This is a genomic window from Micromonospora sp. NPDC050784, assembly GCF_044456765.1.
GTDB lineage: Bacteria > Actinomycetota > Actinomycetes > Mycobacteriales > Micromonosporaceae > Micromonospora > Micromonospora foliorum.
Map to the genome: position 1 here is coordinate 1 of NZ_JBITGG010000032.1, position 56585 is coordinate 56585.

The 56585-nt window shown below is 71.6% G+C and carries 58 protein-coding genes and 1 pseudogene (1 of these 59 running past the window's edge); 41 read left to right on the forward strand and 18 right to left on the reverse strand.

The window, feature by feature from the left end; all coding sequences use genetic code 11:
- A pseudogene (locus tag ACIBD9_RS30420) lies at positions 1–77 on the forward strand (phytochelatin synthase); the annotation flags it as partial.
- Positions 78–145: 68 nt separating this feature from the next.
- On the opposite strand, the gene recQ reads toward ACIBD9_RS30420, so the two are convergent.
- Positions 146–1990 (reverse strand): DNA helicase RecQ, encoded by a 1845-nt coding sequence (recQ, locus tag ACIBD9_RS30425; RefSeq protein ID WP_396722823.1) that lies wholly within the window; start codon positions 1988–1990, stop codon positions 146–148.
- Between the two features lie 76 nt (positions 1991–2066).
- A complete protein-coding gene (locus ACIBD9_RS30430) occupies positions 2067–2411 on the reverse strand; it encodes a hypothetical protein (RefSeq protein WP_396722824.1) in 345 nt (114 codons plus the stop codon).
- 252 nt (positions 2412–2663) lie between these two features.
- Between ACIBD9_RS30430 and rapZ the strand changes: the two genes are divergently transcribed.
- The 8 genes from rapZ (at position 2664) to ACIBD9_RS30470 (ending at position 9739) form a co-directional block, all read left to right on the forward strand.
- Positions 2664–3566, forward strand: coding sequence for an RNase adapter RapZ (gene rapZ, locus ACIBD9_RS30435; protein ID WP_396722892.1), 903 nt, complete (start codon positions 2664–2666; stop codon positions 3564–3566).
- Positions 3563–4606 (forward strand): 2-phospho-L-lactate transferase CofD family protein, encoded by a 1044-nt coding sequence (locus ACIBD9_RS30440; protein ID WP_396722826.1) that lies wholly within the window; start codon positions 3563–3565, stop codon positions 4604–4606. The genes rapZ and ACIBD9_RS30440 overlap by 4 nt, the downstream gene beginning before the upstream one ends.
- A 54-nt stretch (positions 4607–4660) precedes the next feature.
- On the forward strand, positions 4661–5641 hold the full coding sequence (whiA, locus tag ACIBD9_RS30445) for a DNA-binding protein WhiA (protein ID WP_053656981.1): 981 nt from the start codon (positions 4661–4663) through the stop codon (positions 5639–5641).
- A 266-nt stretch (positions 5642–5907) separates the two neighbouring features.
- Positions 5908–6912 (forward strand): type I glyceraldehyde-3-phosphate dehydrogenase, encoded by a 1005-nt coding sequence (gene gap / locus ACIBD9_RS30450; protein WP_124853956.1) that lies wholly within the window; start codon positions 5908–5910, stop codon positions 6910–6912.
- Entirely contained in the window at positions 6909–8108 is a 1200-nt protein-coding gene (locus ACIBD9_RS30455; protein ID WP_091403664.1) for a phosphoglycerate kinase, read from the forward strand. Before gap ends, ACIBD9_RS30455 begins: the two co-directional genes overlap by 4 nt.
- Complete coding sequence (gene tpiA / locus ACIBD9_RS30460; protein ID WP_396722830.1) at positions 8109–8900, forward strand: triose-phosphate isomerase; 792 nt, start codon at positions 8109–8111, stop codon at positions 8898–8900. It begins immediately after the preceding gene.
- A 96-nt stretch (positions 8901–8996) separates the two neighbouring features.
- Positions 8997–9257, forward strand: a complete 261-nt coding sequence (gene secG, locus ACIBD9_RS30465) for a preprotein translocase subunit SecG (protein WP_238661170.1) — start codon at positions 8997–8999, stop codon at positions 9255–9257.
- A gap of 140 nt (positions 9258–9397) precedes the next feature.
- Positions 9398–9739 (forward strand): RNA polymerase-binding protein RbpA, encoded by a 342-nt coding sequence (locus tag ACIBD9_RS30470; protein ID WP_091403668.1) that lies wholly within the window; start codon positions 9398–9400, stop codon positions 9737–9739.
- Positions 9740–9756: 17 nt separating this feature from the next.
- Here the strand turns inward: ACIBD9_RS30470 and pgl are convergent, their stop codons facing one another.
- The 6 genes from pgl to tkt form a co-directional block, all read right to left on the reverse strand.
- Positions 9757–10527, reverse strand: a complete 771-nt coding sequence (pgl, locus tag ACIBD9_RS30475) for a 6-phosphogluconolactonase (RefSeq protein ID WP_396722831.1) — start codon at positions 10525–10527, stop codon at positions 9757–9759.
- 143 nt (positions 10528–10670) lie between these two features.
- Positions 10671–11687, reverse strand: a complete 1017-nt coding sequence (locus ACIBD9_RS30480; RefSeq protein WP_387171322.1) for a glucose-6-phosphate dehydrogenase assembly protein OpcA — start codon at positions 11685–11687, stop codon at positions 10671–10673.
- Positions 11684–13237, reverse strand: coding sequence for a glucose-6-phosphate dehydrogenase (gene zwf / locus ACIBD9_RS30485; protein ID WP_396722833.1), 1554 nt, complete (start codon positions 13235–13237; stop codon positions 11684–11686). Before zwf ends, ACIBD9_RS30480 begins: the two co-directional genes overlap by 4 nt.
- Before the next feature lie 2 nt (positions 13238–13239).
- A complete protein-coding gene (locus tag ACIBD9_RS30490) occupies positions 13240–14889 on the reverse strand; it encodes a glucose-6-phosphate isomerase (RefSeq protein WP_396722835.1) in 1650 nt (549 codons plus the stop codon).
- A 76-nt stretch (positions 14890–14965) separates the two neighbouring features.
- A complete protein-coding gene (gene tal / locus ACIBD9_RS30495) occupies positions 14966–16141 on the reverse strand; it encodes a transaldolase (protein WP_396722837.1) in 1176 nt (391 codons plus the stop codon).
- A 15-nt stretch (positions 16142–16156) separates the two neighbouring features.
- Positions 16157–18295, reverse strand: a complete 2139-nt coding sequence (gene tkt / locus ACIBD9_RS30500) for a transketolase (protein WP_396722839.1) — start codon at positions 18293–18295, stop codon at positions 16157–16159.
- A 266-nt stretch (positions 18296–18561) separates the two neighbouring features.
- Between tkt and ACIBD9_RS30505 the strand changes: the two genes are divergently transcribed.
- The 3 genes from ACIBD9_RS30505 to ACIBD9_RS30515 all read left to right on the forward strand — a co-directional run bounded on the left by ACIBD9_RS30505 (position 18562) and on the right by ACIBD9_RS30515 (position 21282).
- Entirely contained in the window at positions 18562–19515 is a 954-nt protein-coding gene (locus ACIBD9_RS30505) for a heme o synthase (protein WP_396722840.1), read from the forward strand.
- 497 nt (positions 19516–20012) lie between these two features.
- A complete protein-coding gene (locus tag ACIBD9_RS30510; RefSeq protein WP_091403682.1) occupies positions 20013–20348 on the forward strand; it encodes a hypothetical protein in 336 nt (111 codons plus the stop codon).
- 13 nt (positions 20349–20361) lie between these two features.
- A complete protein-coding gene (locus tag ACIBD9_RS30515; RefSeq protein WP_396722843.1) occupies positions 20362–21282 on the forward strand; it encodes a RimK family alpha-L-glutamate ligase in 921 nt (306 codons plus the stop codon).
- A 537-nt stretch (positions 21283–21819) separates the two neighbouring features.
- Here ACIBD9_RS30515 and ACIBD9_RS30520 read toward each other — a convergent pair.
- Positions 21820–22785 (reverse strand): heme A synthase, encoded by a 966-nt coding sequence (locus ACIBD9_RS30520; RefSeq protein ID WP_396722844.1) that lies wholly within the window; start codon positions 22783–22785, stop codon positions 21820–21822.
- Between the two features lie 98 nt (positions 22786–22883).
- Between ACIBD9_RS30520 and ACIBD9_RS30525 the strand changes: the two genes are divergently transcribed.
- From ACIBD9_RS30525 to ACIBD9_RS30585, 13 genes are all read left to right on the forward strand, one after another.
- Positions 22884–23684, forward strand: coding sequence for a helix-turn-helix transcriptional regulator (locus ACIBD9_RS30525; protein WP_396722846.1), 801 nt, complete (start codon positions 22884–22886; stop codon positions 23682–23684).
- A complete protein-coding gene (sufB, locus tag ACIBD9_RS30530) occupies positions 23681–25111 on the forward strand; it encodes a Fe-S cluster assembly protein SufB (RefSeq protein ID WP_091403689.1) in 1431 nt (476 codons plus the stop codon). Before ACIBD9_RS30525 ends, sufB begins: the two co-directional genes overlap by 4 nt.
- Positions 25112–25199: 88 nt before the next feature.
- Positions 25200–26342 (forward strand): Fe-S cluster assembly protein SufD, encoded by a 1143-nt coding sequence (sufD, locus tag ACIBD9_RS30535; protein WP_387171339.1) that lies wholly within the window; start codon positions 25200–25202, stop codon positions 26340–26342.
- A complete protein-coding gene (locus ACIBD9_RS30540; RefSeq protein ID WP_091403693.1) occupies positions 26342–26668 on the forward strand; it encodes a non-heme iron oxygenase ferredoxin subunit in 327 nt (108 codons plus the stop codon). Before sufD ends, ACIBD9_RS30540 begins: the two co-directional genes overlap by 1 nt.
- On the forward strand, positions 26668–27441 hold the full coding sequence (gene sufC / locus ACIBD9_RS30545; RefSeq protein ID WP_112677399.1) for a Fe-S cluster assembly ATPase SufC: 774 nt from the start codon (positions 26668–26670) through the stop codon (positions 27439–27441). The genes ACIBD9_RS30540 and sufC overlap by 1 nt, the downstream gene beginning before the upstream one ends.
- Before the next feature lie 20 nt (positions 27442–27461).
- On the forward strand, positions 27462–28766 hold the full coding sequence (locus ACIBD9_RS30550; protein ID WP_396722849.1) for a cysteine desulfurase: 1305 nt from the start codon (positions 27462–27464) through the stop codon (positions 28764–28766).
- Positions 28766–29239, forward strand: a complete 474-nt coding sequence (sufU, locus tag ACIBD9_RS30555; RefSeq protein WP_387171343.1) for a Fe-S cluster assembly sulfur transfer protein SufU — start codon at positions 28766–28768, stop codon at positions 29237–29239. The genes ACIBD9_RS30550 and sufU overlap by 1 nt, the downstream gene beginning before the upstream one ends.
- A 64-nt stretch (positions 29240–29303) precedes the next feature.
- Positions 29304–29750 carry a metal-sulfur cluster assembly factor gene (locus ACIBD9_RS30560; protein WP_238657712.1) on the forward strand — a complete coding sequence of 149 codons (447 nt, stop codon included), beginning with the start codon at positions 29304–29306 and terminating at the stop codon, positions 29748–29750.
- A 204-nt stretch (positions 29751–29954) separates the two neighbouring features.
- Entirely contained in the window at positions 29955–30554 is a 600-nt protein-coding gene (locus ACIBD9_RS30565; protein ID WP_396722850.1) for a TIGR03086 family metal-binding protein, read from the forward strand.
- Between the two features lie 433 nt (positions 30555–30987).
- Entirely contained in the window at positions 30988–31620 is a 633-nt protein-coding gene (locus tag ACIBD9_RS30570) for a LysE family transporter (RefSeq protein WP_396722852.1), read from the forward strand.
- A 228-nt stretch (positions 31621–31848) separates the two neighbouring features.
- Positions 31849–32496 carry an acVLRF1 family peptidyl-tRNA hydrolase gene (locus ACIBD9_RS30575; RefSeq protein ID WP_396722853.1) on the forward strand — a complete coding sequence of 216 codons (648 nt, stop codon included), beginning with the start codon at positions 31849–31851 and terminating at the stop codon, positions 32494–32496.
- A gap of 95 nt (positions 32497–32591) precedes the next feature.
- Positions 32592–32891, forward strand: a complete 300-nt coding sequence (locus ACIBD9_RS30580; RefSeq protein ID WP_396722854.1) for a muconolactone Delta-isomerase family protein — start codon at positions 32592–32594, stop codon at positions 32889–32891.
- Positions 32892–32956: 65 nt separating this feature from the next.
- The gene (locus ACIBD9_RS30585) at positions 32957–33316 is read left to right on the forward strand and encodes a YybH family protein (protein WP_396722856.1); all 360 of its coding nucleotides are present in this window, start codon (positions 32957–32959) and stop codon (positions 33314–33316) included.
- Positions 33317–33397: 81 nt separating this feature from the next.
- Here the strand turns inward: ACIBD9_RS30585 and ACIBD9_RS30590 are convergent, their stop codons facing one another.
- Entirely contained in the window at positions 33398–34318 is a 921-nt protein-coding gene (locus ACIBD9_RS30590) for a neutral zinc metallopeptidase (protein ID WP_396722858.1), read from the reverse strand.
- A gap of 262 nt (positions 34319–34580) precedes the next feature.
- Here ACIBD9_RS30590 and ACIBD9_RS30595 point away from each other — a divergent pair, with 262 nt between their 5' ends.
- Positions 34581–36185, forward strand: coding sequence for an ABC-F family ATP-binding cassette domain-containing protein (locus ACIBD9_RS30595; protein WP_091403713.1), 1605 nt, complete (start codon positions 34581–34583; stop codon positions 36183–36185).
- Between the two features lie 56 nt (positions 36186–36241).
- Here the strand turns inward: ACIBD9_RS30595 and ACIBD9_RS30600 are convergent, their stop codons facing one another.
- On the reverse strand, positions 36242–36841 hold the full coding sequence (locus tag ACIBD9_RS30600) for a cadmium resistance transporter (RefSeq protein ID WP_396722860.1): 600 nt from the start codon (positions 36839–36841) through the stop codon (positions 36242–36244).
- Between the two features lie 216 nt (positions 36842–37057).
- On the opposite strand from ACIBD9_RS30600, the gene ACIBD9_RS30605 reads away from it, so the two are divergent.
- The 3 genes from ACIBD9_RS30605 (at position 37058) to ACIBD9_RS30615 (ending at position 40189) form a co-directional block, all read left to right on the forward strand.
- Complete coding sequence (locus ACIBD9_RS30605) at positions 37058–37285, forward strand: helix-turn-helix domain-containing protein (protein ID WP_007462679.1); 228 nt, start codon at positions 37058–37060, stop codon at positions 37283–37285.
- 46 nt (positions 37286–37331) lie between these two features.
- The gene (locus tag ACIBD9_RS30610; protein ID WP_387171359.1) at positions 37332–38099 is read left to right on the forward strand and encodes an enoyl-CoA hydratase/isomerase family protein; all 768 of its coding nucleotides are present in this window, start codon (positions 37332–37334) and stop codon (positions 38097–38099) included.
- Positions 38100–38212: 113 nt separating this feature from the next.
- A complete protein-coding gene (locus tag ACIBD9_RS30615; protein ID WP_396722894.1) occupies positions 38213–40189 on the forward strand; it encodes an ABC transporter ATP-binding protein in 1977 nt (658 codons plus the stop codon).
- 11 nt (positions 40190–40200) lie between these two features.
- On the opposite strand, the gene mug is transcribed toward ACIBD9_RS30615, so the two are convergent.
- The 6 genes from mug to ACIBD9_RS30645 all read right to left on the reverse strand — a co-directional run bounded on the left by mug (position 40201) and on the right by ACIBD9_RS30645 (position 44477).
- Complete coding sequence (gene mug / locus ACIBD9_RS30620; RefSeq protein ID WP_396722863.1) at positions 40201–40791, reverse strand: G/U mismatch-specific DNA glycosylase; 591 nt, start codon at positions 40789–40791, stop codon at positions 40201–40203.
- Positions 40788–41549: an SDR family oxidoreductase gene (locus ACIBD9_RS30625; protein ID WP_396722865.1), complete on the reverse strand. Its 762-nt coding sequence runs from the start codon at positions 41547–41549 to the stop codon at positions 40788–40790. The genes mug and ACIBD9_RS30625 overlap by 4 nt, the downstream gene beginning before the upstream one ends.
- Positions 41534–42079, reverse strand: a complete 546-nt coding sequence (locus ACIBD9_RS30630) for a hypothetical protein (protein WP_396722866.1) — start codon at positions 42077–42079, stop codon at positions 41534–41536. Before ACIBD9_RS30630 ends, ACIBD9_RS30625 begins: the two co-directional genes overlap by 16 nt.
- Positions 42076–42894 (reverse strand): DUF692 domain-containing protein, encoded by an 819-nt coding sequence (locus ACIBD9_RS30635; RefSeq protein ID WP_396722868.1) that lies wholly within the window; start codon positions 42892–42894, stop codon positions 42076–42078. The genes ACIBD9_RS30630 and ACIBD9_RS30635 overlap by 4 nt, the downstream gene beginning before the upstream one ends.
- The gene (locus tag ACIBD9_RS30640) at positions 42891–43823 is read right to left on the reverse strand and encodes a TIGR04222 domain-containing membrane protein (protein WP_396722869.1); all 933 of its coding nucleotides are present in this window, start codon (positions 43821–43823) and stop codon (positions 42891–42893) included. Before ACIBD9_RS30640 ends, ACIBD9_RS30635 begins: the two co-directional genes overlap by 4 nt.
- A gap of 81 nt (positions 43824–43904) precedes the next feature.
- Entirely contained in the window at positions 43905–44477 is a 573-nt protein-coding gene (locus ACIBD9_RS30645) for a TetR/AcrR family transcriptional regulator (RefSeq protein ID WP_091403732.1), read from the reverse strand.
- 77 nt (positions 44478–44554) lie between these two features.
- Between ACIBD9_RS30645 and ACIBD9_RS30650 the strand changes: the two genes are divergently transcribed.
- The 3 genes from ACIBD9_RS30650 (at position 44555) to ACIBD9_RS30660 (ending at position 47270) form a co-directional block, all read left to right on the forward strand.
- Positions 44555–45415: a carbon-nitrogen hydrolase family protein gene (locus ACIBD9_RS30650; RefSeq protein ID WP_396722871.1), complete on the forward strand. Its 861-nt coding sequence runs from the start codon at positions 44555–44557 to the stop codon at positions 45413–45415.
- 65 nt (positions 45416–45480) lie between these two features.
- Positions 45481–46125 (forward strand): HAD family hydrolase, encoded by a 645-nt coding sequence (locus ACIBD9_RS30655; RefSeq protein WP_355431705.1) that lies wholly within the window; start codon positions 45481–45483, stop codon positions 46123–46125.
- 212 nt (positions 46126–46337) lie between these two features.
- Positions 46338–47270, forward strand: coding sequence for a serine protein kinase RIO (locus ACIBD9_RS30660; protein ID WP_396722873.1), 933 nt, complete (start codon positions 46338–46340; stop codon positions 47268–47270).
- Between the two features lie 44 nt (positions 47271–47314).
- Here ACIBD9_RS30660 and ACIBD9_RS30665 read toward each other — a convergent pair whose 3' ends face one another.
- A complete protein-coding gene (locus ACIBD9_RS30665) occupies positions 47315–47563 on the reverse strand; it encodes a DUF2630 family protein (protein ID WP_396722875.1) in 249 nt (82 codons plus the stop codon).
- A 444-nt stretch (positions 47564–48007) separates the two neighbouring features.
- Between ACIBD9_RS30665 and ACIBD9_RS30670 the strand changes: the two genes are divergently transcribed.
- From ACIBD9_RS30670 to ACIBD9_RS30710, 9 genes are all read left to right on the forward strand, one after another.
- Positions 48008–49345, forward strand: coding sequence for a cytochrome P450 (locus ACIBD9_RS30670; protein WP_396722896.1), 1338 nt, complete (start codon positions 48008–48010; stop codon positions 49343–49345).
- Complete coding sequence (locus tag ACIBD9_RS30675) at positions 49342–50259, forward strand: terpene synthase family protein (protein ID WP_396722877.1); 918 nt, start codon at positions 49342–49344, stop codon at positions 50257–50259. Before ACIBD9_RS30670 ends, ACIBD9_RS30675 begins: the two co-directional genes overlap by 4 nt.
- Positions 50252–51874, forward strand: a complete 1623-nt coding sequence (locus ACIBD9_RS30680; RefSeq protein ID WP_396722879.1) for a prenyltransferase — start codon at positions 50252–50254, stop codon at positions 51872–51874. The genes ACIBD9_RS30675 and ACIBD9_RS30680 overlap by 8 nt, the downstream gene beginning before the upstream one ends.
- Before the next feature lie 124 nt (positions 51875–51998).
- Positions 51999–54539, forward strand: a complete 2541-nt coding sequence (locus tag ACIBD9_RS30685) for a nitrate- and nitrite sensing domain-containing protein (protein WP_396722881.1) — start codon at positions 51999–52001, stop codon at positions 54537–54539.
- Between the two features lie 86 nt (positions 54540–54625).
- The gene (locus ACIBD9_RS30690) at positions 54626–55048 is read left to right on the forward strand and encodes a roadblock/LC7 domain-containing protein (RefSeq protein ID WP_091403761.1); all 423 of its coding nucleotides are present in this window, start codon (positions 54626–54628) and stop codon (positions 55046–55048) included.
- A 5-nt stretch (positions 55049–55053) separates the two neighbouring features.
- On the forward strand, positions 55054–55440 hold the full coding sequence (locus ACIBD9_RS30695) for a DUF742 domain-containing protein (protein WP_030337267.1): 387 nt from the start codon (positions 55054–55056) through the stop codon (positions 55438–55440).
- Entirely contained in the window at positions 55421–56032 is a 612-nt protein-coding gene (locus ACIBD9_RS30700) for an ATP/GTP-binding protein (protein WP_030337265.1), read from the forward strand. The genes ACIBD9_RS30695 and ACIBD9_RS30700 overlap by 20 nt, the downstream gene beginning before the upstream one ends.
- An 85-nt stretch (positions 56033–56117) precedes the next feature.
- A complete protein-coding gene (locus ACIBD9_RS30705) occupies positions 56118–56453 on the forward strand; it encodes a YciI family protein (RefSeq protein WP_396722883.1) in 336 nt (111 codons plus the stop codon).
- A gap of 5 nt (positions 56454–56458) precedes the next feature.
- Positions 56459–56585 carry the start of an RNA polymerase sigma factor gene (locus ACIBD9_RS30710; RefSeq protein ID WP_396722885.1) on the forward strand. The gene runs 1133 nt beyond the window's last position, so the window shows 127 of its 1260 coding nt (coding positions 1–127); its start codon is at positions 56459–56461; its stop codon lies off the right edge, out of view.

Consider the following 56585-nt stretch of genomic DNA (forward strand, 5'->3'; position numbering starts at 1 on the left):
CGAACACCGCCTCCTACTGGATCAGCACCGAGCACCTCGCGGACTGGATCGCCACCCGCGGCTACGCCACCAGCTGACACCCACACACCAGCACATGACCGAAGGGCCGGACCCCCACCACGGGGTCCGGCCCTTCGGCATGACGTCAGTCGGTGGCGAGGACGGCCAGGATCTGCTCGCCGTACTTGGCGAGTTTGTTCTCGCCGACCCCGCTGACCCGGGACAGGTCGGCCAGTGTGCTGGGCGCGTCGCTGGCGATCTGGCGCAGCGTGGCGTCGTGGAAGATGACGTACGCCGGGACGCCCTGTTCCTTGGCGGTGGTCGCGCGCCAGCCGCGTAGCCGTTCGAACAGTGACGCGGCGGCCGGGGTCAGCTCGGCCACGACCGTGGACGAGCCGCGCGGCTTCGATGAGCGGCTCGATGCGGGCTTCTCCGGCTCGCGGCGCAGGGTGACCGTACGGCGGCGACCGAGGACCTCGGCGCTCGCCTCGGTCAGCGCGAGCGTGCCGTAGTCACCCTCCACGGCGAGGAGCCCTTCGGCGAGCAGTTGCCGGACCACGCCCCGCCACTCGGCCTCACTGAGCTCGGAGCCGATGCCGAAGACGGTCAGCGAGTCGTGACCGTACTGGCTGATCTTGTCGGTCTGCTTGCCGAGCAGGATGTCGATGCAGTGCCCGGCGCCGAAGCGCTGGTTGCGTTCGCGGTCGAGACGGAAGACGGCGGAGAGCAGCTTCTGGGCGGCGACGGTGCCGTCCCAGGACTCCGGTGGGGTGAGGCAGGTGTCGCAGTTGCCGCAGGCGGTCGTCGTCGTCTCGCCGAAGTATTCGAGCAGTTGGACCCGCCGGCAGCGCACGGTCTCGCAGAGGGCGAGCATCGCGTCCAGGTGCGCGGCCAGGTTGCGGCGGTGGGCGAGGTCGCCGTCGGACGTCTCGATCATCTTGCGTTGCTGGACCACGTCCTGCAGCCCGTACGCCAGCCAGGCGGTGGACGGCAGGCCGTCGCGGCCGGCGCGGCCGGTCTCCTGGTAGTAGCCCTCGACGGACTTGGGCAGGTCGAGGTGGGCGACGAACCGGACGTCGGGTTTGTCGATGCCCATGCCGAAGGCGATGGTGGCCACCATGACCAGACCGTCTTCGCGCAGGAAGCGCTGCTGGTTGCGAGCGCGGGTGCCGGCGTCCAGCCCGGCGTGGTACGGCAGCGCGGCGACCCCGTTGGCGGTGAGGAACTCCGCGGTCTTGTCGACCGAGGCGCGGGACAGGCAGTAGACGATGCCGGCGTCGCCGGGGTGCTCGTCGCGCAGCAGGGTCAGCAGCTGCTTGCGGGGCTCCCGCTTGGGCACGATTCGGTACTGGATGTTGGGCCGGTCGAAGCTGGCCACGAAGTGCCGGGCGTCGTCGAGTTTGAGCCGGCTCGCGATCTCGGTGCGGGTGGCGCTTGTCGCGGTGGCGGTCAGGGCGATGCGGGGCACCTGCGGCCAGCGTTCGTGCAGCATCGACAGGGCGAGATAGTCGGGGCGGAAGTCGTGCCCCCACTGGGACACGCAGTGCGCCTCGTCGATCGCGAACAGGGAGATGCGCCCCCGGTCCAGCAGGGCGAGGGTGGAGCGGACGCCAAGCGCCTCCGGGGCCAGGTAGAGCAGGTCCAGGTCGCCGGCGACGAAGGCGGCCTCCACTCGCCGCCGGGCGTCCGGGGTCTGGGTCGAGTTGAGGAACCCGGCGCGCACGCCGACCGCGGTGAGGGCGTCGACCTGGTCCTGCATGAGCGCGATCAGCGGGGACACGACGACGGCGACCCCGTCGCGGACCAGGGCCGGGATCTGGTAGCACAGGGACTTGCCACCACCGGTGGGCATCAACACCAGCGCGTCGCCGCCGGCGACCATGTGTTCGATCACGTCCTGCTGGAACCCACGGAACGCGTCGTAGCCGAAGACCCGGCCCAGCACGTCCAGGGCGTCGGAGGCGGAACGCAGGTCGGTGGGAGAGGCCATCCGGGGAGTCTACGAGCCCACCCCGACACCGCCCGTCCGGCGCACCCGGGCCGGGTGGGCCGGACGGGCGACGCGGTCAGCCGGGCTGGGTGGACCGGTTGGCCAGGCCGCGCGGCGGGGCCTTCATCCCGACCACGATGTCGACGATCTCGATGTAGCGGGCCTTGTTGCCCATTCGGAAGGCGGTGGCCGCCGCGTTGATCTCCTCGAGGGTGTCGGCCTCGACCATGGTGACCTGGTCGTACTCGCCGTTCACCCCGGTGCAGACGACGTGGGTGAGCTGCTTGGCGAAGCGGCCCAGGTCGCGGGCGTGCTCGGCGGAGATCTCGTGGATGCCCTCGCGGCCGAGGGCGAAGTACTCGGGGCTGATCCGCATGAACAGGAAGCCGACGTATTTGTTCTTGTCCGCCAGGTCGTGCATCGCACCCTCCAGATGTCGGTCTGACCTGCGACGATCACGTTGAGCGTATTGACAACTACTGATCGTCATCAAGAGCGCCCGCTGTCGGGAGGGCGACCGTCGGAACGGTCCGCGGGCGCCGTCCGGCCACGGGTGCCGGGCGGCGCCCCGGTGGCGGGATAGAGTCGCTGATTGACCAATCGCGGCCGAGGGCGGCCGCGGCGCCACGGCTTGGGGGTACGGGTGAGCGAGGCGCGCACAACAGGTGACCGGATCGACGGCCCGGATGCCGATGACGAGCAGTTGGCGGCCGAGTCGGAGACCACCCTCGTGGTGGTCACCGGGCTCTCCGGAGGTGGCCGTAGCACGGTGGCCCGGGCGTTGGAGAACGTCGGCTACTACGTCGTGGACAACCTGCCGCAGGCCCTGATGCTGGACATGGCCGAGCTGGCCTTCAAGGCGGGTGGCGCGGCCCGGCGTACCGCCATGGTGCTGGACGTGCGGTCGCGGGCTTTCTCGACCGATTTGGCCGGGGCGATCCGGGAGCTCAAGGAGCGCGGTTTCTCACCCCGGGTGGTCTTCGTCGACGCCGACGACGAGGTGCTGATCCGGCGGTTCGAGAGCGTTCGGCGTTCGCACCCGTTGCAGGGGGACGGGCGGCTGGCCGACGGCATCGCCGTGGAGCGCGGTCTGTTGGAGGAGGCCCGCGACCAGGCCGACGTGATCATCGACACCAGCCACCTGAACGTCAACCAGCTCCGGCGGCGCATCGAGGAGCTGTTCGGCGGCGAGGACGCCCGCCGGCTGCGGGTCACCGTGCTGTCGTTCGGCTTCAAGTACGGCCTGCCGCCGGACGCCGACTTCGTGCTGGACGCCCGCTTCCTGCCGAATCCGTACTGGGTGCCGGAGCTGCGTGAGCACACCGGGCGGGAGGAGGCGGTCAGCGCGTACGTGCTGGGTCAGGAGGGCGCCGACGCCTTCGTCGCCTCGTACGCCGACCTGGTCAACGCCACCACGACCGGCTTCGAGCGGGAGGGCAAGCGGTACCTCACCGTCGCCGTGGGCTGCACCGGCGGCAAGCACCGCAGCGTGGCCATCGCCGAGGAGTTGGCCAGCCGACTGCGTCACTCCGGGCTGGCGGCGAACGCCCAGCACCGCGACCTGGGGCGGGAATGACGGCCCGGCGGGTGGTGGCGTTCGGCGGCGGGCACGGGCTGTCCGCCTCGTTGCGTGCGCTGCGGCACTGCGCTCCCGAACTCGACCTCGACATCACCGCGGTGGTCACGGTGGGTGACGACGGCGGCTCCAGTGGCCGATTGCGGGCCGAGCGGGGTGGGCTGCCCCCGGGAGACCTGCGCCAGGCGCTTGTGGCGTTGGCCGGGGACCACCCGGCCACCCGGCGAAGCGCGGGGCTGTTCCAGCACCGCTTCGCCGCCGCACCGGGGGGCGTACCCGAAAATGGAGCGACCGACCCGGACCGGGACGGCGCGGCCCCGAGCGGCCCCGACGGGGCGTCGGCCGGCACCGACGGTCTGACCGGGCACGCGGTGGGCAACCTGGTGCTCTGCGGCCTCATGGAGCTGCTCGGCGATCCGGTGGCCGCGCTGGAGCACGCCGGGGCGATGCTCGGCGCGGTAGGCCGGGTGTTGCCGATGTCCCGCCAGCCGGTCGGTATCGAGGCGCGGGTACGCGGCGCCGACCCGGCCGCCCCGGACGAGGTGCGTACGGTGAGTGGCCAGCACCAGGTGGCCGTCACCACCGGGCGGGTCGAGTCGCTGCGGCTCACCCCGAGCGCCCCACCGGCCTGCGCCGAGGCCATCGAGGCGATCCGGGCGGCCGACTGGTTGATCTTCGGGCCGGGCAGCTGGTACACGAGTGTGCTCCCGCACCTGCTGGTGCCGCAGTTGGCCGACGCGATCGTGTCCACCTCGGCCCGGCGGCTGGTCACGTTGAACCTCGCCGCGGAGAAGGAGACCCTCGGGCTCTCCGTCGCCGACCACCTCGCGGCGCTGCACTGGTACCTGCCCGAGCTCAAGGTGGATCTTGTGCTCGCCGATGCCAAGGCGGTGGGTGACCCCGAACCGGTCGAACGTGCGGCAGAATCGCTGGGTGCCCGCCTGGTCCTCGCCCCCGTCGCCGTTGTCGACGGGACTCCCCGCCATGATCCGGCTGCCCTGGGCGCCGCGCTGGTGCCTGTACTGGGCGCCGATCGTTAGACACGTACGTAATCTCCGGCGACACGCCGGAACAGGTCCGTGAGGGGACGCACAATGGCGATGACGGCCGCGGTCAAGGACGAGCTGAGTCGGGTCGACGTGCCCAAGCCCTGCTGCCGACGGGCGGAGATGGCCGCACTGCTGCGCTTCGCTGGCGGGCTGCACATCGTCTCCGGCCGCGTGGTGGTGGAGGCTGAACTGGACACCGGGGCGGTGGCCCGGCGGCTGCGCCGGGAGGTCGCCGAGGTCTACGGCTACCCCAGCGAGATCCACGTGCTGGCCTCCGGTGGGCTTCGCAAGGGCAGCCACTTCATCGTGCGGGTGGTGAAGGACGGCGAGGCCCTGGCGCGACAGACCGGCCTGCTCGACGTGCGGGGTCGCCCGGTGCGCGGGCTGCCCCCGCACGTGGTGGCGGCCAACGTCTGCTGCGCGGTCTCCGCGTGGCGCGGCGCGTTCATGGCCCACGGCTCGCTCACCGAGCCGGGCCGCTCCAGCGCACTGGAGATCACCTGCCCGGGGCCGGAGTCGGCGCTGGCGCTGGTCGGCGCGGCCCGCCGGATCGGCATCACCGCGAAGAACCGCGAGGTACGCGGGGTGGACCGGGTGGTCGTCAAGGACGGTGACGCCATCGCCGCGCTGCTCACCCGGATCGGCGCGCACTCCAGCGTGCTGGCCTGGGAGGAACGCCGGGTACGCCGCGAGGTGCGGGCCACCGCCAACCGGCTCGCCAACTTCGACGACGCCAACCTGCGTCGTTCGGCGCGGGCGGCGGTCGCCGCCGCGGCCCGGGTCACCCGCGCGCTGGAGATCCTCGCCGACGAGGCGCCCAACCACCTGACCGACGCCGGTCGGCTGCGCCTGGAGCACCGGCAGGCGTCGCTGGAGGAGTTGGGGGCCCTGGCCGAACCCCCACTGACCAAGGACGCCATCGCGGGGCGGATCCGCCGGCTCCTGGCGCTGGCCGACAAGCGGGCCCGCGACCTTGGCATCCCGGATACGGAAGCGGCCGTCACGCCCGACATGCTCGTGGTCTGATAGGACGGTGGGGCCGCACGGTGCGCCCGGGAGCACGACCCGGCGCAGCGTGGCCTCGCACGCTCGGATAGGGTCGCTGAGTACGGCAAGGGGGCCGACACCGGCACTCCTCGTCGTGCCCACCGCCTCGGGCGGTCAGGTCCTCAGACCGCGCGGCGGGGTGGCCGAGATGAACCGTCGACGGCCGGCTCCAACGGTCGGCGCACACCATTCCCGCCGGCCCGTTGTCTGAAGCCGGCGGACCAGAACGCGAGGAGATGGGACCTGTGACCATCCGGGTTGGCATCAACGGCTTTGGCCGAATCGGCCGTAACTTCTTCCGGGCAGTGCTGGCGTCTGACGCCGACATCGAGGTCGTGGCGGTGAACGACCTGACCGACAACGCCACGCTCGCCCACCTGCTCAAGTACGACAGCATCCTTGGTCGCCTGCCGTACGAGGTCAAGGCCACCGCCGACGAGATCACCGTCGGTGGCAAGACCATCAAGGCGTACGCCGAGAAGGACCCGTCGAAGCTGCCGTGGGGCGAGGTCGGCGCCGACGTCGTGATCGAGTCGACCGGCTTCTTCACCGACGCCACCAAGGCCAAGGCGCACGTCGACGGCGGGGCCAAGAAGGTCATCATCTCCGCCCCGGCGAAGAACGAGGACGTCACCGTCGTCATGGGTGTCAACCACGACACCTACGACCCGGCGAAGCACACCATCATCTCCAACGCCTCGTGCACCACCAACTGCCTCGCCCCGATGGCGAAGGTCCTGCACGACACGTTCGGCATCCAGCACGGTCTGATGACGACGATCCACGCGTACACCCAGGACCAGAACCTCCAGGACGCGCCGCACTCGGACCTGCGTCGGGCCCGGGCCGCCGCGCTGAACATCGTGCCGACCTCGACCGGCGCCGCCAAGGCGATCGGCCTGGTCCTGCCGGACCTCAAGGGCAAGCTCGACGGGTACGCCCTGCGGGTGCCGATCCCGACCGGCTCGGTCACCGACCTCACCGTCAACGTGGGTCGCGAGACCACCGTGGACGAGGTCAACGCCGCGCTGAAGGCCGCCGCGGACGGCCCGCTCAAGGGCATCCTGGTCTACAACGAGGACCCGATCGTCTCCACCGACATCGTGACCGACCCGGCGTCGTGCATCTTCGACGCGCCGCTGACCAAGGTCGTCGGCAACCAGGTCAAGGTCGTCGGCTGGTACGACAACGAGTGGGGCTACTCCAACCGGCTGGTCGACCTCGTCAAGCTGGTCGGTTCGTCGCTGTGAGCATCCGGACCCTCGACGACCTGCTCGCCGAGGGGGTGTCGGGTCGGCGCGTGCTGGTGCGCGCCGACCTGAACGTCCCGCTCGACAAGCAGACCGGTGCCATCACGGATGACGGCCGGATCCGCGCGGTGCTGCCGACCCTCGGCGCGCTGGTCGAGGCCGGCGCGAAGGTGGTCGTCTGCTCGCACCTGGGCCGCCCGAAGGGCGCTCCGGACCCGCAGTTCAGCCTGGGCCCGGTCGCCGGGCGGCTCGGTGAGCTGCTCGGCGCGCCTGTGCACTTCGCCACCGACACCGTCGGTGACTCCGCCCGCTCGACCGTCGCCGACCTGGCCGACGGCCAGGTCGCCCTACTGGAGAACCTGCGTTTCAACGCCGGTGAGACCAGCAAGGACGAGGCCGAGCGGGGTGCCTTCGCCGACCAGCTCGCAGCGTTCGGCGACGCGTACGTGGACGACGCGTTCGGTGCCGTGCACCGCAAGCACGCCAGCGTCTTCGACGTACCGGCCCGGTTGCCGCACGTCGCGGGCCGGCTGGTGCTGCGTGAGGTCGAGGTTCTCTCGAAGCTCACCGGCGACCCGGAGCGCCCGTACGTGGTGGTGCTCGGCGGGTCGAAAGTGTCCGACAAGCTCGCCGTGATCGAGGCTCTGCTGCCCACGGTCGACCGGCTGCTCATCGGTGGTGGGATGTGCTTCACCTTCCTCAAGGCCCAGGGCCTGGAGGTGGGCACCTCGCTGCTGGAGAAGGACATGGTCGAGACCTGCCGCAACCTGCTGGAGCGGTCCGGCGGCAAGATCATGCTCCCGGTCGACGTGGTGGTCGCGGACGCGTTCGCTCCGGACGCCGCGCACGACACGGTCCGGGTCGACGGCATCCCGAGCCACCGGCTGGGCCTGGATGTCGGTCCGGAGACGGTGGCTGGCTTCAGCGCCGCGCTGTCCCAGGCGAAGACGATCTTCTGGAACGGCCCGATGGGCGTGTTCGAGATGCCGGCCTTCGCGGCGGGCACCCGGGGGATCGCCGAGGCGATCACCAAGGCCGACGCGTTCAGTGTCGTCGGCGGCGGTGACTCGGCGGCGGCGGTCCGTGCCCTGGGGCTGGACGAGTCGTCCTTCGGGCACATTTCCACCGGTGGTGGCGCCTCCCTGGAATACCTCGAGGGCAAGACCCTCCCCGGCATCGCGGCCCTGGAGAACTGAATGTCGAGCACCACCCGCCGGCCGCTGATGGCCGGCAACTGGAAGATGAACCTCAACCACCTCGAGGCCAACCTGCTGGTGCAGAAGCTGGCGGCGAGCCTCACCGAGAAGCAGCTCACGGCCGTCGAGACGGTCGTGCTGCCGCCCTTCACCGACCTGCGGACCGTGCAGACCGCGGTGGACGGGGACAAGCTGCTGATCGGCTACGGCGGGCAGGACCTCTCCCCGCACGCGTCCGGCGCGTACACCGGGGACATCTCCGGTCCGATGCTGGCCAAGCTGGGCTGCACGTACGTGGTGGTCGGGCACTCCGAGCGGCGGGCCTACCACAACGAGGACGACGCCTTGGTCAACGCCAAGGTCAAGGCGGCGCTCACGCACGGCCTGACGCCGATCCTCTGCGTGGGGGAGGGGCTGGACATCCGCGAGAAGGGCACCCACGTGGCGCACTGCTCCGACCAGCTCGACGGGGGCCTCGCCGGGCTCACCCCCGAGCAGGTGCGACAGGTCGTGATCGCGTACGAGCCCGTCTGGGCGATCGGCACGGGCAAGACCGCGACGCCGGACGACGCCCAGGAGGTCTGCGGGGCGGTCCGTCAGCGGTTGGCGGAACGCTTCGACCAGGAGACCGCCGACCAGGTTCGGGTCCTCTACGGCGGCTCGGTCAAGGCGTCCAACGTCGCCTCGATCATGGCCCAACCGGACGTGGACGGGGGCCTGGTGGGGGGCGCCAGCCTGGACGCGGAGGAATTCGCTCAGATCTGCCGGTTCCCGGAGCACCTCGCCCGCTGATCGCTCGGTATCCTTGACACCGCCCGTCCGCCGGTCGGTGCCGCCGTGCCCGATCAGACCGGGCGAGGATCGCTACGAGAGGAACTGACCCCAGCCATGCCGATCTGGTTCGCATACACGTTGATCGTGTTGCTGGTCATCACGAGCATTCTGCTCACCATGCTGATCCTGCTGCACCGCGGCAAGGGCGGCGGTCTGTCGAGCATGTTCGGCGGTGGCGTCAGCTCCAGCCTTGCCGGCTCCTCGGTCGCGGAGAAAAACCTGGACCGCTACACCGTTCTGGTGAGCGTCGTCTGGTTCGCCGCGATCATCGGGCTCGGGCTCTGGCTGCGCCTCCAAATGAACAGCGGCGCCTGAGCAGGCTCAGTAAGTCGTACAATCTGCGCGCGGTTCGTCACTCGACGGGCCGCGCGCAGGCTTTTCTCCGCTGCACCGCGTCGCCCGCCGCTCCACCCCCGAAGACGGCGGGTCCCCTCCGACGACAGGAGCGAGCAGCCGTGCCGAATGGCAACGTTATCCGGGGAGCCCGGGTCGGGTCCGCACCGATGCGCCCGGACGAGCGGCACCAACCCGCCCCCCGACAGGACGTCAGCTACTGGTGCCGTAACGACCACCGGGTCGACATCCGGATCGCCGCGGACGTCGAGCCGCCACCCCTGTGGGACTGCCCCCGCTGCGGCCTACCCGCCGGCCGGGACGCCCAGAACCCACCGGGCCGGGTCCGCGCCGAACCGTACAAGAGCCACCTGGCGTACGTGAAGGAGCGGCGCACCGCCGAGGAGGGAGAGGCCCTGCTCGCCGAGGCGCTCGCCGCACTACGCCGTCGACGCGGCGAGTAGCGGGCTCCTCCGCGCGCTCAGCGCAGGCTGCGCAGTCGGGCGGGTACGTCGGCTGCCGCCGCCCGGTCCAGCAACCAGCGGGTGCGGTCCACGCCGCGCACGCCGGCCGCCGGCAGCTGCACCGGCCCGGCGCCAGCCAACGCCATACCCACCGCGCGAGCCTTGTCGGCGCCGGCGGCCACCAACCAGACCTCTTCGGCGGTGTTGATCGCCGGCAGGGTGAGGGTGGTCCGCGTCGGCGGCGGCTTGGGGCTACCCCGTACCGCGCTGACCGGTCGGGTCTCGTAGCCGACCGGGTGCTCGGGGAAGACCGAGGCCACGTGGCCGTCCTCGCCGACGCCCAGCATCAGCACGTCGAAGTGCGGCAGGGTGGCGTGCCCGGGCCGGGCCGCGCGGGCCAACTCCTCCGCGTACGCGGCAGCCGCCGCCTCGGGGTCGTTGCCGGCCGGGCCGTCCGAGGCCGGCATCGGGTGTACCCGGGCCGGGTCCAACGGCACCACGTCCAGCAGGGCGGCGCGGGCCTGGGTCTCGTTGCGGTCCGGATCACCGGCGGGCAGGAACCGTTCGTCGCCCCACCACACGTCGACCCGGGACCAGTCCACCGCGTCGCGGGCCGGCAGCGTCGCCACCGCCCGGTACACGGCCGCGGCGACCCGACCCCCGGTGAGCACCACCGAGGCTTCGCCCCGGTCGGCCTGGGCGTCGAGCAGCTTCACCAGCAACCGGGCCGCCACGGCCTGCGCCAGCAGGTCGGCGTCGGCGTGCACGGCGACACTCGCCTCACTCATGGTTGCGCCTTCGTTTCCCGACCGCGGGGCGGTCGCTGTCGTGCCCGGGGCGGTGTGCCCGAGGTGGTGGGGCGGAGACCCCGGAAGTTACGGGGCAGGGCCGGTGCGTACCGGCCCTGCCCGACGTCGTGCCCCGGCTGGGCTCAGCCCTCGCCGCTCGTGCCGACGTGCGCGGTGACCCCGGCTTCGGCGCGCTGCGCGGTGGCCGGATCCTTCCAGACGTGGACCCGCTGCGCGGGGCGCTGCTCCAGCCCTCGCAGCCCGGCCGTCGCGCCCAGCGCCTCCGCGTACACCTGGTCGGCGTCCAGCCGGCGCAACTCCTCGGCCAGCTCGTCGCCGAGCGGGCGGCGGACCAGCGGCAGGGCCCGGTCCTCCTGGCCCGTCCGCCGGAAGACGGCCATGCTGTCCTCGCGGGTCAGCGTCAGCTGGTCGCCGTTGGCGCAGCTGAGCTGCACCTCCCGCATCCGGGGGAACTCGTTGCTGTCCACCCGGTGTGGGGTGATGCCGAGCCGGCTGGACAGCCAACCGGCCATCAGCGCGGCCGTCGGGTCGGTCCGCGGCGCGACGATTGTCGCCTCGGTGACCTGGGCGCTGGTGGTGTCGAACGCCCCGGCGACCAGGGTGCGCCACGGGGTGATCCGGGTCCACGCCAGGTCGGTGTCGCCCGGGGCGTAGTCGCGGGCACGCTGCCGCAGCGCCTCCACCGGGTCGGCGGCCTGCGCGGAGTCGGTGATCCGCCGGTCGGCCACCACCCCGAGGAAGTCGGTGGCGATCTCCGCCGGCGGCTCGCCGTGCCACCAGGTGACCACCGGCACGTCCGGAACGAGCAGCGGCATCACGACCGACTCGGCGTGCAGGGACAGCCGGCCGTACATCCGGGTGACCACGGCCTCGCACGGGCCGAGCCGGCCACCGACCACGATCTCCGCGTCCAGTCGGTTGCGGTCCCGCTCGATCTCCGAGCGCACCACCACCACGAGCCGGCACGGGTGCGCGGCCGCGGCGATCGTCGCCGCGGCCTCCGCCTCCCGGACCCGCTTCTCGTCCACGACCACGATGAGGGTGAGCGCCATGCCGCTGGCCACCCCGCCGGCGCTGCGCCGCTCGGCGGCGAGCGCCTTGACCACCTCGTTGCCGGTGGTGTCCCACAGCCCGATCATGCTCGTCTCCAGGCGCGGCCCTCGCGGGCCAGCATCTCGTCGGAGGCCCGTGGGCCCCACTCACCGGCCCGGTACGGCTCCGGGGTGGTGCCCGCCCAGGCGTGTTCCAGGGGGTCGATCACCTGCCAGCTCTGCTCGACCTCGGCCGCGTCCGGGAACAGGGTGCGATCGCCGATCAGCACGTCCAGCACCAGACGCTCGTACGCCTCGGGGCTGGACTCGGTGAACGCCTCGCCGTACTGGAAGTCCATCGCGATGTCGCGGACCTCCATGGTCGTGCCCGGCACCTTCGAGCCGAACTTGAGCACCACACCCTCGTCCGGCTGCACCCGGATGACCAGCTGGTTGTTGCCCAGCGACTCCATGTCGGCGTCGTTGAACGGCAGGTGCGGCGCCTTCTTGAACATGATGGCGACCTCGGTGACCCGCCGGGGCAACCGCTTGCCGGCCCGGATGTAGAACGGCACCTCCGCCCAGCGGCGGTTCTGGATGCCCAGCCGCACCGCCACGTATGTCTCCGTGGTGGAGTCGGCGGGCACGTCCCGCTCATCCAGGTAACCGACCGCGCGTTCGCCGCCGACCCAGCCGGGCAGGTACTGGCCCCGGACGGTGTCCCGGGCGACGTCCTTGGGCAGGGTGATGGCCTTGAGCACCTTCAGCTTCTCGGCCCGGATCTCGTCGGCGTCGAAGCTGGTCGGCTCCTCCATCGCCACCAGGGCGAGGAGTTGGAGGAGGTGGTTCTGCAACACGTCGCGAGCGGTGCCGACCGTGTCGTAGAAGCCGGCGCGGGTGCCGATGCCGACGTCCTCCGCCATGGTGATCTGCACCGAGTCGACGTACTTGGAGTTCCACAGCGGCTCGAACAGGTTGTTGGCGAACCGCAGGGCGAGGATGTTCTGAACCGTCTCCTTGCCCAGGTAGTGGTCGATCCGGAAGACGTCCTGCCGGGTGAACACGTCGTCGACGAGGTCGTTGAGCGCCTTCGCCGAGGGCAGGTCGTTGCCGAACGGCTTCTCCACCACGACCCGGCGCCAACCGCCGGACTTCTCGTTGTCGGCCATCCCGGTGCGGGCCAGCTGCTTGAGCACGACGGGGAACGCGGCCGGCGGGATGGAGAAGTAGAACGCCGCGTTGCCGGCGATGCCGTGGGTCTGGCGCAGATCGTCAAGCGTCGAGGCGAGGGTGTCGAAGGCGGCGTCGTCGTCGAACGACCCGCCGACGAACTTGATGTTGCCGGCCAGGCGCGCCCACACCTCGTCCCGCCAGGGGGTGCGAGCGTGCTTGCGGGCAGCCTCGCAGGCCAACGTCTCGAAGTCGCCGTCACCCCAGTCGCGGCGCGCGAAACCGAGCACCACGAAGCCCGGCGGCAACAGCCCCCGGTTGGCCAGGTCGTAGACCGCGGGCAGCAGCTTCTTGCGGGCCAGGTCGCCGGTCACCCCGAAGATCACCAGAGCGCAGGGCTCAGGGATCCGGGGCAACCGGCGGTCCTGCGGGTCGCGCAGCGGGTTCACCGAACCGCCTCCTCGCTCCGCTTCAGTCACGTCGTCCATCCTCACGCCCGCAGATCACCGGCCGCGTCCAGTAGTTGGGCGACACCGGCGGCCCGGTCGGTCAGGTGCAAACGCAGCAGCGGCCGCTCCCGACCGGCGAGCGCCTGCCGGTCCCCGGCGGCCTGCGCCGCCTGCAGCTCACCGAAGGTGTACGGCTTGCCCGGCACCGCCAGGTCCTCGGCGACCGCGCCGGTCACCTGGAGGTAGCTGCCCACCTGCGGGCCGCCCTTGTGGTACTGGCCCGTCGAGTGCAGGAACCGCGGACCCCAGCCGAAGGTGACCGGCCGCCCGCCCGCCTGGGCCAGCAGCGGCCGCAGCCGGGCGGCGTCGGCGTCGGCGAACCGGTCGAGGTACGCCATCACCGCGAGGTAACCGTCGTCGCCCAGCCCGTCGAGCAGCCAGCGCAGCACACCGGCCAGGTCCCCCGGGGCGCCCTGCGGGGCGTACACCTCGATCGCGCCCTCGGTGAACGACGGCGTCTCCGCCGGCAGGCCCGAGGCCAGGATCTTGTTGGTGTTCTCCTTGGACTCGGTGACGTTCGGCTGGTTGAACGGGTCGATGCCGAGCACCACACCGGCCACCGCGGTGGCGTACTCCCAGGCCAGGAACTGCGCGCCCAGCGGGCCGTTGACGGCCACGTCCGGGGTGGCGCCGCCGCCCGGCATGTCACCGGGGGCGAGCGCGCCGCCGTAGGTGACGGTCAGCACGTCCGCGCCGGTGGCGCCGGGGCTCTGCGGGGACTCCACGACCACCGGGAGGATGCCCACCCCGGCCTTGCCGGTCGACTCGGCGATCAACTGCTCGGCCCAGTCGCCGAGCCCGTCGATGCCGGTGCCGTCGGAGACCAGGGCGACCTTGTCCCGGGCCAGCGTGGCCGCCGCGCCCAGGGCGGCGCCCAGCGCCAGCGCCGGGTTGTTCTGGTCCGCGCCGAGCGAGGTGGCCAGCGCGTCGGCCTGATCGAGCAGTTCGGCGACCTCGACCCCGGCCAGTGCCGAGGGCACCAGACCGAAGGCGGTCAGCGCCGAGTACCGGCCACCGACGTTCGGGTCGGCGAGCACGGTGAACGCGCCCATCTCGGTCGCGGTGGTCTCCAGCGGCGAACCCGGGTCGGTGACGATGACGAAGTGCCGGCCGGCCTCCGCCTCGGTCATCCCGGCGTCCAGGAACGCCTGCCAGTACGCGCGCCGGTGGCTGTCGGTCTCCACCGTCGACCCGGACTTGCTGGCCACCACCACGACGGTGCGCTCCAGCCGGTCACCGAGCGCCGCCCGGACCTGGCCCGGGTCGGTGGTGTCCAGCACGGTCAACGGGCGACCCAGCGTCCGGGTGATCACCTCGGGCGCGAGCGACGAGCCGCCCATGCCGGCGAGCACCACGTGATCCAGGTCGGCCAGCTCCGCGGTCAGCTCGGCCAACTGCACGAGCAACTCGCGGCTACGCCGGTGGGTGTCCACCCAGCCCAGCCGGACCTTCGCCTCGGCCTCGGCGTCCGGACCCCACAGGCTCGCGTCCTTGCCCGCCAGCTTGCCCGGGACGCCGGCCTTGACCAGCGCGTCCCGGGTCGAGGCGGGCGCGGCCTTGTCGACCGCGTCCGCGCCGTAGACGGCGAGCCCGGCGGCTGCCTCCACCGGCCCTGAAAGTAGATCGCTCATGCCGTCACTCCGCTTCGCTGCGTGCCGTCATGAGGCACCATCGCACTGAGCTTGTTGATTCGCTCGCTGCGCTCGCTCATGCGCCACCGGCCTTCTCGGCGGCCTTGGCGTTGCCCTTGGCCGCCTTGTTCGGAGCACCCTTGCCGTTCGCCGCCGCCTCCAGGGACTTGCGGACGCCGTCGAGCAGTTCCTGCCAGCTGGCCTCGAACTTCTCCACGCCCTCACGTTCGAGGGTGACGATCACGTCGTCCATGTCCACCCCGACCGACTCCAGGTCCGCGAAGACCTTCCGGGCCGCGTCGTAGGCGCCGGTGATGGTGTCGCCGCGGGTCTCGCCGTGATCGGCGTACGCGTGGATGACCGCCTCCGGCATGGTGTTGACAGTGCCGGGTGCGATTAGCTCCTCGACGTAGATGACGTCCCGATAGTCCGGGTTCTTCGTCGAGGTGGACGCCCACAGCGGCCGCTGCGGGTGCGCGCCGGCGGCGGCGAGCGCCTTCCAGCGGTCGGAGGAGAACACCTCGGAGTAGCGCTCGTACGCCAGCTGCGCGTTGGCGATGGCGGCCTTGCCCTTGAGGGCCTTGGCCTGGTCGGACCCGATCTTCTCGAGCCGCTTGTCGACCTCCGAGTCGACCCGGGAGACGAAGAACGACGCGACCGAGCCGATCTTCGACAGGTCGTGGCCGTTGGCCTTGGCCTGCTCCAAACCGGCGAGGAACGCCTCCATGACCGCCGAGTAGCGGTCCAGACCGAAGATCAGCGTGACGTTGACGCTGATCCCCTCGGCCAGCGTGTCGGTGATCGCCGACAGGCCCTCCTCGGTGGCCGGGATCTTGATGTAGAGGTTGGGCCGGTCCACCAGCCACCACAGGGCCTTGGCCTCGGCCACCGTCCGGTCGCTGTCGTGCGCCACCCGGGGGTCCACCTCGATGGAGACCCGACCGTCGACACCGTCGCTGCCGTCGTACGACGGGCGCATCACGTCGCAGGCCCACCGCACGTCGTACGTGGTGAGCATGCGCACCGACTCCTCGACCTCGATGCCACGGGTGGCGAGGTCGCGCAGCTGCCAGTTGTACTCGTCGGCGTCGCTCAGCGCCTTCGCGAAGATCGTCGGGTTGGTGGTGACACCGGCCACGTGCTTCTCGCGGCGCAGCTGGTCCAGCCCGCCGGAGCTCAAACGCACCCGGGAAAGATCGTCGAGCCAGACCGCCACACCTGCGGCGGTGAGTTCATTCAGCTTGTCCGTCATGCCGTCCACGCTCCCTCAGTTGCCGGTCGTGAAACCGGTGATGTCGCCCACCCGGGCCAGGGAGGCGTGTGCCGCCGCCACGATCCGGTCGCCGGTGAAACCGAACTGCTCGAAGAGCACGGTGTGCGGGGCGCTCGCGCCGTAGTGCTCGATGCTGACGCTCTCGCCGAGGTCGCCGACGACGCCGCGCCAGGACATCGCGATGCCCGCTTCCACGCTCACCCGTGCCTTTACCCCGCGGGGGAGCACCGACTCCCGGTACGCCTCATCCTGCTCGTAGAACCACTCCTGGCAGGGCATCGAAACCACCCGGGTCGGGGTGCCGTCCGCCTCCAGGCGCTCCCGCGCGGTCAGGCAGAGCTGCACCTCGCTACCGGTGCCGACGATGATCACCTGAGGCTTGCCGTTGGACGCCTCAGCCAGCACGTAGCCGCCCTTGGCGACCCCCTCCGCGCTGCCCAGGACGTCCCGGTCCAGGGTTGGCAGCGGCTGACGGCTCAGCGCCAGCGCGGTGGGCCGGTCGGTGTGCTCCAGCGCCATCCGCCAGGCCCAGGCGGTCTCGTTCGCGTCCGCCGGGCGGACCACGTCCAGGCCCGGGATGGCGCGCAGCGCGGTCAGGTGCTCCACCGGCTGGTGCGTCGGGCCGTCCTCGCCCAGGCCGATCGAGTCGTGCGTCCAGACGTAGGTCACCGGCAGCTTCATCAACGCGGCCAGCCGCACCGACGGACGCATGTAGTCGCTGAAGACCAGGAACGTGCCGCCGTACGGGCGGGTGCCGCCGTGCAGGGCGATGCCGTTGAGGATCGCGCCCATGGCGTGCTCACGGATGCCGAAGTGCAGCGTGCGGCCGTACTCGTGGCCGGGGAAGTCCTTGGTGGCGTGCGCGGCCGGGATGAACGACGGCTCGCCCTTCATCGTGGTGTTGTTGCTCTCGGCCAGGTCGGCCGAGCCGCCCCACAGCTCCGGGAGCACCGGCGCCAGCGCCTCCAGCACCTTGCCGGAGGCGGCCCGGGTGGCCACCCCCTTGGCGTCCGCGGGGAAGACCGGCAACGCGTCGGTCCAGCCGTCGGGGAGTACGCGACCAGCCAACCGCTCGTAGAGCGCGGTGCGCTCCGGGTTGGCCTTCTTCCAGGCGTCGAACGCGGTGGTCCACTTCTCCTCGGCGGCGGAGCCGCGGCCCATCACCGTGCGGGCGTGGCTGAGCACCTCCTCGTCGACCTGGAAGGTCTGCTCCGGGTCGAAGTCGAGGAGCCGCTTGGTGGCCTTCACCTCGTCGGCGCCGAGCGCCGAGCCGTGGATCTTGCCAGTGTTCTGCTTGTTGGGCGCGGGCCAGCCGATGATGGTGCGCAGCGCGATGAAGGAGGGGCGGGCGGTCTCCGCCCGGGCCGCCACCAGCGCCGCGTACAGCGCCTCGGCGTCCTCGTGGTAGTCACCCTGGTCGGCGTCGCCGCTGCGCCAGTCGACGGTCTGCACGTGCCAGCCGTACGCCTCGTAGCGGGCGGCCACGTCCTCGCTCTTGGCGATCCGGGTGTCGTCCTCGATGGAGATCTCGTTGTCGTCGTAGACCACCGTGAGGTTGCCCAGCTGCTGGTGCCCGGCGAGAGCGCTGGCCTCGTGGCTGATGCCCTCCTCGATGTCACCGTCGGAGACGATGCACCAGATGTTGTGGTCGAAGACCGACGCGCCGAGCTCGGCCTCGGGGTCGAACAGGCCGCGCTCGCGGCGGGCCGCCATGGCCATGCCGACCGCGTTGCCCAGACCCTGCCCGAGCGGGCCGGTGGTGGTCTCCACGCCCGGGGTGTGCCCGTGCTCGGGGTGCCCCGGCGTCTGCGAGCCCCACTGCCGCAGCGACTTCAGGTCGTCCAGGCTCAACGGGTAACCGGAGAGGAACAGCTGGATGTAGAGCGTCAGGCTGGAGTGCCCGGCGGAGAGGACGAAGCGGTCACGGCCGGGCCAGTTCGGGTCGGCCGGGTTGTGCCGCATGACGCGGTTGAAGAGGAGGTACGCCGCGGGCGCGAGGCTCATCGCGGTGCCCGGGTGGCCGTTGCCGGATTTCTCTACGGCGTCCATGGCCAGCACGCGGACGGTGTCTACGGCCCGGCGATCGAGGTCGGACCAGTTCAGTGCGGAGTGCTCGGGTCGTTTAACAGCCACGATGGTTGTGCTCCTCGGCAGATGGGCGGAACCCTCACCGATGACCTTATCGAGCGTCCCTAAACGCGCGCCCAGGGATCTGTGCATGGTGTGCGCTACGTGACCATCCGGATGCTCGGTTCAACCCGGTGGTGTGACGGCCCGCACCGTTGTCGGGTCGGCCGGGCAGCCAAAACGACGACGCGTAGTGTGTGGGGCGGTATGCGGATCCGAGCGGTCCCGACCGATCCGATCTCCCCGTGCCCGATGCCGGAAGGTGGCAATCCGTGAGCATGATCACCGAGCGCCCCGCGAGCAACCCGGCCGGGCAACACCCGGCGCGGGCGGCCGAGGGCCCGGTGGCCCGGCGGGACGTACGCGCGGTCATTTCGGCGTACGTGGCGCTCACCAAGCCGCGGATCGTCGAGTTGCTGCTGGTCACCACCATCCCGGCGATGATGCTCGCCGAAGGCGGGCTGCCATCGCTGTGGCTGATGGCCATCGTGCTGATCGGCGGCTCGCTCGCCGCCGGCGCGGCCAGCGTCCTCAACTGCTACATCGACCGGGACATCGACCAGCTGATGCGGCGTACCAAGCGTCGGCCGCTGCCGGCGCACACCGTGTCACCGCGAAGCGCGCTGATCTTCGGTCTGGTGCTGGCGGTGGTGTCGGTGGCCCTGATGGCGGCGTTCACCAACCTGCTGGCCGCCGGGCTGACCCTCGCCGCGATCGCCTACTACGACCTCGTCTACACCCTGTGGCTCAAGCGCTCCACCCCGACGAACACCTTCTGGGGCGGCGCCTGCGGGGCGGCACCGGTGCTGATCGGGTGGGCGGCGGTGACCGGCTCGCTGGCGCCGGCCGCCTGGGGGCTCTTCGCGGTGGTCTTCTTCTGGCAGATGCCGCACTTCTACCCGCTCGCCATGAAGTACAAGGACGACTACGCCCGGGCCGGCATCCCGATGCTGCCGGTGGTGGCCTCGATCCGCCGGGTGAACGCCGAGATCCTGATCTTCGCGTGGCTCACCGTGCTCACCTCCCTGGCCGTCTGGCCGCTGGGGCTCAGCGCGATCTACGGGGTGCCCACCCTGGTGGTGGGGGCCATCTTCGTGGTCGAGGCACACCGGCTCTGCCGGCGCGCGACGCGCGGCGAGGCGGTCAAGCCGATGCGGCTGTTCCACTGGTCGACGACGTACCTGACGATCGTCTTCGTGGCCGTCGCGCTCGACGCGCTGATCTGACCCGTCCCGCGTCCGGCTCTGCTCTTCCGGTCTGGCTCGGCTCTTCGTCTGTTCTTCCGGTCTGGCTCTGCCTTCGGGTCTGGTGCGGATGCCTCCGCCCGTCGAGTCTGGGGGACGCCGCCCGTCGGGTCTGGTGCGACGCCACAGCCCGTCGGCTTTCCGCTGGCTTGTCGGCTTCCGCGCCGCAGCTCTGCTTGACGGCTCCACCGCCGCCCGTCGGCTGGTGGCCGAGCGTTGGTGCCGATGATCTACTGACTAATCATGGACGTGGATGAGTTGTCCGGGTTTAATGTCACATCAGCGTAACTTTCAGCATGAGTCGGATCGGCTCAACTCGGGGTGGTTCGGGAGTGATTTGCCGACGCACTTTGAGCGTAAAAGTCCCGATATAACCGGACAGTTAACCTGTGCTTGTCCTTAAACCCGTAGGTAATTGGCATCACAAAAGGTTCATGGTTCTCGCCCCACGGGGTGCAACTCTGCTTAGGCTTCGCGTCATGGCAGATGGTTCCGATACGACGCTGACGGCCGAGCAGACCGCCGGCGAGCAGGCGCCCCAAGGCCTGGTCGCTGGCCTCAAGGCGTTCGCGGCCGGACACGGCGGCGCGAAGGCGGTCATCGAGTACGTCGGCAAGCGTGGCGCGCGGATCGTCCTGGTGGGTTCCGACGGTGAGTGGGGCGACCAGTTCGCCGACGACACCGTCACCGCCCGGGAGGCGTGCGCCAAGGCGGGAGTCACCGTCGAGAACGCCTGGGAGCGTGAACTGATGGACCAGATGCGTCCGAGCAACGACCTCTGGCGGTCGATGGCTCGCCGCACGATGGCCCGCTGAATAGACAGCTGAATTGACCACACATCACCAGTCGACCCGGGGGGAACCCCGGGTCGCTCTCGTCACCTGCGCCGACCTGGCCGACCTCGACCCGGACGACCGGCTGGTCCTCGCCCCACTCGCCGCCCGTGGTGTCGCCGTGCAGACCGTGATCTGGGACGACCCCGACGTCGACTGGTCGTCCTACGACCTGGTCGTGCTCCGCTCACCCTGGGACTACGCGCTACGCCGCGACGAGTTCGTGTCCTGGGCGTCCACCGTTCCGGCGCTTGTCAATCCGGCCGAGGTGGTCCGCTGGAACACCGACAAGCGCTACCTCGCCGAGCTGAGCGCCGCCGGGGTGCCGACCGTGCCGACGTCGTGGATCGAGCCGGGGGAGAGCTGGCAGCTGCCCGCCGAGACCGGCGAGTACGTGCTCAAGCCCGCGGTCAGCGCCGGCAGCCAGGACACCGGCCGGTACGACCTGGCCGACCCGGAGCACCGGGACCTGGCCACCGCACACGCTCGCCGGCTCTCCGGGGCCGGTCGGGTGACCATGGTCCAGCCGTACCTGCGTGCCGTCGACACCGAGGGTGAGACGGCCCTGCTCTTCCTGGCCGGCCCGGAGGGGCTCGCGTTCAGCCACGCGATCCGCAAGGGTCCGATGCTGTCCGGGCCGGACCTCGGCCCGGACGGGCTCTACAAGGCCGAAGAGATCACGCCCCGCACCGCCCGCCCCGAACAGCTGGCGGTGGCCGAGCAGACCCTCGCGACGGTGCCTGGCGGCACCCGACAGTTGCTCTACGCCCGCGTCGACCTGATCCCCGGCCCGGACGGCGAGCCGGTCCTGGTCGAGCTGGAGCTGACCGAGCCGTCGCTCTTCATCGGGTACGCGGACGGCGCCCCCGACCGCCTCGCCACCGCCATCACCACCCACCTCGCCCGCAACGCCTGACCCCCACAGCGAGCGCCACCCCCCGAACGGCCGTCCGCGCCACCGCGCGCGCCACCGCGCCACCGCGCGCGACCCCGCGCCACCGCGATGCGACCCCGCGCCACCGCGATGCGACCCCGCGCGACCGCGATGCGACCCCGCGCGACCGCGCGACCGCGCGTCCGTGCCGCCGGCAAGATCGCGCAACATCCTGGTTGTAGTGGTATCGGCGGGTCGACGATGCCACTACATCCTGGATCGAGCGTGATCTTGGTGGCCGTGGGCGCCAAAACCCGGGTTGCGGTCTCTCGCGGGCGGGATTCGTCGTCAAGATCCGCGCAGAATCGGGGATGTTGCTGCCTCTCGCGTGTCGGAGGCAGCAACATCGGGGAAGTTGCGGGATCTTGGCGGGGCGCGGGGCGCGGGGCGCGGGCCGACCGGGGCCGGCAGGCCGCGCAGGGCGCGGTGGCCAGGCGATGACGCGGGACGCGGGGCGGCCAAGGCGGTGACGCTGGGCCCGATGCGGCCAGGCGGCCAGGCGGCTGGGCGGCCGGGCGGTCAGGCGGTGACTGGGACCGGGGCGGCGGCGTCGGTCGGGGTGGCCTTTGGGGCCGGCGCGACCGGGCGGCGTTCCCGGGTGGACCACTGCACCGACAGGGCGGCCAGCAGCACCAGGCAGGAGCCGAGCATGTGCGCGCCGACCAGGAGCGCCGGCACGTGCGTGAAGTACTGCACGAAGCCGATCAGGCCCTGACTCAACTCCACGGCGACCAGGATGATCGCGGCCCGAGTTGCCTGCCGCGCACCGACGGCGCGGAACGCGAAGATCAGCGCCACCGAGAGACCGATCAGCAGGAAGACCCCGTCGGCGTGCACCTGCGAGATCGTCTCCGGGTCGAGGCCGTTGCGGGCGGCGCCGTGGTCGCCCGCGTGCGGGCCGCTGCCGGTGACCCAGGTGCCGACGACCAGCACGGCGACGGTGACGCCGGTGGTGATCCGGGCCAGCGCGCGCAGCGGTGTGGGCACCACGGGCACGGTCGGGCCGTCGGGGTCGCCGACGCGTCGCCAGAGGGCGTACGCGGCGGCGATCACCGCCATCGAGGCGAGGAAGTGCAGCCCGACCACCCACGGGTTGAGGTTGGTGAGGACGGTGATGCCACCGATCACCGCCTGGGCGGGGATGCCCAGGAAGACCGCGACGGCCAGTGCGAGGAGCCCCGGTCGGCGGGGCCGGTGCAGCAGTACGGCCAGCACGGTGGCCAGCGCGATGAGACCCACCGCGAAGGTCAGCATCCGGTTGCTGAACTCGATCACCCCGTACACGCCCATCTCGGGCGTGGTGACGTAGGAATCGTCGGTGCACCGGGGCCAGGTGGGGCAGCCGAGGCCCGAGGCGGTCAACCGGACGGCCCCGCCGGTCACGACGATGCCCACGTTCGCGATGATCGAGGCGAGCGCCAGGCGGCGCAGCAGGATGCCGGAGACCGGACGGACGATTCGGTTCACGGCGCAAATCCTACGCACCGTAGTGATCGAGGTTCGTCCGACTCCGCCGGCTCGGTGGTTCGGATCACCGGGGCCCGGGTTTGCGACCCTCCGGGTAATTACGTAACGTTGGCGTTGTGAAAAACGCGGCGGCGCTCTCCGGGCACCAACCGACGGCCGAACCGGCCCTCGGTGCGTCCGTTGCCGCGCCCGCCGTGACCACGTCGGCCGGCCTCGCCGGGCCGGCGGCGGCCGAGATCTCCACCCGGGATCGGGTCACCCAGTTGCTGCTGGAGCAGGGTGCCACCACCGCCGCGCAGCTCGGCGCGGCGCTCGGGCTCAGCCCGGCGGCGATCCGCCGGCACCTGGACGCGATGCTCGCGGACGGTGACGTGTACGCCCGCGAGCAGACCGTGCAGGGCAGTCGCGGTCGGGGGCGCCCGGCCAAGGTGTTCCTGTTGACCGAGGCCGCCCGGGTCCGCTGTGGCACACACCACTACGACAACATGGCCACGGCCGCGCTGCGCTGGATCGCCCGCAGCGGCGGTTCGGACGCGGTCGAGGCGTTCGCCACCGAGCAGGTGTCCGCTCTCGAGTCCCGCTGTCGGACGGCCATGGAGGACGCCGGCGACGACCCCCTCGCCCGAGCCGAGGCACTCGCCGCAGCGCTCACCGCCGAGGGTTACGCTGCCAATGCGACCACGATCGCCTCCGGCGGGCAGCTCTGTCAGCACCATTGCCCGGTGGCGCACGTGGCCGCCGAGTTTCCCCAGCTGTGCGAGGCCGAGACCGCGGTTATCTCCCGTCTGGTCGGCACCCACGTGCAGCGTCTGGCCACCATCGCGCACGGCGACGGGGTGTGCACCACGCACATCCCGACCCAGCCGGGCCGCGCTCAATCCGGTAATCCCGTCACCACTGTGAGGACAGATAGATGACCGAGCAGATCGTCCAGCCCCTGACCCAGGAAGAGCAGCTCGCCGCCCTGGGCAGGTACGAGTACGGCTGGTCCGACCCGGACGCCGCCGGGGCGGTCGCCCAGCGCGGCATCAACGAGGCGGTGGTTCGGGACATCTCGGCCAAGAAGAACGAGCCGGCGTGGATGCTCGACCTGCGGCTGAAGGGCCTGCGGCTGTTCGGCCGTAAGCCGATGCCGGCCTGGGGCGCGGACCTCACCGGGATCGACTTCGACAACATCAAGTACTTCGTGCGGTCGACCGAGAAGCAGGCCACCAGCTGGGAGGACCTGCCCGAGGACATCAAGAACACCTACGACCGGCTGGGCATCCCGGAGGCGGAGAAGCAGCGGCTGGTCGCCGGTGTCGCGGCGCAGTACGAGTCGGAGGTCGTCTACCACAAGATCCGTGAGGACCTTGAGGAGCAGGGCGTCCTCTTCCTGGACACCGACACGGCGCTGCGCGAGCACGAGGACGTCTTCAAGGAGTACTTCGGCACGGTGATCCCGGTCGGCGACAACAAGTTCGCCGCCCTGAACACCTCGGTGTGGTCCGGTGGCTCGTTCATCTACGTGCCGAAGGGTGTGCAGGTCGAGATCCCGCTGCAGGCCTACTTCCGGATCAACACGGAGAACATGGGCCAGTTCGAGCGGACGCTGATCATCGTCGACGAGGGTGCGTACGTGCACTACGTCGAGGGCTGCACCGCGCCGCTCTACTCCTCCGACTCGCTGCACAGCGCGGTCGTGGAGATCATCGTCAAGAAGAACGCGCGCTGCCGCTACACGACCATCCAGAACTGGTCGAACAACGTCTACAACCTGGTCACCAAGCGCGCCGTCTGCCACGAGGGCGCGACCATGGAGTGGGTCGACGGCAACATCGGCTCCAAGGTGACCATGAAGTACCCGGCGGTCTACATGACCGGCGAGCACGCCAAGGGTGAGGTGCTCTCGGTGGCGATGGCCGGCGAGGGTCAGCACCAGGACGCCGGCGCCAAGATGGTGCACGCCGCGCCGCACACCTCCTCGACCATCGTGTCGAAGTCGATCGCCCGTGGCGGCGGCCGCACCTCGTACCGGGGTCTGGTGCAGGTGCTGGAGGGTTCGCACCACAGCCGGAGCACGGTCAAGTGCGACGCGCTGCTGGTCGACACCATCTCCCGCTCGGACACCTACCCGTACGTCGACATCCGTGAGGACGACGTGTCGATGGGGCACGAGGCGACCGTCTCCAAGATCAGCGACGACCAGCTCTTCTACCTGATGAGCCGGGGCCTGAGCGAGGACGAGGCGATGGCCATGATCGTGCGTGGCTTCATCGAGCCGATCGCCAAGGAACTCCCGATGGAGTACGCCCTGGAGCTCAACCGCCTGATCGAGCTTCAGATGGAGGGCGCGGTCGGCTGACGCCGCCGCTCTCCGTGGCGGGCCGAAACCTCGGTCCGCCACACCCGGCCCCAACTCGTCGTCACGGAACAGACAGACCAAGGAAGACATGACTACCCAGGCTTCCGCGCCGCCCAGCACCAAGTCGCAGGCGCTGCGCTCGTACGACGTCGCCGACTTCCCGGCCCTCACCGGCCTGGAGGAGGAGTGGCGTTTCACCCCGCTCAAGCGCCTCCGCGGCCTGATAGGTGAGGCGCCGGCCGCGACCGGCGCGGTCCGACACGAGTACGGTGACCTGCCCGAGGGCGTCGCCATCACCCGGGTCGGCCGTGACGACGAGCGGATCGGCAGCGTGCTGACCCCGGTCGACCGGGTCAGTGCGCTGGCCTACGGTGCCGCCGCCGACGCCCTGCTGCTGCGGGTGGCCCCCGACGTGGTGCTCGGCGAGCCGGTGCGGCTGCGGGTGGTCGGCGAGGGCGTCGAGCAGCCGTCGTTCGGTCACACCTTCGTCGAGGTGGGCCGGTTCGCCGAGGCGACAGTGGTGCTTGAGCACGTCGGTTCGGCCACCCTGGCCGACAACGTCGAGGTCGCCGTGGCCGACGGCGCGAAGCTGACGCTGGTCACGATCGCCGACTGGGCCGACGACGCGGTCCAGGCCCAGCACCTGAAGATCAAGCTGGGTCGGGACGCCAGGGTCATCCACATCCAGGTGTCCCTGGGTGGCGACCTGGTCCGGCAGTTCACCAGCGTGGAATACACCGGTCGGGGCGGCGAGGCCGAGCTGTACGGCGTCTACTTCGCCGACTCCGGCCAGCACCTGGAGCACCGGCAACTGGTCGACCACTCCGTTCCGGACTGCCGCAGCTACGTCGGCTACCGGGGCGCTCTGCAGGGCGAGAGCGCGCACACCGTCTGGGTGGGCGACGTCCTCATCCGGGCCGAGGCGACCGGCACCGACACGTACGAGATCAACCGGAACCTGCTGCTCACCGACGGCGCGCGGGCGGACTCCGTACCCAATCTGGAGATCGAGACCGGCGAGATCGCCGGCGCCGGCCACGCCAGCGCAACCGGCCGCTTCGATGACGAGCAGTTGTTCTACCTGATGGCCCGGGGCATTCCGGAGAGCGAGGCCCGCCGGCTGGTGGTCCGCGGCTTCTTCGCCGAGCTGATCAACAAGATCCCGGTGGAGCCGCTGCGCGAGAGCCTCGGCGACGCGATCGAGGCCCGGCTGACCAAGGCGGGCGCCTGATGATCCGCATCTGCTCCACCGAGGACGTGCCGAAGGGCACCGCGATCAGCGCGGACGTCGACGGCACGCCGATCGCCCTGGTGCACGGCGAGGACGGCGGCTTCTACGCCGCGTACGACGAGTGCTCGCACGCCTCGGTCGCGCTCTCCGAGGGTGAGGTCGACGGCTGCACGCTCGAGTGCTGGCTGCACGGCTCGCGCTTCGACCTGCGCACCGGCGAGCCGACCGGCCTGCCCGCCACCGAACCCGTCCCCGTCTACCCCGTCGAAGTTCGCGACGGCGACATCTACCTCAGCCTGACGCCGAGTAATGGAGTGACCCGATAATGAGCACCCTGGAGATCCGCGACCTGAAGGTGTCGGTCAAGCTGCCCGAGGGTGAGCTCAAGCCGATCCTGGCCGGCGTCGACCTGACCGTGAAGTCGGGCGAGACCCACGCGATCATGGGCCCGAACGGTTCCGGCAAGTCCACCCTGGCGTACTCGATCGCCGGTCACCCCAAGTACGAGATCACCGGCGGCACGGTGACCCTCGACGGCGAGGACGTGTTGGCCATGACGGTCGACGAGCGCGCCCGCGCCGGCCTCTTCCTGGCCATGCAGTACCCGGTCGAGGTGCCTGGCGTCTCGGTGGCGAACTTCCTGCGGACGGCGAAGACCGCCATCGACGGCGAGGCGCCGAAGCTCCGTACCTGGGGTGGCGAGCTGCGCGGCGCGATGGAGCGCCTCCAGATGGACCCGGCGTTCGCCCAGCGCAACGTCAACGAGGGCTTCTCCGGTGGTGAGAAGAAGCGGCACGAGATCGTCCAACTGGAGCTTCTCAAGCCGAAGATCGCGATCCTCGACGAAACCGACTCCGGTCTCGACGTGGACGCGCTGCGCGTGGTCAGCGAGGGCGTCAACCGGGTCCGCGACAACGGCGACACCGGCGTGCTGCTGATCACCCACTACACCCGGATCCTGCGCTACATCAAGCCGGACTTCGTGCACGTCTTCGTGGCCGGCCGGATCGTCGAGCAGGGCGGCCCGGAGCTGGCCGACAAGCTTGAGGCCGAGGGCTACGAGCGGTACGCCGCCGGGGCCGGCACGGCCAAGGCCTGAGCGGGAGAGGCGCTGCCGAGATGACCAGCATCGCGATCCCTTCGGGGATGCCGCAGTACGACGACGTGCCGCGTTTCGACGTGGCCCGGGTGCGCGCCGACTTCCCGATCCTCGGTCGGGAGATCAACGGGCACCCGCTGGTCTACCTCGACAGCGCCAACACCTCGCACAAACCGCGTCAGGTGCTCGACGTGCTCGACGAGCACTACGCGCGGCACAACGCCAACGTGTCGCGCTCGGTGCACACCCTGGGCACCGAGGCCACCGAGGCGTACGAGGGGGCGCGGGCGAAGGTCGCCGCGTTCATCAACGCGCCGAGCACCGACGAGGTGGTGTTCACGAAGAACTCCACCGAGGCGATCAACATCGTGGCGTACGCCTTCTCGAACGCCTCGCTGCGCCCGGACGCCGACAGTCGTTTCCGGCTCGGTCCGGGTGACGAGGTGGTGATCTCCGAGATGGAGCACCACTCGAACATCGTCCCGTGGCAGCTGCTCTGCGAGCGGACCGGCGCGACCCTGCGCTGGTTCCCGGTCACCGACCAGGGGCGGCTGGACGAGTCGGGCCTGGAGGATCTGGTCACCGAACGGACGAAGATCGTCTCGCTGGTGCACATGTCCAACATCCTCGGCACGGTCAACGCCACCTCCCGGATCACCGCGCGGGTCCGCGAGGTGGGCGCGCTGCTGTTGCTGGACTGCTCGCAGTCGGTGCCGCACCTGCCCATCGACGTGGTCGACCTGGACGCCGACTACATCGTCTTCACCGGCCACAAGATGTGCGGTCCGACCGGCATCGGCGTGCTCTGGGGTCGGGGTGAGTTGCTGGCGGCCATGCCGCCGGTCTTCGGCGGCGGCTCGATGATCGAGACGGTCACCATGGCCCGCTCGACGTTCGCGGCGCCACCGGCCCGCTTCGAGGCGGGCACCCCGCCGATCGCCGAGGCGGTCGCGCTCGGTGCGGCGGTCGACTACCTGACCGGCATCGGGATGCAGGCCATCCAGTGGCACGAGAAGGAGCTGACGGCGTACGCGCTGGAGGCTCTCGGGTCGGTGCCGGACCTGCGGATCTTCGGCCCGACCGTGCCGGTGGGCCGGGGCGGCACCATCTCGTTCGCGCTGGGTGACGTGCACCCGCACGACGTGGGTCAGGTGCTCGACTCGCTCGGCGTGCAGGTGCGGGTGGGCCACCACTGTGCCAAGCCGGTGTGCAGCCGGTTCGGCGTCCCGGCCATGACCCGGGCCTCGTTCTACCTCTACACCACCACCGAGGAGATCGACGCTCTGGTGGCCGGTCTGGAGCAGGTGCGGAAGGTGTTCGACTGATGCAGCTCGACCAGCTCTACCAGGAGATCATCCTGGACCACTACAAGCGCCCGCACGGGCGTGGCCTCCGCGACGCCGACGACTCGGGTGACCGGGTCGCGGAGGCGCACCACGTCAACCCCACCTGCGGTGACGAGGTCACCGTCCGGGTGGCCACCGACGGCACGGTGCTGCACGACATCTCGTACGACGGGATGGGCTGCTCGATCAGCCAGGCCTCGGCGAGCGTGCTGCACGAACTGCTGCGCGGTCGCGGCGCCGGGGAAGCATTCGAGGTGCACGAGGCGTTCGTGGAGTTGATGTCCGGACGTGGCCAGGTCACGCCGGACGAGGACGTGCTCGGTGACGGGGTTGCTTTCGCGGGCGTGGCCCGTTACCCCGCCCGGGTCAAGTGCGCGCTGCTGCCGTGGATGGCGTTCAAGGACGCCGCGGCACGCGCCGGTGTGGGCGTGAGCCCGGAGGTGAAGGCGTGAGCCAGCAGCGAGCGAAGGACACCGTGGTGCCCGGTGGCATCACGAAGCGATGCGGAGGGACGGCATGAGCGAGAACACCGCTACTGAGGCGACGCCGGAGGCCGGTGACACCACCGTGGTGCCGCAGACCGACGCCGCGACGACCGATGGCACCGGTGACGCCGTCGCCCCTGCGGGCGGCGTCAGCAAGGCCATGATCGCCGACATCGAGGAGGCGATGAAGGACGTCGTCGACCCGGAGCTCGGCATCAACGTGGTCGACCTGGGCCTGGTGTACGGCGTCCACGTCGACGACGAGAACGTCGCCACCCTGGACATGACGCTCACCTCGGCGGCCTGCCCGCTGACCGACGTCATCGAGGACCAGACCCGGCAGGCGCTGACCACCGGCCCCGGCGGGGGCCTGGTCAACGACATCCGGATCAACTGGGTGTGGCTCCCGCCGTGGGGCCCGGACAAGATCACTGACGAGGGTCGGGACCAGCTCCGTTCCCTCGGCTTCAACGTCTGACCCGACTCCGTTCCACCTGTGTCGAGCGCGGTGCCCGTTCTGGGCGCCGCGCTCGATCTGTTTGATGCCGACGTGAATCAGTAGTGGAACGGATCGTTCCGGTCTGCTAGTCTGATTGCAGAACGGAGCGGAACATTCCGTTCTCGGGGCGAGCGGAGTCGCTCACCTGATCGGTCGGCGGAGAGGGTCGGGACAATGGGTGACTTGGCAGCTGGACAGTGGCGGATCGTGCTCGACGAGGCGCACAAGGCGCTCCAAACGACCGTCGAGGGAATCCCGGCCGACGCCTGGGACCTGCCCACCCCGTGCGAGCGGTGGACGGTCACCCAGGTGCTCCAGCACGCGACCGGCGACCAGATCGCCTTCGCGGCGGCGATCGTCGGCGGGGCGGGGCCGACGGAGGACCCGTTCGCGCCCACCGGTCGGATCGAGGGTGACAAGCTGATCGGACTGCGCGCCGCCCTCGACGCGTCCGCCCGCGCCTGGGCGGGCGTCGCCGACGACGACCCGCAGGTACGGACCCCGCTGCCCCTGGGTCCGCTGCCGGCCCAGGTGGGTGCCGTCGCGTGCGCCCTCGACGCGGCGGTGCACGCCTGGGACATCGCAGTGGCCACCGGTCAGCCGTCCCCGCTCCACGACGACCTGGCCCGCCCCCTGCTGGAGGTCGCCCGGCAGATCGTCGAGCCGTTGCGGAACTACGGCGCGTACGCCCCGGCGCTCGACGCCGGTGCGGAGGCCGACGACGTCAGCGCCCTGCTCGCCTACCTCGGCCGCGATCCCCAGTGGCCCGGAGTGCGGCTCTGATCGGTCGGTTGGCCCCCCCCGCCCCGCGCAAGATCGCGCTCGATCATTGATGTAGTGGCCTCGGCGCCTCGCCGAGGCCACTACTTCCTGGTTCGAGCACGATCTTGGCGGCGGATGCCCCCCGAACGCCGCTCCCGGTCCGGTCGGGGGCGGTGTTCGTCGTCAAGATCCGCGCAGTATCGGGGGTGTTGCTGCCTGTGGCGTGTCGGAGGCAGCAACATCGGGGAAGTTGCGTAGATCTTGCCGCGGGGCGCGGGGCCGCGGGGCCGCGGGGGCGCGGGGCGCCGGAAATTCGGTGGCGGGGGCGCGGGTTCGGCGCGGAGGATGCGCGTGTGACTGAGGTGTACCCGATGCAGGTCCCTGTCCGTGCGGCGACTGCCGTGCGTCGACAGCGGCCGTTCCGGGGACGAGCCTCGATCCGGCACCGACGTCCGTGACCGGGGCGTTCCTCGCCGGTCTCGTGGCCGGCTACGGCGTCGCCATTCCCGTCGGCGCGATCGCGATTCTCATTCTGGGGCTCAGCGCCCGTACCTCGTTTCGGGTGGGTGCGGCCGCGGCGCTCGCGGTGGCGACTGCCGACGGGCTCTACGCGGCGGTGGCCGTGCTCGGCGGCGCCGGCCTGGCCGGGATCATCGCGCCGGTCGCCGGGCCGCTGCGGGTGGTCGCCGCCGTGGTCCTGCTGGGTCTCGCCGCGCACGGCCTCTGGCGGACGTGGTCCGCGCACCGCTCACGGCGTCCGGTGACGGCGCGTGTCGGTCGGGGCATGGGCACTCCGGGGCGGGCATACGCGGCGTTGCTCGGGCTGACCCTGTTGAACCCGACAACGGTGCTCTACTTCGCCGCGCTGGTGCTCGGCCGCCGGGACACCGCCGATGAGGACGCGGTCTCCGCGGCGCTGTTCGTGGTGGGGGTGCTGTTGGCGTCCGCGAGTTGGCAACTGCTCATCGCGGGTGGCGGCACCGTGGTCGGTCAGGCACTGACCGGGCCGCGCGGCCGACTGGTCACCGGCCTGGTCTCCAGCGCGCTCATCGCCGCGCTGGCGGTGGCCGCGCTGCTGCCAGGCTGAACGATCACCGCCCGACCGCGCCGGCCGCCTGGCCGGACCGGGCCATGACCGCGCCGAACCGCCTGGCCGGGTCGCCTGGCCCCGCTGGGTCGCCTGGCCGGACCAGGCCACCTGACCGCGCAGGGTCGCCCGACCCCGCAGGGTCGCCGGGCCGGGCCGCCTGGCCGGGCCGGGGCTCGCGTGCCGCCCGGGGGTCCGGGCGGGTTCGCTGTGCCGTACGGTCGGGCGGTGACCAGTCGACCCGCAGCCGGCGGAGGCCGGTGGGTCGAGGTCGACCCGGCCCGCGTCGGCCGCTGGGTCGAGGGCTTCGCCGACCGGCACGGCCCGCCCACCACCAGCGCGCCGGAGTACGGCCTGCTGCTCGCCGCCCCGGACGGGGCAACCGCCGAGCTGTACGCCCCACCGGGTGCACCGGCCAGCGTGGACGTGGCCGGGTTCGTGGCCGCCGCTGTCATGCCCCGCCGGATCGGCCTGCTGCTGGCCCGCAAGGGCGCGGTGGCGCTCGGGGTGGCCGAGGGAGCCGACCTCGTCGTCTCCAAGGTGGACACCCGGTACGTGCAGGGGCGCACCGCCGCTGGGGGGTGGTCGCAGCACCGGTTCGCCCGCCGACGCGACAACCAGGCGAAGGCGGCGCTGGGCGATGCGGCGGACTTGGCCGTACGGCTGCTGTTGCCGGAGGCGGCGACGCTCGTCGCGCTGGTCTGCGGCGGTGACCGGCGGGCGGTGGACGGGGTGCTGGCCGACCGGCGGTTGGCCCCGCTCGTGCCGTTGCGCGCGGAGCGGCTGCTCGACGTTCCGGAGCCTCGGCACGCGGTGCTGGTCGCGGCGGTGAGCGCGGCCCGGGCGGTACGGATCCTGGTGCGCGATCCCGACTGACCTCGGGTGATCCCCGGCGTCACCCGGGGGAGACGACCGCCACCCAAAACGGGGTTCCCGGCGTGCTGCCCGGCTGGCGGTTGGAGGATGGGCGCGTGGAGTTTCTGGTTGACATGGTGACGACGGTGCCGCAGGGAACCTCGGAGGACGGGGTGGCCGACATGCGCGCGCGTGAGGCGGCGCGCTCGGCCGAGCTGACGGCCCAGGGCAGTCTCCTGCGGCTGTGGCGGCCGCCGCTGGCGCCGGGGGAGTGGCGTACCTGGGGGCTGTTCCAGGCCGCCGACGCCGATGAGCTGGAAGCCGTGCTCGCGTCGATGCCGCTGCGCGCCTGGCGGCGCGAGACCGTGACGCCGTTGACGCCGCATCCGAACGACCCGGGTCAGCCGTCTCGCTGAGCCGGCAAGGGCACGGCGGCTCGACAGGCACGACATGGGACACGTCCGTCAGCAGGGAGATCATCATGTCCGAGGCGCAGATTCTGCGTACCGTCCTCGACCGGTGGAAGTCGGCGGTCGACGCCCACGAGCCCGAGCGCGTCGCGGCGTGCTTCACCGATGACGCGATCTTCCAGGGGTTGCACCCGTACACGGTTGGTCGTGCCGGTGTCGCCGCGTACTACGCCGGGCAGCCGATCGGCCTGACCGCCGCGTACGACATCCGGGAGATCCGCCGTCTCGCCGACGACGTGGTCCTCGGCTACCTGGAGGTGGAGTTCGGCTTCACCGACCGGCCGGCCCTGACCGTCAACCTCGGCGTACTCCTGCGGCGGGTCGACGACGACTGGCTCATCGGCCACTACCAGGTCTCCCGGCTCACCTGACCCGGCAGCTCCGGTGGGGATGGCGATCGTGGCAGGCCCACGGAGGAGCCTGCCACGATCGCCCGAAGAGGTCAGAGCTGGTCAGAGCTGGTCGGTGCCGAAGGTGTCGCAGGTCTTCGGGTCGCCGCGGTCGTAGCCCTGGGTGAACCAGCGCTTGCGCTGCTCGGACGTGCCGTGGGTGAACTGGTCCGGGTTGACCCGCCCGCCGGAGCGCTCCTGGATGCTGTCGTCGCCGATCGCCTCGGCAGCCTGCACGGCCTCGCTGATGTCGGCCTCGGTGATGGACTTGAACAGCGGTTCCTGGCCGGTCTTGTCCTTGCTCTCGGTGGCGTGCTTGGCCCAGGCGCCGGCGTAGCAGTCCGCCTGCAACTCCAGCCGTACGGAGGCGGAGCGGGGGCCGCTCTGGTCGCCCTGGCCGGCCTTGGCGTTGGTGCCGAGCAGGTTCTGGATGTGGTGCCCGTACTCGTGGGCGAGCACGTAGGGCTGGGCGAACTCGCCCTTGGCGCCGAACCGGGAGGCCAGCTCGTCGTAGAAGCTCAGGTCGATGTACACCTGCTTGTCGGCGGGGCAGTAGAACGGGCCGACGCCCGAGTCGGCCTGCCCGCAGCCGGTGTTCACGGCGGCCTGGAAGAAGTTGGTGTCGGTCGCCTCGTACTGTCCCTTGCCCAGCTCCGGGTACGCCTTTTGCCAGTAGGCCTGGATGCTGTTGACGTAGAGCGCGTTGCGGCAGCGCGCGTCGTCGAGACGTTCGGGGTTGTCGCGGGAGCACAGTTGCTCCAGGTCGGTGCCGCCGGCCTGACCGCCCTCGTCGCCGTTGGTCATGGCGTTGAGGCCGAAGCCGCCGCCGAGCAGCGCGACGAGCACGGCCACCACGATGCCGATGATGCCGCCCCGACCGCCGCCACCGGGGATCGGGATGCCGAAGCCGCCGCCGGATCCGCCACCGCGGCCCACGTCGTTGACCTGGGAGGTGTCGATTTCGGCCCGCTCGTTGAGTTCCATGGTGACCCCGATCGCCGTATGCCGGTGATTGTCTGTTGTGTGTCGTTTCGTCTATCGAGTGCCGGACGGGGTCCGGACAGGCGTTCGGTACCCGATGATCTTGATCGGTAATCCGGGCAGGCCGTTCGGCGGCGCCCGGTACACTTGTCAGGTGCTGCGCTGCGAAGGCTGAACCGCCCCGCGCCGTCGGGCCCCTTGAGCCCGCCGGCCGTTTCGCGTGCCCCGAGTCAGCCTTCCGAACCCCGAGAGCGAGCCCGCAAACATGATCACTGCCACCGGCCTGGAACTGCGTGCCGGTTCCCGGATCCTGCTCTCCGACACCACGCTGCGCGTGCAGCCCGGTGATCGGATCGGCCTGGTCGGTCGCAACGGCGCCGGCAAGACCACCACGCTGAAGGTGCTCGCCGGCGAGGGGCAGCCCTACGGCGGCCAGATCGACCAGCGCAGCGCCATCGGCTACCTGCCGCAGGACCCGCGCACCGGTGACCTGGAGGTCACCGGCCGCGACCGGGTGCTCTCGGCGCGCGGGCTGGACGTGCTGATGGCGCAGATGCAGGAGGTCGAGGCCCGCCTCGCCGAGGACGCCAACGACAAACTGGTCCGTCGGTACGGCGCGCTGGAGGACCAGTTCGCCGCCCTCGGCGGGTACGCGGCCGAGGCTGAGGCCGCGCGGATCTGCGCCAACCTCGGCCTACCGGACCGGGCGCTCGCGCAGACCATCGGCACCCTCTCCGGCGGTCAGCGTCGGCGCATCGAGCTGGCCCGGATCCTGTTCCGGGACGCGGGCGAGAACGGCGGCGGCATCCTGCTGCTCGACGAGCCCACCAACCACCTCGACGCCGACTCGATCACCTGGTTGCGGGGCTTCCTCGCCAACCACAAGGGCGGTCTGATCGTGATCTCCCACGACGGCGCGCTGCTGGAGTCGGTGGTCAACAAGGTCTGGTTCCTCGACGCCACCCGGTCGGTCATCGACGTGTACAACCTGGGTTGGAAGGCGTACCTGGAGGCGCGCGAGACCGACGAGCGGCGCCGCCGTCGGGAGCGGGCCAACGCGGAGAAGAAGGCCGGTGCGCTGATGGCGCAGGCCGACAAGATGCGGGCCAAGGCCACCAAGACCGTGGCCGCGCAGAACATGGCCCGTCGCGCCGAGAAGCTGATCTCCGGTCTGGAGGAGGTGCGCGTCGCCGACCGGGTCGCCAAGGTGCGTTTCCCCAGCCCCGCGCCGTGCGGCAAGACCCCGCTCACGGCGACCGGCCTCTCCAAGTCGTACGGCTCGCTGGAGATCTTCACCGACGTCAACGTGGCGGTGGACCGGGGCTCCCGGGTGGCCATCCTCGGGCTCAACGGCGCCGGCAAGACGACCCTGCTGCGGATGCTCGGCGGTCTGCTCAGCCCGGACACCGGCGAGGTGCACGCCGGGCACGGCCTGCGGCTGGGTTACTACGCCCAGGAGCACGAGACGCTGGACGTGGAGCGGACGGTGCTGGAGAACATGCGCGCCGCCGCCGTCGAGCAGTCCGACACCGACCTGCGCAAGATCCTTGGCGCGTTCCTCTTCTCCGGTGACGACGTCAACAAGCCGGCTGGCGTGCTCTCCGGTGGCGAGAAGACCCGGCTGGCCCTGTCCACCCTGGTCTGTTCCGGCGCCAACGTGCTGTTGCTCGACGAGCCGACGAACAACCTCGACCCGGTCAGCCGGGAGCAGGTGCTCGACGCCATCGCCAACTACCCCGGCGCGATCGTCCTGGTCACCCACGACCCGGGTGCGGTGCTGGCGCTCAAGCCGGACCGGGCCATCCTGCTGCCCGACGGTGACGAGGACGCCTGGAGCGACGATCTGCTCGAACTGGTCGAGCTGGCCTGACCCGAGACGGCTCGGCCCGTTCCCAGGCCTGGCCCGCTCGCAGTCTTGGCCCGCTCTCAGCCGAGCAGGTCGACCAGTCGGCCGAGTACGCCGGAGCTGATCAGGATCACCAGCCCGATGGCGATGAAGATCGCCGGCACCAGCCAGGCGCCGGCACGTTCGACCACCCGGACCACCCTCCGGTGCCCGCCCAGCCAGGCCCCGGCCACGCACCACAGGGCAATCAGCAGCACGAACACCAGCAGGAACACCGCACTGTCGGCCACCCCGAGGGCCCGGAAGACGGGTACGTAGACCGCGACGTTGTCGGCGCCGTTCGCGATCGTCACCCCGGCCACGCCGAGCGCCCCGGTGACGACCGCAGGCGTCTCGTCGTCGCCCGAACTCCGCAGCGCGCGTACGCCGAGCGCGATCGGCAGCAGGCCGAGCAACCCCGTCCACGGGTCGGGCACCACCAGGAGCCCACCCGCGATCACCGCGCTGGCCAACGCGAGCGCACCGATGCCGAGGTATTGTCCGGCGACAATTTCCCAGGTGCGGGGTCGACCGGTGGTGCGGGCCGCGACGAAGAACAGCGTCAGGATGACGATGTCGTCGACGTCGGTGGCGGCGAAGACCACGGCCGCCGCGCCCGCGGTGCTGAGCAGGTCGATCACGGACCGAAGGGTACGGGTCGTCGGCAGCCGCCAGCTCGCAGCGGTCGTACGCCCGGACGCCGCGGCGGCTCGATCGCCAGGATCACTCTATCGGGAAGCTGACATTGCATAGCGTGTCGGTTGGCGAAGAGTTGATATCTGGCGCATGATCGTTCGAGGCGGTCTAATAGGTGGGACCGTATCCGAACCGCACAGTCTGGGACGTGAGGACACAGCATGGCAGCCACTGGCACAGCCACCAGCACTGAGAAGGGTCGCCGGATCGTCGGAGCCGAGCGTCAGACGCTCGCCAAGGACCTGGTAAAGCGGTACACCTCGGGGGAGAGCATCCGCGCGTTGGCGGCCTCGACCGGCCGTTCGTACGGGTTCATCCACCGAGTGCTCACCGAGTCCGGCGTGCAGCTGCGTCAGCGCGGTGGTGCCCGGCGCCGCAAGAAGGCGTGACCCGCCCCTCAGCGTCGTCCACCAGCGCCGCGCCCCGGGACGTCCGGTGACCGCCGAGGCGACCGGGGTTCGGCTGACTTGCGACGGGCCGGTCGCCACGGTGACGTTGTGCCGGCCCGACGTGCTCAATGCCCAGACGCCCGCGATGTGGCGCGCGATGAGCGACTTCTCCCGTGACCTGCCCGGCGACGTGCGGGTGGTGGTGGTCCGCGGTGAGGGCCGGGCGTTCTCGGCCGGCCTCGACCTCGCGGTGGCTGGCGCCTCCGGTCCGGGGTCGTTCGCCGAGTTGGCCACGCTGCCCGAGCAGGAGTGCGCGGAGCGCATCGCGGAGTTCCAGGCCGGTTTCACCTGGCTGCACCGCCCGGATGTCGTCTCCGTAGCGGCCGTGCAGGGCCATGCGATCGGTGCCGGCTTCCAGCTCGCGCTCGCCTGTGACCTGCGTGTGCTGTCCACCGACGCGAAGCTGTCGATGGCCGAGGTGACGCTTGGCCTGGTGCCCGACCTGGCCGGCACGAAGCGCCTCGTCGAGTTGGTCGGCTACGCCCGGGCGTTGGAGATCTGCGCGACCGGCCGCCGGTTGGACGCCGCCGAGGCGGACCGGATCGGGCTGGCCACCCTGGTCGTGCCCCCGGCCGAGCTGGACGGCGCGGTGCGGGACCTGACCGCCGGCCTGCTCTCCGGGGCCCGCGACGCGGTGGTGGAGATCAAGGCGCTGATCGCCGGTGCCGCCGGCCGGTCGCACGCCGACCAGCAGCGCGCCGAGCGGGAGGCGCAGACCCGTCGGCTGCGTGACCTCGCCGGCAGGGGAGAATAGTAAGGACCGCACGGGAAGATCCGGGTTACGACTGAGGTTGTCACACTCGTCGGGAGAATTGACCTGACGGTGCGGTCTGCCCGGCAACCCGGAGGTGAGCGATGTCCAACCCGATGTCCGGCGGTGGCATGGCCGGGTGGAGCATGCTCCGGTCGATGCGCAACCGCGACGAGGTCTCCACCCACCGGCTCAAGCGTGGGGTGGCCCGCCGCATCGTCGCCTTCGCCCACCCCTACCGGCGCGACATCGTGGTCTTCCTGGCCACCGTGGTGTTGGCCGCCATCATCGGCGTGGCCACTCCGGTGCTCGCCGGTGACGTGATCAACGCGATCAACCGGGGCGGCACCGAGGCCGGCCGGCTCGTGGTGCGGCTGGCCCTGTTCATCGCCGCGCTGGCGGTCGCCGACGCGTTGCTGTCGCTGGCCCAACGGTGGTATTCCGCCCGCATCGGCGAGGGCATCATCTTCAACCTACGCACCCGGGTCTACGACCACGTGCAGCGGATGCCGTTGCAGTTCTTCACCCGTACCCAGACCGGTGCCCTGGTCAGCAGGCTCAACAACGACGTGCTCGGCGCCCAGCGGGCGTTCACCTCCACCCTGTCCGGTGTGGTCAGCAACGTCATCCAGTTGGTGCTCACCGCGGCGGTGATGTTCACCCTCTCCTGGCAGATCACCGCACTCTCACTCGTGCTGCTGCCGATCTTCATCATTCCGGCGCGCCGGGTCGGTCGACGGCTGGCGGACATCACCCGCGAGGCGTACAACCTCGACGCCAAGATGAACGCGACAATGACCGAGCGGTTCGGGGTGGCCGGCGCGCTGCTGGTGAAGCTCTTCGGCCAGCCCGAGATCGAGGCCCGCCGGTTCGGCGACCGGGCCGAGCGGGTCCGCGACATCGGCATCCAGTCCGCGATGTACTCCCGCACGTTCTTCGTGGCGATGCTGCTGGTCGCCTCGCTGGCGCAGGCGCTGACCTACGGTCTCGGCGGCTGGCTCGCGGTGACCGGCGGCGTCAGCGCCGGCACGGTGGTGACGCTCGCGCTGCTGCTCACCCGCCTGTACGGGCCGCTCACCGCGCTCTCCAACGTCCGGGTGGACGTGATGAGCGCGCTGGTCTCCTTCGACCGGGTCTTCGAGGTGCTCGACCTCAAGCCGGGCATCGTGGAGAAGCCCGACGCGGTGCCGGTGCCCCGAGGCGCGGGCCGGGTCGACTTCCGGGACGTGCGATTCCGCTACCCGAGCGCCGCCGAGATCTCCCTCGCCTCCCTGGAGGAGGTCGCCACGCTCGACCGGACCGTCAACGAACCGGTCCTCAAGGGTGTCTCGTTCAGCGTCGAGCCGGGGCAGATGGTCGCGCTGGTCGGCCCGTCCGGGGCGGGCAAGTCGACCCTGTCGATGCTCATCTCCCGGATCTACGACGTCAGCGACGGGCAGGTGCTCGTCGGCGGCGTGGACGTACGCGACGCGACGCTCGCCTCGCTCCGGGACGAGATCGGTGTGGTCACTCAGGATTCGCACCTGTTCCACGAGACGATCGCCGAGAACCTTCGCTACGCCAAGCCGGACGCCACCGACGACGAGATCTGGGCCGCACTGGCCGGGGCGCAGGTGGCCGACCTGGTCCGGGCGCTACCCGACGGGCTGGACACCACCGTGGGGGAGCGCGGCTACCGGTTCTCCGGTGGTGAGAAGCAGCGCATCGCGATCGCGCGACTGCTGCTCAAGGCCCCGTCGATCGTGATCCTCGACGAGGCGACCGCACACCTGGATTCGGAGAGCGAGGCGGCGGTGCAGCGGGCGCTGTCGGTGGCGCTGGCCGGGCGTACCGCCCTGGTGATCGCGCACCGGCTCTCCACCGTGCGCGACGCCGACCAGATCCTGGTCCTCGACGGCGGGCGGATCGTCGAGCGGGGGCGGCACAACGAACTGGTCGCGGTCGGCGGGCTCTACGCCGAGCTGTACCGGACCCAGTTCGCGGTCGCCGACTCGCCCACCCCGTTCGTCGACGCGACCGGCCCCGAGCCGGTGGTCATGCCGCTGGGCACCTACCGTGCCGACGAGGTGCTCCCGCCCGCCGCCGCCAACTGACGGCAACCGGATCAAAGGGCCGGTAGCTCGGTCGCCGCCCGCAACTCGGCGAACGCCAGGCCCAGGGTGACCGGGGTGAAGTGCGCGTTCAGACCGCTGGGGTTGGGCAGCACCCACAGCCGGGCGCCGGCCAGCGACTCCGGCTGCGGCCCGAAGGTGGCTTTCGGCCGCTGAAAACCGATCCGGTACGCGGTCACCCCCACCACCGCCACCCAGCGCGGCCGGTACCGGGCCACCTTCTCGGTCAGGATCGCCGCACCGGCGAGGAGCTCCTCCGGGCTCAGCTCGTCCGCGCGGGCGCTGGCCCGGGCGGCCATGTTGGTGATGCCGAGCCCGAGCGCCGGCAGCTCGTCCTGTTCGCTGGGGTGCAGCAGCCGGGGGGTGAACCCGCCCCGGTGCAGGGCAGGCCAGAACCGGTTGCCGGGCCGGGCGAAGTGCCAGCCCGTCGCCGCCGACCACAGGCCCGGGTTGATGCCGACGAAGAGCACCGCCAGCCCCGGCGCGAGCACGTCGGGAATGGTCCGATCGGCGGCGGCCGCCAGCTCCGCCCGGGTGGGCCGGAGGTGCCGGATGCCGGAGGGGCGGACCGGGTCGGCCGTCACAGGCCGCGCAGCGCGCCGCCGTCGACCGGCAGGGTGATCCCGGTGAGGTAGCTCGCGGCGGGGGAGAGCACGAACGCGGCCACCCGACCGAACTCGGCGGGGTCGCCGAGGCGGCGCAGCGGGATGCTGGCCTCCGCGTCGGCGCGGGCGCGATCCGGGTCGCCGGTAGCGGCGAAGAGTTCCCGGTTGCGGTCGGTCATGATCCGGCCGGGCAGCAGCCCGACCACCCGGACCCCACGCGGGCCGTAGTCGTCGGCGATGTCCTTGGCCGCGCCGACCAGGCCGGGCCGGAGCCCGTTGGAGATGCCCAGGCCGGGCACCGGGCCACGGGCCGAGGTGGAGAGCACCAGCCCGATCGCGCCGCCCTCGGGCAATGCGGCGGCGATCGTGCGGACCGCGCGGACGGTGCCCAGGAAGATGGTTTCGAAGGAGAGCCGCCACTGGTCGTCGGTGATCGCCGCGGCGTTGCCCGCCGGTGGGCCGCCGACCGAGATCAGTGCGCCGTCGAGCCGGCCGAAGTGCTCCTGGGCGGCGGCGACGAGTTGCCCCGGGGTCTCCGGGTCGGTCAGGTCCGCGGTCAGTCCGACGGCGTGCTCCGGGCCACCCAACTGCTTCGCGGCGGCGGCCACCGCGTCCGGGTCCCGAGCCGAGAGCACCACCCGCGCGCCGTCGGCGACCAGGCTCTGCGCGGTCGCGTAACCCAGGCCGCGGGAGGCACCGGTGAGAACGTACACGCGGTCGGTCAGTCCGAGATCCATGAGTCCGATCCTGCCGCATCCGATACACCGTCGTCAGCAGGGGTGGATGCCCGTGGGGCGGGGCGCAGCAGGCGTACCCGGCCGGCGATCTGCACCGCGACGGCGCCGCCGGCGCGGCCCACCGCCGGTGCCCGGCGCGGACGTGGCGCCCGGCGCCCGTCGTAGCGCAGGCGTGCCTCCCGGACGGCCAACTCCTCGGCGGCCGCCGGGGGGAGCGCGTGCTGGTCGTGCAGCGCGCGGGCCAGGTCCCAGCCGTCGCGCAGTGATCCGGCGGTGGGTCGCCGGGCGGCCCAGTCGGCGAAGGTGGCCGACCACCTGGCACCGAGGCCGGCGGCGAGCAGTGGCCAGTGCCGGGCCACCTCGCCGGCCCGCTTGCGCAGCAGGGCCGCGCGGGTGGCGGCCAGCGGGCCCGGCGCGAACCCCGCCGGTGGCTCACCCCCGGCAACCAGCGCCGCGACCAGTTCGGCCTGCCGCTCGGCGAGCCCGGCGCGCGGCGTGGGCACCGAGTCGCCGTCGGGTGTGCCGGTCATGTGACGGCCGGGAAGCCCGCGGCGGCGGCCAGGGCGTCCAGTTCGGCGCGGAGTTCGGCGGCCGGCGGGTAGTGGCCGTCGCGTTCCAGCAGCAGCGCCGGCGGTCGCCGCCGGGCGCAGAGCGCGCCGACCAGCTCCAGCACCGCCGGCGGCACCGGGTCGGTGTGGGTGTCGTGGTAGAAACCGCCGTGCTCGGCGCCGCCGGCCACGTGGGCGTACGCGACGCGCTCCAGCGGCAGGCGGTCCAGCAACGTGAGCGGGTCGGCGCCCCGGTTGCGGGCGTTGGCGTGCACGTTGGCGACGTCCAGCAGCAGCAGCGCCCCGGTCCGGTCGAGGATCTCGGTGAGGAAGTCCGCCTCGTCCAGCTCGTCGTCGGGCCAGTCGACCAACGCGGCGATCGGCTCCAGTGCGATCGGCACCGGAAGCTCGGCCTGGGCCCGCGCCACGTTGGCGCAGACCGCGTCGACGGCTTCCCGGCTGCGCGGCAGCGGCAGCAGGTGGCCGGCCTCCAGGCCGCCGGCCCGGACGAACGCGATGTGCTCGCTGACCAGCGGGGCGTCCAGGCGTTGCGCCACCGCGGCCAGGTGGGCGACCCGGGCCGGGTCGACCGGCTCGGCGCCGCCGAGGGAGAGCCGCACCCCGTGCGGTACGACGGTCACCGCGCGTTCCCGCAGCTGCGTCAGGCCGGGCGGGAGCGGCCCGGACGCGGGCACCCCCTCGGCCACCACCTCGACGAAACGCAGGCCGGGCAGTTCGGCCACGAAACCGGCGATCTCCGGACGCCAGCCGATGCCCACACCGGACGGGCCGGTCATCCGCCGCACCCGCCGCCGCCCCCGCACCCGCCGCCTCCACCGCCGCAGGAGCTGCCGCCGTCTCCACCGGAGCTGTCGCCTCCGCCGCCGGACGATCCGTCGGAGCCTCCCGTCCAACCGCCGCTGCCGGAGAGGGCCTGACGCTGGATCTCGGCCTGCTCGGCGAAGCCCGGGTCGAGCGCCCACAGCGAGGCGGTGCCGTACAGGGCCACGCCCATCGCCGCGCCGGCCGCTCCGTAGGTGGCGTAGGCGGGCGCGGAGGCCGGCGCGAGGTGGGTGTGTTCGCGGCGGACGGAGCGTAGGGCGGCTTGACCGGCCCGGGTGCGGACGGGCGCCCGGCCCAGCAACAGGGCCGCGCCCAGGAGCGCCGCCAGGGTGAGTAGCAGGTAACCCACGGGGCGACCACTGAACAGACCGGAGATCAGCCGGAGCACGCCGAGGCCGAGCAGGGCCCACAGAAACTGGTTCCAGAGTCGGGCGCGGGCGCGCTGCGTGTCGTTCGTCAGCAGCCCGCGCTGCTCCAGGCCGTTGCGGATCTGGTCCAGCGCGGTGCGGACCCGCTCGTCCTGTGGCAGGTCCCGGACCCGGGAGTGCTGGTGGGCGGCCCAGTGGATGGCCTGGTCCAGTGGGGTGAGCCCGGTCGGCGCGGCACCGACGGTGGTCAGCCGACGGTCCGGTCGCACGCCGACCGCGCCGCTGCCGCGCAGCCCGCCCAGCGCGGCGTGCACCGCGAGCTGGGGGCCACCGTTGAGGTACGCGACCTGCTGTGGTCCGAGTGGGTCGAGTGTGGTGTGCGCCGGGGCGGTCAGCAGGCGGATCCGGTAGTACGCCACGATCGCCACCAGCACGATGGCCGCCGCGACGTAGTACCGGAGGAAGGTCGGGCCGGAAATGCCCCAGGTGTCGCCGGACGCGGCGTGGACGATCATCGACTGCTCCTGTCACCGGAGGGATCGGCGGCCCCATTGTGGAGCAGCCTCGCCACGGTCGACAGCCCGGTGTCCATGCGGTCAGTGGCGGCGGACCGCCTCCTCGACCAAGTCGAGCACCGGGCCCAGGTCACCGGCCGGTCGGCCCATGGCCAGGTGCAGCACCAGGCCGTCGTAGGCCAGCTCCAGGAACTGGGCCAGCACGTCGATGGGTACGTCCTCGCGCAGTACCCCGGCGTCGCGTTGGCGGGCCAGCCGGTCGCGGGTCGCCTCCGCGATCGCGGCGGACCGTTCCGCCCACCGGCGAGCGAACGCCGGGTCGGTGCGCAGCCGCCGGGAGACCTCCAGTTGGCTGCCCAGCCAGCCGGTGGTGTCCGGCGAGACGGCGCGGGCGAGCAGGTCGCGCATCACCTGCACCAGACCGTTGCGGGCCACCGTCTCGACCATGGCGGCGGCGTCGTCCTCGGCGACGGCCAGGAACAGCGAGTCCTTGTCGCGGAAGTGGTGGAAGATCGCGCCACGCGACAGGCCGGTGGCCTCCTCGAGGCGGCGTACGGTCGCTCCCTCGTAGCCGAGCCGGGCGAAACACGCCCGCGCTGCGGCGAGGATCTCCTGCCGGCGCGCGTCGAGCTGGTCCTGGCTTACTCTGGGCACACGTCGATCGTTGCAGGTCACCCCGGGGCATGCAAACCGTACGTACGGCTTGGGACGTCGCCGATTACCATCGCCCGGTGACCCAGCCCCGCACCGTGCCCAACTCCCCGCTGACCGTGGCCACCGTCCAGGCCACCCCCACACCGGGCGACATCGCTGGCAACGCGGTCATCGCCGCCGACCTGATCCGCCGAGCCGGCGAGCGGGGCGCCCGGGTGGCCGTCCTGCCGGAGCTGTTCCTCTGCGCGTACCACCCGCCGGTCCTCGCCGCCGACCCGGCCGGCACGGACGTCGCGGCCGATCCGGCCGGGATGGTCGCGGACCCCCGGCTCGACCCGCTGCGCGCCGCGGCGCGGGAGGCCGGCGTGACCGCGCTGGTCGGCGCGGCCGTCCGGCACCCGGACGGCCGGCGGACCATCGCGGCGATGGTGGTCGACCACGCCGGCGAGGTGCGGGTCGGGTACGACAAGCAGCAGTTGTGGGGCGACGAACGGGAGCTGTTCGTTCCCGGCGAGCGGGGTGCCACGTTGCTCGTCGACGACTGGCGGCTCGGGCTCGGCATCTGCTACGACGGCTGTTTCCCCGAGCACGGCCGGGCCGCCGCCCTCGACGGCGCACACGCCTACCTGTGCCCCAGCGGATACCTGGCCGGCTCCGAGCACCGCCGGGATCTGTACTACGCCGCGCGTGCCCTCGACAACACCATGTACGTGGTCTTCGCCAACGCGGTCGGTGGCGTCGACCCGTGGCGGTTCAACGGCGGCGCGGCCATCTACGACCCCGAGGGGCGCGTGCTGGCTCGCGGGGCCGACGACGGCACGGCGGTGCTGGTGGCGACGCTGGATCCCGCAGTACTCGCGGCCACCCGGGCGGCCCACTCGATGCTCGTCGATCGGCTGTCGGACCAGGGCGGCCCGCGGCTGTCGATGGCTGGCTGAGCCCTTCGTCAGGTCGACACCCGCCGCATCTGTTGGCGGACACGTCGGTCCCGTAGGGTGCCCGAGTGCCACTGCTCCTGCTGGACCTGGACAACACCCTGCTGGATCGGGCCGGGCCGTTCCGCCGCTGGGGTGAGCGCTTCCTGGACAGCATCGGCGCGCCCCACACCGACATCGACTGGTTGGTCTCGATCGACGCAGACGGTCTGACCGACCGCTGGGACCTCGCCGACGCCATCCGGGACCGCTACGAGCTGCGCATTCCCTCGATCGATCTGGTGGAGGAGCTGCACGACGGGGTGGTGGCGCAGACCCGGCTCGACCCGCTGACCGCCTGCGCGCTGCGGATCGCCGACGACGCTGGCTGGGTGCCGGTGGTGGTCTGCAACGGCACCGTACGCGTCGAGGACGCCAAGATTCGCCAGACCGGCCTGGACCAGTACGTCGCGGACTGGGTGATCTCCGAGGAAGCCGGCGTCAGCAAACCGAATCCGAGGATCTTCGCGCTCGCCGCCCAGCGGGTCCGGATGCCGCTGCGGGGAGCGTGGGTGATCGGCGACAGCCCGGAGGCGGACATCGGTGGCGCGGCGGCCGTCGGGCTGCCCAGCGTCTGGCTGCACCGGGGGCGTACCTGGTCGGACGTCCGGTTCGCGCCGAGCCGCACCGTGGACGGGTTGATCGCCGCGGTCGCCACCGTCCTGGCCCGCTGAGGGGTTCCCACGCTGGTGGTCGCGCGTCCGAGCGGCCGTTCGGGTGGTGGCGCGGTAATTCGGTTGACCAGCCGCCGTGGTGGTACCAGCATTGTCCGCGCATGGTGCATCCCGGGCGTGTGCCCGGTCGAGGAGAGGGGGTCGGTCATGGCCGTCTTCGCAGGTCGCTTCCAGCCGCCTATCTCAGCCTCGACCAAGGGAACCTCACCACAGTGCGCAATCATGATCTTCCGGCGCTCGAGCGCCGTACCCGCGGCAAGAGCCGCTTTGACGACGACGAACCGCAGTTTCTGAAGCGCGGGCGGCCCACCGAGCCGCTCGCAGACCCGGACACCGAGCCCGACCCGGACACCGGCGAGCGCTGGTCGTCCTGGGACGACGCCGTGCACGGGCCGCAGCCGCACCCGGCGTGGCTGGTCACCGAGTTGGCCGCCAAGGACACCGAGCTGGGTGTGCTGAAGACCGGCAAGGAAGCGGACGTCCACCTGGTCCGTCGGGCGGTGCCCGACACCGACCGGTCCTGCCTGCTCGCGGTCAAGCGCTATCGCGATCCGGAGCACCGGTTGTTCCACCGCGATGCCGGCTACCTGGAGGGCCGTCGGGTGCGCCGGTCCCGGGAGAACCGGGCGATGGCCAGCCGGACGGCGTTCGGCCGGCAGATGATCGCCGGGCAGTGGGCGGCGGCCGAGTTCGCCGCGCTGAGCCGACTCTGGGAGATCGGCGCCGGGCACGACCGGATCGCCGTGCCGTACCCGGTGCAGTTGCGGGGCACCGAGCTGATGCTGGAGTTCGTCGGTGACGCCGAGTCGGGGGAGGCGGCGCCCCGGCTGGCCCAGCTGCGACCCGAGCCGGCCGAGCTGCGTGACCTGTGGGCTCAGTTGGTGGAGGCGCTGCGGGTGCTGGCTCGGGCCGGCTACGCGCACGGCGACCTCTCGCCGTACAACCTGCTCGTGCACCGGGGTCGGCTGGTCGTCATCGACCTGCCGCAGGTGGTCGACGTGGTGGCGAACCCACAGGGGCCGGAGTTCCTGGCCCGCGACGTGCGGGTGGTCGGCGCCTGGTTCGCGGCCCGGGGTCTCCCCGCCGAGCAGGTCGACCCCGCCATGGTGACCGCAGAACTCCTGCACGAGGCGGGCCTGCGCTAATCGGAGCGGGTCGGGCGGCCACACCGCCCGACCCCCTCCGGCGGCTATTGCAGGTAGCGCTCCACCTCGGGCTTGGGGCGTTCGCCCTGGGCGTCCGGGTCGCCGTGGCTTTCCCGGGCGGCCCGTCGGCGGCGCAGCAGGTCCCAGCACTGGTCGAGGGACTCTTCCAGGGCGCGCAGTCGCTCGCTGGCCTCGCCCTCGGTGCCCGACTCGTGGGCCTGGGCGTCGGCACGCAGCTTGTGTTCCTCGTCGACCAGCTCGGAGATCCGGTTCAGGATGGTCTTGTCGTCCATGCCACAGAGCCTGGCACAGGGTGCCGGGCATCGCCCGGATTCGGTGGTACCGGTGCGTCCCGGGTCACTGACCCGCACCGGCCAGCCGACGCCGCCCGCGTCGTGTCGATGCCGCGGTCGGGGCGGTGACACGCGGCCGTTCCGCCCGTCGCGCTGGTTCCTCCACCCGCCCGGCGCGGTGTCGTGCCTGAGTATCCTTTCAGGATTTGATCAAGCGACAAACATCGACGGATGTACGTGCGCTTAGATGGAAATTGCGCCGTCCGCAAGTCTGGAGGTGCCCCTCGTTTGGTGAGATGCTTCCGTCGGCCCAGAAGGTGAAAGTTTCATCAACCTGCCCGACCGAAGTGGACCGCTGCGGTCGCCGGGACGACGAGGAGACGTGGTTCGATGTCGCAGGTGTCCGAGGCGCGCCCCGCCAGCGTCAACACCGAGCCCCGGACGATCCCGTTACGACGCGCGCTGCCGGCACTGGTTCGCGATCCGCTGGGCGCGCTCGTCGACTTCGCGCAGGACGCCGACGGCGACGTCATCCGGCTGAATCTCGGCTCGTTCCGCCCCTACCTCGTCAGCCATCCTGAGCATCTGCAACGCGTCCTGCGGGACAACGTTGCCAACTACACCCGGGACGGCGACGGGTTGCTCTGGCGACCCGTGCGTCGGATCGTCGGTGACGCCATCCTGGTCGCCGAGGGTGAGATCTGGGAGTCCAGTCGGGGCGCCCTGCAACCGTTGTTCACCGCCAAGCGGGCCGAGACGCTCGTCGACAGGATGGCTGAGGCGATCAACGAGGCGGTCGACGAGTGGCTCGAACCGGCCCGCGCCGGTCGCCCGATCGACGGCGGCGCCGAGCTGACCCGGATCGTCCTGCGCACCACCATGCGGGTGCTCTTCGCCGACCGGATCTCGGTCCCCGACGCCCTGCGGATCAGCGCCGCGCTGGACACCGTCACCACCGCGATGCTCCCCCGACTCCTGATGCCCGCCGTGCCGTACGCGGTGCCGATGCCCGGCGACCGGCGCTTCCGCGAGGCGGTGCGCACCATCGACGAGGTGGTGCTTCCGATCATCCGGGAGGCCCGGGCCCGCCCCACCGACGGCGACGACATCATCTCCACCCTCTGCCGGCCGCGCGCCGACGGCAGCGAACCCGACGAGTACGCGATCCGCGGCGACGTGGTCGCGATGTTCTCCACCGCCACCGAGACCACCATCGCCCTGCTCTCCTGGCTCTGGCCGGTGCTGGCGTCGCGGCCCGACGTGGCCGAGCGGATGACCGACGAGATCGAGCAGGTGGTCGGCGCCGAACGGGTCGGCCGCGAGCACCTGCCCCAGCTGCGCTACGGCCGGATGGTGCTCGACGAGATGCTGCGGCTCTACCCGGCCGGCTGGATGATCCCGCGCACCGCGGTCGGCGACGACGTGCTGGGCGGGGTGCGGATCAAGGCCGGCGGCACCGTCCTGGTCAGCCCGTACGTCACCCAGCGGATGTCGACGTTCTGGACCGACCCGACGCTCTTCGACCCGGAGCGGTTCGCCCCGGAGCTGCCCCGGCGGCGCTACCGCTACTCGTACTTCCCGTTCGGCGGCGGCCCGCACCAGTGCCTCGGGCAGTACCTGTTCCTGCTGGAGGCCCAGCTCATCGTCAGCACCGTGCTGAGCCGTTACCGCTTCCGACTGCGCGAACCGGTCGACCTCACCCCCCGGATGGGCGCCTCGCTGCAACCCAAGCAGCGGGCCGAGCTCATCCTCACCCCGGTCGAGCGCCCGGCCGCATCGTGACCGAGGCCCCGCGACCGGCGCGGGCCGGTCAGGACGCGGTCGCCGAGCAGGGCCGGGTGTGCGCACTCGCCGTGCGGGGCGTACGCGACCTGCAGGATGTCACCGCCGCCCACCCGGAGCTGTTCGACGCCGCGCCGTTCGACGCGGCGCTGCTCAGCTCGGTGGCCACCGCCATCGCCTTCACCGCGCCGTGGCACACCGCCGCGGAGCTGCGGATCACCACCCGTACCCTGCTCTGGGTCTTCGCCGCCGACTGGCAGGTCGACTACCTCGCGCGGTCCGTCGACGACGTCCGGGAGGTGGTGACCGACTGCCTCGCGGTGGCCGACGGCGCGGCGCCGCCGCCGGGGCGACACCTGGCTCGACTGCTGGCCGACCTGCGCGACGAGCTGACCACCGTGCCGGCGTTCGTCCGGCTGCGGCCGCTCTGGCGTGAGGAACTGGCCCGGATGCTCGCCGCCGTGGCCCGGGAGTGGGACTGGAAGCACCTGCCGACCGACCCGACCACCGGGCGGCGACTGCCGGACCTGGACCGCTACCTGGACAACGCCGACAACCTCGCCTGCTCCTTCGTCAACGTCACCCACTGGATCGCCACCGGCGACGAGAAGACCCTCGCCCAGCTGACCGACCTGCTCGACGCCGGTCGTGGCGTGCAGCGCGTACTGCGGTTGGTCAACGATCTGGCCACCCACGGTCGGGACGCCGAGTGGGGCGACCTGAACGCCCTCCTGCTGGTCGACGACCCGGCGCAGGTGCACGACCGGCTGGCCGAGTTGACCGCCCGGTGCCGGGGCGACCTGGCCGCCCTCGCCGAGCGGTGCCCCCGCCAGGCGGACTACCTCAACCGGCAGATCTCCTTCACCGGCGGCTTCTACCAACTGTCGGACTTCTGGGGGGCGCGCGATGAGTGACCGTGGCACCCGGGTGCTGGCCGGCGCGGCGACCGCCGCCGACCCGGCCGCCGACGCCGCCCGCGAGTTGATCGCCGGCCTGGCGCTGCGACCGTGGGGGCAGGTCGCCCCGTCGGTGTACGAGAGCGGCCGGCTCGTCGCCGGTGCGGCCTGGCTGCCGGGACACCACCAGCGGATCGGGTTCCTGCTGCGCGAGCAGCGCCCGGACGGCGCGTGGGGCCCACCCGAGGGGTACGCCCTGGTGCCCACGCTCAGCGCCACCGACGCTCTGCTCGCGGCGCTGGCCGACGGCGGTTGGGCCGGTGTGGACCTGCTCGCCCCGGTGGCACGCGGCCTGGACGCGCTCACCGGCCGGCTGCTCGCCACACACGCGCGGGCGTTGCCGGACACCCCGGCGCTGGACCTCATCGTCCCCGCGCTTGTCGAGTCGATCAACGGCCGGTTGACCCGGCTGGACGAGGCGACCGCCGAGCGGCTGCCGCGCCCGCCGCTGACGCTGCCCCCGGGGCTCGGGTCCGACCGGCTGCGCGCGGTACGCGCCGCGGTGGCCGCCGGGGCGGCGCTGCCGACGAAGCTGGCCCACTTCTACGAGGTGCTGGATGCGACACCGGCCGACGCCGGACCGACCCTGACCGCGGTCGGCGCGTCGCCCGCGGCGACCGCCACCTGGCTGACCGCCGCCGGTCCGGACGCCAGCCCCACCGCCCACGACTTCCTGCGGGAGCTGATCCGCGAGGCGGACGGGCCGGTGCCCTGCCCGACCCCGATCACCGTGTTCGAGCGGGCCTGGGTGCTCAGCGGGCTGCGCCGCGCCGGTATCGCGGTCAATCCGCCGGCGACCGTGCTGCGCACCCTGGCCGCCGCCACCGGCGCCGAGGGCATCGCCACCGGCGAGGGCCTGCCGACCGACGCCGACACCACCTCGGTCACGCTGGACGCGCTGGCCCGGCTTGGCCGTCCGGCGGACCCGGCGAGCCTGTGGGCGTACGAGACGGCGGACGGCTTCTGCACCTGGCCGGGGAGCGAGGACGGCTTCTCGGTCACCACCAACGCGCACGTGCTGGACGCGTTCGGCCAGCACGTGACCGCACACCCCGACGCGGACGCCCGGTACCACCGGACGGTCGAGCGGCTCAGCGCCGTGCTGCCGGCACACCAGCTCGCCGGCGGCCCCTGGGAGGACCGGTGGCACGCCTCGCCGTACTACGCCACCGCCTGTTGCGTGTTGGCACTGGCCGAGTTCGGGCGGGGCGCGTCCGCCGCCGAGGCGGTGGACCGGGCAGCCGGCTGGGTGTTGAACAGCCAGCGCGCGGACGGCTCGTGGGGGCGCTGGGACGGCACCGCCGAGGAGACCGCCTACGCCCTCCAGGTGCTGCTGGCGGTGCCGACGACGGTGCCACGGGTCGACGACGCCATCGCTCGTGGGCACGCCTACCTGCACGAATCCGTCAGTCGGGAGCACCCTCCACTGTGGTACGGCAAGGAGCTGTACTGTCCGACCGTCATCGTTCGCGCCGCTGTGCTCGCCGCCTGCCGGCTGGCCGGCCTGCGTGCCGCCGGCGTAGACCGATCGGTGGTGGATTGCGGTTACCAGATAACAAAAACAGCAACTTGAGGGGTTGTGTGGACACTGCTAGCGTACGCAGAGCCTCAGCCCCGGATGCCCCGCTTCGGTGGGACGTCGCCCCCTCTGATCATTCGTTGATGCGCTGAGTCAACGCCCGGCCTGGGACGGTTCAATGCGTTCTCGCGGTACGAGTATCCGCACCAAGGTTGTCGCCCTGCTGCTCTCCCTGGTCGCGCTCTGGATGTTCGCGGCGTGGGTGACCCTGCGGGACGGCTTCAACCTGCTCGGTGTCCAGTTGCTGAACAGCAAGGTCTACACGCCGAGTGAGCCGCTGCTGCAGGAGCTCCAGGTGGAGCGGCGGTTGACCCAGGCGTACCTGAGCAACCCCGAGGCGGCGCAGCGGACGGCTCTCGAGGCCGAGCAGCGCAAGACCGCCGAGTTGGCCGCGGACTTCGCTGACTCGGTGCGCGACTGGCAGGTCGACATCGCCGGCAGCTCCGCATTGGACACCCAGCTCGGTCTGACGATCGCCCAGGTCAACGCGCTGCAGCAGACCCGCGCCGAGGTGCTGGACCGCAAGATCGACCGGATCGCCGCCGCCGAGGCGTATACCGGCGCGATCGAGTCGATCTTCCAGATCTACGACGTGACGGGCAGCCTGGACGACAAGCAGATCGCCGGTGAGGCGGCGGCCCTGATCCAGCTCAACCGGATGAAGGAGCTGATCTCCCAGGAGGACGCGCTGCTCAGCGGCCTCTTCGGCAACGGTCGGATGAGCGGCGCCGAGTACGCCCGCTACGTCGCGCTGGTCGGCTCGGAGCGCTTCCTCGGTGAGGAGACCCGGGTCCGGCTCGCCGACGCCGACCAGCGCCGCTACCAGCAGCTGGTCGAGGGTGAGGCGTTCACCCGACTGCGTGCCGTGCAGGACAGCATCATCCGCGAGGGCCGGCCGTCGACCCAGCTGCCGGTCGGCGCCGAGCAGTGGCGGGGCACGGTCGAGCCGGTGCTGGCCGAGGTGAACGACGCCGTGACCGCTGGCGGCGAGGGCATCGTCGGTCGAGCCACCGGCGTGGCCGTGATGGTCGTCGTCCGACTGGTGCTCGCCACCGGTCTGGGCCTGCTCGCCGTCATCGCCTCCGTCGTCGTCTCGATCACCACCGCACGGAACCTGCTGCGCCAACTGGACCGGCTGCGGGAGGCCGCCTGGCAGCTCGCCGACGAGCGGCTGCCCCGCGTGGTGGAGCGGCTCGGGCGCGGCGAGGAGGTCGACGTGGCCACCGAGGCGCCCCCACTGGAGTTCGGCACCGACGAGATCGGCCAGGTCGGCAAGGCGTTCAATGCCGTCCAGGAGACCGCCCTGCGCACCGCCGTCGAGCAGGCCGACCTGCGTCGCAACGTCCGTGAGGTCTTCCTGAGCCTGGCTCGACGCACCCAGGCGCTCGTCCACCGTCAGCTCACCCTGCTCGACGCGATGGAGCGCCGCGAACACGACGCGGAGGAGCTGGAGGACCTGTTCCGGGTCGACCACCTGGCCACCCGGATGCGGCGCAACGCGGAAAACCTCATCGTGCTCTCCGGCTCCACCCCCGGTCGGGCCTGGCGGCGCAACGTCCCCATGGTCGACGTGGTGCGCGGAGCGGTGGCCGAGGTGGAGGACTACACCCGGGTCAACGTGCTGCCGCTCGGTCCGGTCTCGCTCGCCGGCCGCGCGGTCGGCGACGTCATCCACCTGCTCGCCGAGCTGATCGAGAACGGCCTGTCGTTCTCCCCGCCACACACGACCGTCGAGGTCCGCGGCCAGCTGGTCTCCAACGGGTTCGCCATCGAGATCGAGGACCGGGGCCTCGGCATGAGCGAGGAGGACCTGGCCGCGGCGAACCACCGGATCGTCGACCAGTCCGAGCTGAACCTCGCCAACGCCGCCCGCCTCGGGCTCTACGTGGTGAGTCGGCTGACCGAACGGCACGGCGTGCGGGTACGGCTCAAGGAGTCCGCGTACGGCGGCACCACCGCGGTCGTGCTGATCCCGCTGGAGCTGGTCACCGAGGCCGACGTGTCCCCGGAGGACTCGGGCTCGTTCCGGGCCGGTACGGCCATCCCGATGCCGTCGGCGCCCGCCACGGACACCGGTCGTCCGGCGTCCCTCGCACCGGTCGCGCTCGCCGCACCAACGACCACCGCGTCGGAGGTAGCGGTGCCGATGCCGGCCACCACCCCGAAGGCGGACGAGGAGGCCGAGGCGGACACCGTTCTCCCCACCCGGCAGCGGACCACCCCGGCGACCGGCACCCCCGAGCTGCCCACCCGCGCCCGGCGCGGCCAGGGTCAGCCAGCTCTGGAAGCCCCGACCGTGCCCACCGGCCTACCCGCCGTCGACCGCGTCCGCCCGGAGGCCCTCGACGGAGAGCCGGCCGTGGCCGGCGACGGTGGCCCGGTGCCCGCCCGCGCCGACGCGGAGCGGACCGACTCCGGCCTGCCCGTGCGGGTCCGACAGGCGAACATCGTTCCCGAGTTGCGAGACGACCCGGCGGTGTCCGAGACCGACGACGAGGATGTGGTGCGCCCACCGGAGCAGGTTCGCCGGATGATGAGCTCCTACCAGACCGGCACCCGGCGCGGGCGGACCGACGCGGCTCGGCTGCTCGGCGGCGCCTCCGGCGCCCCGGCGGCGACGCCGTCCGAGCCGACCGACGAGGATCCACAAGCGACCTGACCGAGCCCCGACGCGGGTTTCCGCGCGGTGTGACGGTCAAGCCCAAACGAACACGGCGCACAGCCGGGCGAGAAGAGGACGACGAAGTGACCCAGAAGACGGCTTCGAGCGCCGACCTGACGTGGTTGCTGGATGACCTGGTGGGCCGGGTGAAGCAGGCCGAACACGCGGTCGCGCTCTCCACCGACGGCCTCTTGATGGCTTCCTCCCAGGGGTTGAGCCGGGACGACGGCGAGCACCTCGCGGCGATGGCGGCCGGCATCCAGAGCCTCGCCCGAGGCGCGGGCAAGCGTTTCGGTGGTGGGCAGGTGCAGCAGACCATCATCGAGATGCAGTCGTCGTTCCTGTTCGTCACCGCGGCCGGCCGCAACGCCTGCCTGGCGGTGCTGGCCAGCGAGGACGCCGACGTCGGCCTGATCGCCTACGAGATGGCGATGCTGGTCACCCGGGTCGGCAAGTACGTCGCATCGCCGTCGCGGGGCACTGATCAGCAGGTCGGCGAGAGGTAGCGGCGATGACGGTCCAGGGGGAGTCCGCAGACCATCAGTGGGTGGATGACCACGCGGGTCCGGTGGTGCGTCCGTACGCGGTGACGCGCGGCCGGGCCCGCCCGGTCACCGGCACCTTCGACCTGATCTCCCTGGTCACGGCGACCCGAGCCGAGGTCACGCCCGAGGTCGGTCTCGGTCCCGAGCATTTGGCGATCGTCGGGCTGTGCCAGCGTATACAGTCCGTCGCCGAGATCGCCGCCCATCTCGACCTGCCGGTGGGCACCATCAGGGTGCTTCTCGGTGATCTGGCAGCCCGCAGCCTGGTGCAGGTCCGCGAGCCGCAGACCACGGCCGGTCTTCCCGACAACAGCATCTTCGAGGCGGTAATCAATGGACTACGGGCACTCTGACCGGCCGGCGGGAGCGACGCCACTGCCCACCGCGATCAAGATCCTGGTCGCGGGCGGCTTCGGCGTGGGCAAGACGACCATGGTTGGCGCGGTCAGCGAAACCCGGCCGTTGCGCACCGAGGAGGTGCTGACGGAGTCGGGGGTCGGCATCGACGATCTGTCGGGGGTGGAAGGCAAGACCACCACCACCGTGGCCATGGACTTCGGCCGGATCACCATCAGCGACGACCTCGTGCTGTACCTGTTCGGTACGCCCGGGCAGGACCGGTTCTGGTTCGTCTGGGACGAGTTGGCGTTGGGTGCGATCGGCGCGGTGGTGCTGGCCGACACGCGCCGGCTCGCCGACTGCTTCCCCTCGATCGACTACTTCGAGGGTCGGGGCACGCCCTTCGTGGTGGCGGTGAACTGCTTCCAGGGCGCTCGGACGTACCGGCTCGACGAGGTGCAGGCCGCGCTGAACCTGGACCCGGGTGTGCCGGTGCTGCTCTGCGACGCCCGGCAGCGCGAGTCCAGCAAGGAGGTGCTCGTCACGCTGATGGAGCACGCCATGAAGACCCGCGAGGCCCGCCGCCGCGCCGCCAGCGGAGACTGATTAAAGTTTTTCGGGGGAGGGTGTCCGGAACGCTGTCGGCCGTTCGTCATGCTGGCGATACCCCGAGAGACCAGGGAGCGACCAGATGAAGTACATGATGTTCGTGTGCAGCGACACGGAGCCGGACACCGACCCCACCGAGCTACCCGACATCGAGAAGTGGGTGGCGGAGAACGACTCTCGTGGCCGCCGGCTGACCGGCAACGTGTTCGCGTCGGCCAGCGCGGCCACCACCGTCCGTGTTCGTGACGGTGAGCTGCTCGTCTCCGAGGGGCCGTTCGCGGAGACCGCCGAGGTGATCGTGGGCTTCGACCTGCTCGACTGCGCCGACCTGGACGAGGCGATCGAGGTGGCCCGCACCCACCCGATGGCCCGCGAAGGGCGACTGGAACTGCGTCCGTTCGCGGACCTGTCCGACTGACGGAGTTGTCCACACCCCAGCGCCGGCCGGTGCGCACCCCGCCACCGGCCGGCGCGGTGGCGGCGGACGCCGTCGCGGCCGCCAGCGTCGAGGCGTACCCCCGGATCGTCGCGACCCTGATCCGAATCACCG

Coding starts and splice junctions, on each gene's coding strand:
- ACIBD9_RS30630 (WP_396722866.1), bottom strand. CDS start 42,079: ATGACCGGCACACCCGACGGCGACTCGGTGCCCACGCCGCGCGCCGGG.
- ACIBD9_RS30680 (WP_396722879.1), top strand. CDS start 50,252: ATGAGTGACCGTGGCACCCGGGTGCTGGCCGGCGCGGCGACCGCCGCC.
- ACIBD9_RS30590 (WP_396722858.1), bottom strand. CDS start 34,318: ATGGAACTCAACGAGCGGGCCGAAATCGACACCTCCCAGGTCAACGAC.
- sufC (WP_112677399.1), top strand. CDS start 26,668: ATGAGCACCCTGGAGATCCGCGACCTGAAGGTGTCGGTCAAGCTGCCC.
- ACIBD9_RS30665 (WP_396722875.1), bottom strand. CDS start 47,563: ATGGACGACAAGACCATCCTGAACCGGATCTCCGAGCTGGTCGACGAG.
- ACIBD9_RS30695 (WP_030337267.1), top strand. CDS start 55,054: ATGACGGTCCAGGGGGAGTCCGCAGACCATCAGTGGGTGGATGACCAC.
- ACIBD9_RS30685 (WP_396722881.1), top strand. CDS start 51,999: ATGCGTTCTCGCGGTACGAGTATCCGCACCAAGGTTGTCGCCCTGCTG.
- ACIBD9_RS30440 (WP_396722826.1), top strand. CDS start 3,563: ATGACGGCCCGGCGGGTGGTGGCGTTCGGCGGCGGGCACGGGCTGTCC.
- tal (WP_396722837.1), bottom strand. CDS start 16,141: ATGACGGACAAGCTGAATGAACTCACCGCCGCAGGTGTGGCGGTCTGG.
- ACIBD9_RS30550 (WP_396722849.1), top strand. CDS start 27,462: ATGACCAGCATCGCGATCCCTTCGGGGATGCCGCAGTACGACGACGTG.
- ACIBD9_RS30700 (WP_030337265.1), top strand. CDS start 55,421: ATGGACTACGGGCACTCTGACCGGCCGGCGGGAGCGACGCCACTGCCC.
- pgl (WP_396722831.1), bottom strand. CDS start 10,527: ATGAGTGAGGCGAGTGTCGCCGTGCACGCCGACGCCGACCTGCTGGCG.
- recQ (WP_396722823.1), bottom strand. CDS start 1,990: ATGGCCTCTCCCACCGACCTGCGTTCCGCCTCCGACGCCCTGGACGTG.
- ACIBD9_RS30635 (WP_396722868.1), bottom strand. CDS start 42,894: ATGACCGGCCCGTCCGGTGTGGGCATCGGCTGGCGTCCGGAGATCGCC.
- ACIBD9_RS30560 (WP_238657712.1), top strand. CDS start 29,304: ATGAGCGAGAACACCGCTACTGAGGCGACGCCGGAGGCCGGTGACACC.
- sufU (WP_387171343.1), top strand. CDS start 28,766: ATGCAGCTCGACCAGCTCTACCAGGAGATCATCCTGGACCACTACAAG.
- ACIBD9_RS30490 (WP_396722835.1), bottom strand. CDS start 14,889: ATGAGCGATCTACTTTCAGGGCCGGTGGAGGCAGCCGCCGGGCTCGCC.
- ACIBD9_RS30615 (WP_396722894.1), top strand. CDS start 38,213: ATGTCCGGCGGTGGCATGGCCGGGTGGAGCATGCTCCGGTCGATGCGC.
- ACIBD9_RS30430 (WP_396722824.1), bottom strand. CDS start 2,411: ATGCACGACCTGGCGGACAAGAACAAATACGTCGGCTTCCTGTTCATG.
- sufB (WP_091403689.1), top strand. CDS start 23,681: ATGACCGAGCAGATCGTCCAGCCCCTGACCCAGGAAGAGCAGCTCGCC.
- ACIBD9_RS30625 (WP_396722865.1), bottom strand. CDS start 41,549: ATGGATCTCGGACTGACCGACCGCGTGTACGTTCTCACCGGTGCCTCC.
- secG (WP_238661170.1), top strand. CDS start 8,997: ATGCCGATCTGGTTCGCATACACGTTGATCGTGTTGCTGGTCATCACG.
- ACIBD9_RS30510 (WP_091403682.1), top strand. CDS start 20,013: ATGGCAGATGGTTCCGATACGACGCTGACGGCCGAGCAGACCGCCGGC.
- ACIBD9_RS30605 (WP_007462679.1), top strand. CDS start 37,058: ATGGCAGCCACTGGCACAGCCACCAGCACTGAGAAGGGTCGCCGGATC.
- tpiA (WP_396722830.1), top strand. CDS start 8,109: ATGTCGAGCACCACCCGCCGGCCGCTGATGGCCGGCAACTGGAAGATG.
- ACIBD9_RS30480 (WP_387171322.1), bottom strand. CDS start 11,687: ATGATCGGGCTGTGGGACACCACCGGCAACGAGGTGGTCAAGGCGCTC.
- ACIBD9_RS30595 (WP_091403713.1), top strand. CDS start 34,581: ATGATCACTGCCACCGGCCTGGAACTGCGTGCCGGTTCCCGGATCCTG.
- ACIBD9_RS30540 (WP_091403693.1), top strand. CDS start 26,342: ATGATCCGCATCTGCTCCACCGAGGACGTGCCGAAGGGCACCGCGATC.
- zwf (WP_396722833.1), bottom strand. CDS start 13,237: ATGGACGACGTGACTGAAGCGGAGCGAGGAGGCGGTTCGGTGAACCCG.
- ACIBD9_RS30585 (WP_396722856.1), top strand. CDS start 32,957: ATGTCCGAGGCGCAGATTCTGCGTACCGTCCTCGACCGGTGGAAGTCG.
- ACIBD9_RS30640 (WP_396722869.1), bottom strand. CDS start 43,823: ATGATCGTCCACGCCGCGTCCGGCGACACCTGGGGCATTTCCGGCCCG.
- whiA (WP_053656981.1), top strand. CDS start 4,661: ATGGCGATGACGGCCGCGGTCAAGGACGAGCTGAGTCGGGTCGACGTG.
- ACIBD9_RS30705 (WP_396722883.1), top strand. CDS start 56,118: ATGAAGTACATGATGTTCGTGTGCAGCGACACGGAGCCGGACACCGAC.
- sufD (WP_387171339.1), top strand. CDS start 25,200: ATGACTACCCAGGCTTCCGCGCCGCCCAGCACCAAGTCGCAGGCGCTG.